The following is a 57,671-nucleotide window of genomic DNA, read 5'->3' on the forward strand; positions in this document are numbered from 1 at the left end:
TTTTAAACCCCCTTAATTACAGGGGGGATTACCCCCGCACAAGCTTCTTTCGTATGCGCGCATGATGCCTCAGGAGAGCAACGCTCTGTCTAGGCGTGAATCGAAAATACTCGATACGTCAAACATATCTTTTATTGCCAAGCTGAATAATGTCCAGAACCTGTATCTGGCATCCAAAAATAGTCTCCACATATTCATGATCAAATAGATGTGAAGCGTGCGCTGACGGCGTTGACGGGCGTTGGGAGTAGATTAAAACGAATATGTCGACAGTTTTGCAGCCATTAAGATGGTGCGTGGCCATGAACACAAACTTCAAAAATAAAATAAATTAGCATGAGAACGCTCAAAACTCTCCTTACAAGCGCTTTTAACTTTGGTGCTGGAAGTCTCGGTCTGGCAAATCAGGCAAATGCTGTCGTAGAAATTGGCACGGATGTAATTATTGTTATCTGCGCGTCGGATGGCACAACAACGATTTGCAACTCCGCAGTTCTTGACCTTTAGTCATACTGTAAAATAAAAGCTGCGGGTGCTTTTGGCGCCTGCGGCCCCAGATAAAGGCCAAGATTGAAATGGTGCTTAACAGCCTGATCCTCCGCCAGACATTTCGCCAACTGAAACAGTTCGATATCAGCCGGACAATCGGTCTTGGCGGGCTTCTCATCGGCGTGTTCGCGCTCGGTCTGTCCCTTTTGCTTTATAGTCATGAAACCGGTTATGAGGATTGGCTGGAAAATCCTGATCGCATTTTTCGGGTGGAGATTGATTTAACGAACCTTAATGGGGGCGGGGAGGATATTATTCTCCCAACATCGCCGCCGGCTTTAGCAAACGCACTTCAATCCAACATTAGAGGCGTGCGGCACGTTACCAGATTGGTTTCCCTCCCGAAAAACCTTCATTACGCTCCGCCAAATGAAGACATCACCGTAACCGCACAGTTTTTGGACGAGACCTTTTTCGAGGTGTTTCCATTTCCCGTGATCGCGGGGTCCGCGCAAGAGGCGCTGGCAGACCCAATGCGTGCCATCATGACACAAGACGAGGCGTTGCGCGTTTTTGGATCCACCGATGTCGTCGGGCGGACCATCGAAGTGGATAACGGCGTGGTTCTCACTGTGGGCGCCGTTCTGGCAGACCTGCCAACAAATACGCATTTCCGGTTTCGGGGCCTGCTGTTACCCATAACCTCGCCACTATCCGGATTTGCAGGGACAGGCGACGACAACTGGTTGACAAATAATGCTCTGACTTATGTGGAAACCCATGGCAGGCATTCAAAAGCATCTCTCGAACAGGAAACAGCCGAGATCCTGAAGCGCCTAAGTCCACTTGCAAAATTTGGCGGGCCGGGAGATTCAAACTATCCTCGGGTTCGTGTCCTTCCTGTTAACAGCCTTCATTTGCATCCGGAATCCGGCCGTATTGCACCAGATGGAATGAAGGACTATGGGAACGGTGATCTGGTGAAATCCTTCCTGTATATATCTGTTATGCTTATTTTTATCTGTTTATTCAATATGACGAATATTGAAATTTCCAAAATTGGAAGTCGAGAAAAAAGCTTCTATATCCATAAGATCTATGGTGCTAAATTTTCAGATATTTTTATAAATATCTTTACTGAAATTTTTGCTTTGATGATCATCATATCGACAATAGCAGCAGCGTTTATATATTTTTCGGTTCCATTCCTGGAAAAATTAACCCTAATAAAATTAGGAGAAATAAATACAAAATATGTTTTTATATTTTTAATGACGACATCATTCATAACTATATACTCAATCATATTGTCAATTTATGGGGCGCTGAAAACCATTTATATTGGTCAAAAATACAAAATAGGCGTCTTTAAAAAAAATATATTTAATAATCAAATTTTATTATTCATACAATTCGTTGTTATTTTCTTTATCACGATCACATCGATCATACATTATAATGATTACATCAGAATACTAAAATTTGATCGTGGTTTTGATACGTCACAAATATTCCGTATCGATTTCAACACTAAAGAAACCGTCTCGGAGGATATATTGCGCAACGCGGTTGTCAATCAATCGGGCCTGTATCTGACCAGTTCTTCTCCGTCCATTCCCGGAAAGCTGGAGTCAGCGACACCAATCGGACTTGGGCATATCAAGACGTTTGAAGATCTGATGTTCAATGCCTCCGAAATTTCGGTCGCAGAGCATTTTGACACAGTTTTTGACATTGATGTTATCGCCGGAAGATGGTTTTCCGCTGAACGATCGCTTGATTTCTACAAGACTGATGATCAGTCCGGCGCAATCCGATCTGTTGTCATTACCCGCTCGACGGTCGAAAAACTTGGGCTCGAAACCCCTGAAAAGGCACTGGGAGAAATCATAACGTTTTTCGATATTGCTTCGGGACTCACGCCCCTGCGTATCATCGGTGTCGTGGATAATCTCTATTTTGGGGATTTAAATGCGGAGAGATTCTATTTTTTCGTGATGCCCGATAAATTTAAAAATAAATCTTACTATATTAAAACCGATCATTCTTTGGATATACCTGAATTTAAAAATACTGTCATACAGCGCTTGCCGTCATTTAAGGATATTGAAGAAATAAGCATCAATACGCTGAAATTTCATTATAACCAAATGCAAAGCGAAAAAAAGAACAATATAGAAATTGTCATAATTTCCACAGTGATGTTCATGCTCGTTGCAGTAACAGGATTATTTTCAATGATTTATCGGTCAATGATTAAATCCATTAAGGAAATATGCATCAGGCGTCTTATGGGTGCAGATGTTTTTTCTGTTACTTTATTTATTATAAGAAAATATATTTATAATATTTTGTTGGCATGTACACTGGGAAGTTTTGCCGCCTATGCATGGAACGCTAACTGGTTAAATGAACGTATTGATAGCGTAGATATAAGTATTACACATTTTATGACATCTTATTTAATTGTAATAATATCCTGCATTTCAGTATTTTCTGTTATATATACAATTATATCAAATATCTCTGTTTTAAAAACTTTAAATATTAACGAATGATAACATCAAAAAAGGAATAGCTAATGCGTGAAGCATTTAAAGTTCTGTTTTGTTCGGCGCTTCTTTCAATTTACGCCTTTACTAGCAATGCCCAGCAAGAAGATCACCAGCCAAACGGGTTAGCAGGCATTTGGGGTGGAGAAATGCGCCTAGGCGGCAACGCGCTCGATATAAACATTGAATTTGAGGTCAATGACACGGGTGCCTATGAGGCGCACATCGTCAGTGAAGGCGATGGTCAGTCTACACCCATCACGAATGTCGTTTTCAATCCGCCATCCGTCATCTTTCAGCTTAATACGTCCGGCTTGCCACTGAAATTCGATGGTGAACTGACAGGAAAAACCCTTCAAGGGCCTCTGTCAGTCGAAATGTTGGATAAAGTCATTGGTGAACTCGTCCTCAGAAAGAAGCCCGAGGCCCAATGAAGTCCTTAGAGCATTTTCCGATCAAAGTGGATCGGATCAAATGCTCTAAATATCTGTTTGAACGCGATTTCCTGGCCGCGTCGTGACCCCACTCCGCTCGAAATCGCTCTAGCTGCCCTGCCAGAATCAGACCGAACAATTCGGGACAAGTGTTTTCAAAATTGGGCAAAAATACAATCCTGACCTATAGCCCGTAGTCGGTTTTCTGCCGTCATATTGAAAAGTGCCCTGCGCACACCGCGCCCCTTCCTGGCCTTGTAGGCGCCTGCGCGCAGACCATGCGGCCTCATTTCATCACAGATTTTCATTGCAAATAAGAATCGTTCGCATTATTAAAAGCAGATCGCCGGGTGCGTTGATCAAAGCCGCCCGGCATCATGCTCAGCCAGCCGCCGCGATGGTCTGCTCGATGGTCTGCCAGCCAAGCCTCAACAGTTTTGAACCGCTGCTCAAGAGCGGGCTTGGAAGGGAGAACGGGCTATGGGGATCAGGCATCTATCAAAACAATTAAGGCCGGCTGGCGCGTGCGTGGCTTTGGGCACCTGCTTGCTCATCAATGAGGCCATGGCAGATGAAACGTCAGGAACTGACGAGAGCCAAAGGACCGCCCGGCTGACCAGCATGGCCGCCCATGAAGGCATCGAGGAAATCACCGTCACGGCCACCCGCACAGAACGGCCGATCTTTACCACCCCATTTTCGGTTTCGGTGATTGATGGCAGTGACATCCAGCTGTTTCAGCCCTTCAGCTATGCCGATGTGTTTGAAGGCACCCCCGGTCTTGCCATTCAGGGCGGTGCCCGGCGGATTGCCGAAGAACCCTCGATTCGCGGCTTTTCCGATCAGCAACTGGTACTGCGCATCGATGGAGCACGGCAGAATTTCGATCTGGCCCATCGGGGCCGGTTTTTTGTCGATCCCGATCTCGTGCAGCGCATCGAAGTGGTGCGCGGCAGTGCCTCGGCCCTTTATGGCAGCGGGGCCCTCGGCGGCGTGATCTCCCTTGAAACCAAGGGCGCGGATGATCTGCTTGCCGCCGGCGATGATCTGGGGGGCCGGGCCAAGCTGGGTTATCAGGGGAATGGCAATGAATTTCTCGCATCAGGCGGGCTTTTTGGCCGGTCTGGCAAGATCGATGCCTTCGCCAATATCATCTATCGCGAGGTTTTCGACGATCTGGAAGATGGCAGTGGCGAAACCATCCTCGATAGCCGTGATCGTCTGCTGAATGGGCTTTTAAAGCTTGGCATCACCCCTGCCGAGCATCACCGCATCGAAATCACTGCCGAGGTTTTTGACAATGATGGCAATAACCCCACGGCGGCCGACGATATTTCAAGCCCTTCCACCGTGGTGGATCGCGATAGCACCGAATATGCCCTGCGCAGCCAATACAGCTACGCCGACCCGGATCATCCCTGGCTCGATTTCGGGGCCAGCGCCTATTATCAAAGCATCGACATCACGGAAGATCGCTTCATCGACGGGCGGCTCGATCAATCCGAATTTGAAAGCTTCGGCATCGATCTGCACAATAGCACCCGCCTCATCCCGGCTCGAAATACGAAAATCGCCCTCACTTATGGCTTTGAATTTTTCGAAGACAGCCAATCGGGCACCCGCAATGGTGCCGCCCGGATCGAATTTCCCGATGCCGAACGCAGCTTCATCGCAGGCTATGCTCAGGCTGAAATCGATCTGTTTGATGGCATCCTTTCCCTTGTGCCCGGCATCCGCATCGACAGTTTTGAAATGCGCCCCGAAGGCAATTTTGCCAAACGCACGGAAACCGATGCCTCGCCGCGCTTTTCCATCGGCATCAAACCCACCGAATGGCTTTATCTGTGGGGCGGCTGGGCGCAGGCTTTTCGCGCGCCATCTTTAAGCGAGCTGTTCAATGATGGCGTTCATTTCACCATCCCCAATGGGCTGGGGCCCAATACTTTAGTCATCAATGAATTCCGCCCAACCCCCCTGCTGGACCCCGAAGATGCTGAAAGTTTTGAAGCCGGGGCGCGGATCAGGCAGCGGGGGCTTTTCATGGCCAAAGACAGCTTCGAGATCAGCGGCAATTATTTCTCATCCGATATCGATAATTTCGTCGATACCGTGGTTACCTTCATCGATCCCGCAAAACCGCCGGTTTTCACGCCACCTTTGGGGCCGATCACCTTTTTTGGCTCTACCACCAATGTCAATATCCGGGCGCGGCTCAGTGGATTTGAAGGCGAAATAACCTATGACAGCCCCATTTTTTCTGCCTCGGTCAGCGGCTTTACCGTTGATGGCGATAACCGCGATACGGGCTCAGGGCTTGGGTCGATCCCCCAGGATAGCCTCACCTTCAGCCTGAAGGCCAAGCTCCCCCGATATGGCTGGCAGGTGGGGGGCCGGGCCAGCATCGCCGCTGCGCAAAATGATGTGCCAGACGGCAGTGTGACCACCGAAAGCTATGAAACGGTTGATCTTTTTGCCAACTGGTCGCCGCAGAGGGGCGTTTTGCCCGCTATGCTGGAAGGCACCGTGATGACCATCGGGATCGATAATCTGTTTGATGAAACCTTCTCGATCCATCCCACGGTCATTCGCCAACCGGGCCGCAGCGTGCGCCTTACCCTCTCCCGGCAGTTCTGATCAAGACCCTTAATAATAAGGAGCCACACATGACCTCAAAACCCGCCCGCAAGGATCAGCCGGATCAACCGCCACCGCGCATTGCCAGCGACACGCTTTTGCGCGGCGGGCGCGAGATCATCATCATCCACAACAACAGCGAATATCATCTGCGGCTAACGGCACAGGAAAAGCTGATCCTGACCAAATAAAGCCGCCGCCAAACTGTTCATACCCCCCCCTTATGCCAAGGACAAAATCTGATGGCCACAGCATCCAAAAGTCTGCCACTTGAAGCCGCAACCCATCTCAAGATGCGCTGGCAAATATTCCAAAGCACGCATCCCAATATCCGCATTCGTCAGGCCGCCCGGGAACTTGGGGCAAGCGAAGCGGAACTGCTGGCAACCGCAGTGGGTGAAAGCGCGATCCGGCTGGCCGGAGACTGGGGCCAACTGATCAAATCCCTGCCCGCATTGGGCGATATTTTATGCATCACCCGCAATGATCATGCGGTGCATGAAAAAACCGGCCGTTTTGGCAAGATATCGATCAGCCCGGGCCATGCACTGGTCGTCAATCGGGCCATCGATCTGCGGATTTTCTTCAGCCATTGGCACCATGGCTTTGCCGTCACCGAAACCACCAGAAAAGGGCCGCGCCGCAGCTTGCAATTCTTTGATCTGGCGGGCACATCGGTACACAAAATCTATCTGGGTGATACGAGCGATCAAAGGGCCTATGACGATCTGGTTGCCCGCTTTTCTGCCGAAGATCAGCGCACCACCATTGAAACGGCCTCGCCCGCGCCGATGCCCCCGGAAATCCCCGACCGGCAGATCAAGGCCCAAAGGCTGCGCCAGCATTGGCTGGCTTTGCAAGATACCCATGATTTCATTGATCTCCTGCGCGATTTCGGAGTTCGTCGACAGCAGGCCTTTCGATTGGTTGGCCCCGATCTCGCCTTTCCCCTTGGGGCGGATGCCTTTCGCACGGCCCTAAAAAGCTCTGCGGCCAGCCAATTGCCGATCATGATTTTCGTCGGCAATAAAGGCTGCATCCAGATTCATAGCGGGCCGATCACCCGGATCGTCGATCACCAAGGCTGGCTCAATATTCTCGATCCCGGCTTTAATCTCCATGTGCGGGAAGATGCCATCGCCCGCGCCTGGGTGGTCAGAAAACCCACCCGTGATGGCATCGTCACCTCGCTTGAGCTGTTCGATGCGAAGGATCAGCCGATTCTCTCGATGTTTGGCGAACGCAAACCCGGCGAACAGGAGCGATCAGGCTGGACCGATCTATGCGCGGCGCTCATTGAATGAGGTGGGGCACAATGAAAAAAGCGCGCTTTGGTTTTGGCATCGCCCTTCATTTGATGGCCTCCATGGCCCTTCTCGCCCCACCGGCCTTGGCCTGCAACAGTGAAGGCCAAAGGGTGATCGCTTTGGGGGGCGCGGTCACCGAAATCGTTTATGCCCTTGGTGCGGGGGATCGCCTCGTGGCTGTGGATAGCACCTCGCGCTATCCACAAGCTGCCACCAAATTGCCCGATGTCGGCTATTATCGGCAGCTTGGGGCCGAAGGGTTGTTATCTTTAGCCCCCGATCTGATCCTTGCCGATCCCGGGGCTGGCCCGCCCGTTGTTTTACAGCAGGTGGAAAGCACGGGTGTCTGTATCAAAAGGATCGCCGAAGCCAAAGGGGCCGCTTCGATCGGCGCACGGGTCCGCGATATTGCCAAAGCCTTAAAGCGCGAAGACGCCGGGCGCATCCTTGCCGATCATCTGGATGCCCGGTTTGTCGCCATCCAGAAATCCCACGCCGCCATCGGTACAAAACCCCGGGTTTTATTCCTGCTATCGGTTGCAGCGGGGGCCCCGGTGGCGGCAGGCCGAAACACCCATGCCGATGAGATCATCCGCATGGCGGGCGCAGACAATGCCGTTTCCTTTGAAGGCTATAAACCGCTTTCGCCCGAAGCCACTGCCGCCGCCGTCCCTGGTGCCCTTTTGATGATGAGCCATGCCGTGACAGAAGCGGGCGGCAAAGACACCATCCTGACTCTACCATCTATCCGCTTTACCCCTGCCGGGCGCAATGGCCAGTTGATTGCCATGGATGGGCTTTTGCTGCTTGGGTTCGGGCCGCGCACCCCCGATGCCATCACCACCCTCATGGATCGACTGCACGGGGCCCGTCATCAGCCTGCAGCGCCATGACCCCCATCCCCGCAAGAGAACTGATGGACAAGATCACCCAAAAACGGATGCAAAAGCACCGCTTGCTGGCCTTTCTGGTGATGGCGCTGGTGATCGCCATCATCGCCAATATCGGCATCGGCAGCTATGGGATTCCGCCCCTGCGATTGCTCGCCATCCTTGGCGCGCAAATAGGGCTTGATCTGCCCGGCAGCTTCAGTGCGCAGGATGAAGCGATTGTGCTGGCAATCCGGCTGCCCCGCGTTTTCACGGGATTGGGGGTGGGAGCAGGATTGGCGCTGGCGGGTGCGGCCTTACAGGGATTATTTCGCAATCCACTGGCTGAACCCGGTCTGGTGGGCGTTTCAGCGGGGGCAGCCCTAGCTGCGGTAGCGATGATCGTTCTGGGCGGGGGATCTTTCTATATCGCCTCATTTGATCTTACCCCTTATGCCCTGCCGCTGGCCGCCTTTGGTGGCGGGCTTTTGGCCACGGCTCTGATTCATGGTCTGGCCCGCCGCCTTCCCGGCGATCCGGTTGCCACCATGCTGCTGGTTGGCATCGCAATCAATGCGGTGGCGGGTGCCGGGATCGGCATCTTTCAATATGCCAGCGATGATACCCAATTGCGCCTACTCAGCTTTTGGCTGATGGGGGGGCTTGGTCATGCAAGCTGGACGGCGACCCTCCCGGCCCTTGTTCTGATCACCATCGGGGGCATCACCATCCTCAGCCGCGCCATGGCGCTCGATGCCTATCTTCTTGGCAGTGCCGAGGCGGGGCATCTGGGCATCAAGACCCAAAGCCTTGCCCGTGTGATGATCGTGGCAACGGCGCTCATGGTTGGGGCGGCGGTCGCCGTCTCGGGCATCATCAGCTTTGTGGGGCTGGTGGTGCCGCATCTGGTGCGCACGATCATCGGCCCTGATCATCGCACTGTTCTCCCCGCCTCGGCTTTGCTGGGGGCCTTTTTGATGCTGATGGCCGATCTTTTGGCCCGCACCCTCATCAGCCCCGCCGAACTGCCCATCGGCCTTGTGACCAGCGCTTTGGGCGGGCCTGCATTTCTGTGGCTTTTATTCCGCTATCATTCAGGAAGGTTCTGATCATGCTGATGCTTGATGATGTCTCCTTCAGCCGGGGCGATGCCCCTATTCTGGATCGCGTCTCGCTCCAGATCGTGCCGGGCAGGCTCACCGTTCTCATCGGCCCGAATGGGGCGGGCAAATCCACCGCCCTGCGCTTGCTGGCAGGGGAGATCGCACCACATAGGGGCAGCGTCAGTCTGGGCGGCAGGCCGCTATCGGCCTGGAACAGCCGCGCGCTGTCTCAATGCCGCGCCATCCTGCCTCAAAGCTCTGATATCAGCTTCAATTTCACCGTCTTCGATATTGCGGCTCTGGGGCGGCTGCCCCATGGCGAACGCCCCGCCTCTCCTCATGCCCAGCGCATCATCTGGCAGGCGTTGGCGCGCACCCGGGTCAGCCATCTGGCCGACCGACCCTTTCCCACCTTATCCGGCGGCGAACGCCAGCGGGTGCAGTTGGCCCGGGTGCTGGCCCAGATCTGGCCCGAAAGCCCGCCGCAAGCAAAGAATAGCCCCAGCTATCTTTTGCTCGATGAACCCACCAGCGCCCTTGATCCCGGCCAGCAGATTGCCCTGCTCAGCGTGGCAAAAGACTTTGCAGCCCAGGGCTATGGCGTTTTTGCCATTCTCCATGATCTCAATCAGGCGAGCGCCTTTGCCGATCATCTGGCCATTTTAGAAAGCGGCCGCCTGATCGCCCAAGGACGACCCGAAAAGGTGCTGACCCGCGCGAACATTCGGGATGTGTGGGGCATGGATGTGGCGCTTTTGCAGCCTCATGGACCGGGGCGGCCGGTGATTGCCCCCCATTATCATCCCCCTTCCCTCAAACATGAGAGAGCCATGACCCTCCCCTGATGCCTATGGGCACAGAATATCTCTTGCGCGGGGCGCGGCAGATGCTTATGGTCCGCACCGCTTGGCTCTGCTAGGGCCGGGCAATCCTTTAGGGGCCGTAGCTCAGTTGGGAGAGCGCAGCAATCGCACTGCTGAGGTCAGGGGTTCGATTCCCCTCGGCTCCACCATTTTATCAAAATGCTGATCGCCTCGGATGATAGACTCTCTGGGGCTCCACCACCAAATATCGTCATCCCGGCCCCCGAGCCGGGATCCATCTTTCACACGCACAAGCCCTTCACCAGATAGACCCGGGTTCCCGGATCAGGTCCGAGACAGGCAAGACCGGTAAGACGACAGACAAAAAGGGCCGGGCTCGTGCGCGGTTCTGATGGGCCTTCTGGCGGACCTTAGAGGGCGATCAGGATGAGGGCAGCCACAAGGCCGCTATAGGCGACAAACCAGATGAGAGCCAGAAAGCGGCTGGCCGTTGTCAGTCGATTGCGCTGAAAAACCATCATCTAAGCCTCCTCTCATCAAGGCACATCGTGGATCGGCACGCCATAATAGAATTTCAAATGCTGCCGATGGCTGATAGGCCTGACACTGTTGTTCCGATTTCATAGCCAAGCAGGCCATCATGGCCGGAACGGGACCAAAATATGTTGATCCGCATCTATAATATGGCGATCTTATGGGTCACGGTCACTGCACTTTTGGTTGAGGCTTTGTGAACTTGGTGCGATTCATCTTGAGATAAGTCCTGATATTTTGCATTAACAGCACAGCAAACAGTCTCGTTCTGATTTCGATGGTGTTTGGCTCTGCTTTGGCAGAGCCGTCCATTTGCCATTTGGATCAAACGCAATTTCAGGAGGCAGCATGTCCACCGTAGGCCAAGATACCCTTAAAACCCGCGATACCCTTACCGCCAACGGCAAAGAATATGCCTATTTCTCCTTGAAAAAAGCGGCGGAAAAAATTGGCGATGTCTCGCGCCTGCCCTTTTCCCTGAAGGTTTTGCTGGAAAATATGCTGCGCTGTGAAGACGGCCAGACCGTGACCAGTGATGATGTGCAGGCCGTGGCGGATTGGCTGAAAGATCGGCGCTCGGATCGGGAAATCGCCTATCGCCCGGCGCGGGTTTTGATGCAGGATTTCACCGGCGTGCCCGCCGTGGTCGATCTGGCGGCGATGCGCGGCGCGATGAAGGCGCTGGGCGGCGATCCGCAAAAGATCAATCCGCTCGCCCCCGTGGATCTGGTGATCGATCATTCGGTGATGGTCGATAAATTCGGCAGCGAAACTGCCTTTAAACAAAATGTCGATCTGGAAATGAAGCGCAATAAAGAGCGCTATGAATTTCTGCGCTGGGGCCAGCAGGCCTTTGATAATTTCCGCGCTGTGCCCCCGGGCACCGGCATCTGCCATCAGGTGAATCTGGAATATCTGGGCCGCACAGTGTGGACCAATGAGATTGATGGCACCCTTTATGCCTATCCCGATACCGTGGTGGGCACCGATAGCCACACCACGATGATCAATGCGCTGGCCGTTCTGGGCTGGGGCGTGGGCGGCATCGAAGCCGAAGCGGCCATGCTGGGCCAGCCGGTTTCCATGCTCATTCCCGAAGTGATCGGCTTCAAGATCAAGGGCCGCCTGCCCGAAGGGGCCACCGCCACCGATCTGGTGCTGACGGTAACCCAGATGCTCCGCAAAAAGGGTGTGGTGGGCAAATTCGTTGAATTTTTTGGCGATGGTCTGGCCCATATGTCGGTGGCCGATAAAGCGACCATTTCCAATATGGCTCCGGAATATGGGGCCACCTGCGGCTTTTTCCCGATCGATCAGGCCACCCTTGATTATCTGGAATTCTCGGGCCGGGGCGATGATACTGTGGCTTTGGTCGAAGCCTATGCCAAGGCGCAGGGCATGTGGCATGATCCATCCGCCCCCGATCCCGCATTCACCGATCAGCTTGAGCTTGATCTGGCTGATGTGGTGCCCTCGATCGCCGGGCCCAAGCGGCCGCAGGATCGTGTTCTGCTTACCGATGCGGCCAGCGCCTTTGCCACTGAATTGCGTGATAGCTTCAAAAAGGGCGAGGCCCCGGATGAGCGCTTCAAGGTTGATGGCGAGGATTTCGATATCGGCCATGGCGATGTGGTGATTGCCGCGATCACAAGCTGCACCAATACCTCCAATCCCAGCGTGATGCTGGCCGCCGGGCTGGTGGCGCGCAATGCTCTGGCGCGCGGACTTTCGGTGAAGCCATGGGTGAAAACCTCACTGGCGCCGGGCAGTCAGGTGGTGACCGATTATCTTCTGAAAGCCGGGCTGCAGGATGATCTGGATGCTTTGGGTTTCAATCTGGTGGGCTATGGCTGCACCACCTGCATCGGCAATTCCGGCCCCCTGCCCGAAGCCATTTCAAAAGCCGTGAACAGCCATGATGTGGTGGCCTGCTCGGTGCTTTCGGGCAATCGCAATTTTGAAGGCCGGGTCAATCCCGATGTGAAAGCGAATTATCTGGCCTCGCCGCCGCTGGTGGTGGCCTATGCCCTTGCCGGATCGATGAAGGTGGATCTGATGAATGATCCGCTCGGCACGGATCAGGATGGTAAGGACGTTTATTTCCGCGATATCTGGCCATCGAGCGCCGAGATCGAACAGGTGGTACGCGAAGCCGTGACGCCCGAACAATTCAGCAAACGCTATGCCGATGTTTTTGCCGGGGATGAGCAATGGCAGGCGATCAAGGTCACCAAGGGGCTGACCTATGAATGGAATGATGACAGCACCTATGTGCAAAATCCGCCTTATTTCGAGGGCATGAAAGCCGAGCCGGAAGCCACGAGCAATATCAAAGGGGCGCGGATGCTGGCGCTTTTAGGCGATTCGGTGACCACCGATCATATTTCCCCGGCGGGTTCGATCAAGCCCGATAGCCCGGCAGGACGCTATCTGACCGATAATGGCGTGGAACGGGCAGAATTCAATTCCTATGGCTCGCGTCGCGGCAATCATGAAGTGATGATGCGCGGCACCTTCGCCAATATCCGCCTGCGCAATCTGATGGCACCGGGCACCGAAGGCGGGGTGACCGTGCATTATCCTTCGGGCGAAGAAACGTCGATCTATGATGCAGCAATGCAATATACCGCCGAGGATACCCCCCTCGTGGTGGTGGCGGGCAAGGAATATGGCACCGGTTCCAGCCGGGATTGGGCGGCCAAGGGCACCCGGCTTTTGGGCGTGCGGGCGGTGATCGTGGAATCCTTTGAACGTATTCATCGCTCCAATCTGGTGGGAATGGGGGTTCTGCCCTTGCAGTTCAAGGATGGCATGACCGCGCAATCCCTGAAGCTGACCGGCAAGGAACGCTTTGACATCACCGGCATCGGCAAGGGAATCAAGCCGCGTCAGGATGTGGCCTGCACCATTCATTATGAGGATGGCAGCAGCAAAGACATCACGCTTTTATGCCGGATCGATACGGCGGATGAAGTGAGCTATTATGAAAATGGCGGTATCCTGCATTATGTTCTGCGGCGGTTGGCAACGGCGGCCTGATTTGCATTGATCGCCTGAGGATGAAAGAGCGCTTCAGAGATGGAGCGCTCTTTTCCGTTTAAGGCTTGTCTTATTTTTTTAGATAACCCAAGGCATGAATTGCGCCCGGAACCAGCTTTGATTAGGGTGCTCGCCATTCGATCTGGCCTGCTTGCCCCTGTTCACCCGTTTAAAATGAGCGTTGAGATGATCCGATCCTGTTTTCCTCTGGCCCCCTTTTCCGTGGCCGCCCTCATGGTCCTATCATCCCCTTCGGCTTTGGCGGATCGGGTCCATCTTGAAGATGGCAGCCGGATCGAGGGAGAATTGCAGCGTCTGCATGAAAAAGCTTTGGCTGTTGAAACCGCTTTTGCCGGAACGATCAGCATCGCTCAGGATCAGATCGCCGGGCTGAACAGCGATGGATTTTTGATGATCTCCCTTGCCAGCGGTGATCGCATCATGGGGCGGCTGGCCTATGATCCGCAAACCGGCCAGCGTTTATTGAGCGAGACTTTGGGGAATTTGCCCCTTGATCTGGACAAAGTGAGTGCCATTTGGCCCGAAGACCAGCCCACCCCGGAACGCCTGGTGATCCAGGAGATCGAGGAGCGCGAGCGGCATAATCTGGCGGAGGCCCAAAAGCAGCATGAAGAAGAACAAAAGGCCCTGGCCGAAGCGCTGGTGACCCCCGATAAAGCCTGGAGCGGGCGCACCCAGCTTGGTCTTTCCGGGGCCAGCGGCAATACCGATCGCGCCGCTTTGAATGGCAAAGCCACGGCCCGGCGGGAAACCAGCTTTGATCGCCTCGATCTATCTCTGGGCTGGCGCTTTGCCCGCGAAAATGGGCAGGAAACCGAAAATGAAGTGATTGGCGATGCCCGTCTGGAGCGCGATTTTTCCAAACGCTGGTTTGCTTTTGGCTCAATCATGCTGGAACAGGATGAATTCGAGGATCTCGATCTGCGCTCGGTGGTGACTTTGGGCTCCGGTTATTTTTTCATTCAAGAAAATGATCATGAACTGAAAGCCCGCCTTGGTTTGGGTTATCAGCTTGAAGCCTTCCAAACATCGCCCACCGAGGAAGAAGCAATTTTATCCCTGGGCTATGATTACAAGATCCAGTTGAATGGCCGTTTATTATTCACCCATAATTTCACTTATCTGCCCAGCCTGTCTGATCCGGTGAATGATTTCCGCGTGCAAAGCGATGCCGCCCTCGATATCCCGGTCACCGATAATAAAGCCTGGAGCGTCAAAATCGGGCTGCGCAATCAATATGATAATCGCCCGGTTTTAGGCAATGAAAAGCTCGATACCTTCTATACCGTCAGTTTGGGCTATAATTTCCAATAGTCTGCACCGCGAGGCAGGCCAAGAGACTGGCATGGCCCCGCGGTGGGTTCGCATCGTTTATTCCGCCGCACTCGGCTCGGATTGGCTTTGGCTGCCAAGGGGGGCCTGTTTGCGCCCGGTCCACAGCCCTTTCATAAAGCGTTTCATATCTTCACCTAAGCCATAAAGGGCGGGGACCAGAAACAGGGTCACAAAGGTCGCCACCAGCACCCCAAAAGACAGGGCAACCACCGTGGGCTTCAGGAATTGAGCCTGCGTTGAGCGTTCCGCCATCATCGGGATAAGACCGACAAAGGTGGTAATCGAGGTGAGCAGAATGGGGCGGAAGCGGGCCACCCCGGCTTCAACCAAAGCATCCATCGCCCCCATTCCCTTTTCGCGCAGGCGACCGATATAATCCACCAGCACCAGATTATCATTGACCACCACCCCAGCGGCGGCGGCCAGCCCGAAATAGGAAAATAAGGTGATCGGCATATCAAACAGCAGATGCCCCAAAACCGCCCCCACAAAGCCAAAGGGGATGGCGGTCATCACCAGAAGGGGCAGGAAATAAGAGCGAAAAGCCACAGCAATCAGGGCATACATGGCAAAAAGTGCAATGCCTTCAAGGCTGAGAATCTCGGCCATGAATTTTGCCTGACCTTCAGCCGAACCGATCTCCCCACGGCTGACCCCGGGATAGCGCTTTTCCCATGCCGGATAAAAATCCTTGCGCAGTTCGCCATAGATCTGCTCGCGCATATCCGATGACAATTCAGCACTGATCACCGCCGATCTTTGGCGTTCGCGGCGATCAATGCGCTTGATCCCCGGCTGATAATGCAGATCCGCCACGCTCAAAAGCGGAACCTCCAGCCCTTCGGCATTGCGCAGGCGGAAATCCGACAGGCTTTCAAGAGATTGCCGTTCATCCTTTGGATAGCGAACAAAAACCCGGACATCCGAGCCTTCCCGAGGCAGGCGCTGCACTTCTTCGCCATAATAGGCCTGGCGCACCTGCCGCGCCACTTCGGCCAGAGAAAATCCAAGCTCGCGGGCGCCGGGCTTCAAGCTGAAGCGCAGCTCTTCCATCGCAGTTTGCAGAGAATCGCGAATATTGAACACCGTATCATAGGTGCTGAGATGGGCTTTCAAATCCGCCACCGCCGCGCGCAGAACATCCATATCGGGATGATTGATCGCCAGTTCGATTTCCGGCTGGTTTTGATTAAGGGTATAGTTGATCTCAAGATTTTCAGCATCCGGGATCTCGCCGATCAATTCGCGCAACCGATCAGCCGCCTCTTTGGCAGATAGATCGCGCTGCTCGGCGGGAGCCAGACGCACAAGGGCGAGAACCGAATTCTGCCGGGCGCGGGTGTACCAGTTTTCAATCAGCTTGCCCGCGCCATCCATGCGTTCATTGGCTTCGGCTTCCAGAGCTTTTTCAGCTTTTTGCAATTGCCCCAGAATTTCCAATGCCCGATTGAACGGCGTGCCTTCAGGCAAGGTCACATCAACCGAGATTTGTTCGGATTCAACATCGGGATTGAAGCTGAATTTCAGCCATGATGTGGATGAAACGCCAATGGCCAGAATGAACAGAGCCAGAAAGATGCTGGCCGTGACGCCGCGGCGGCGCACCGCCGCAAACAGCCAGCGTCGATAAGTGCCTTGGGCAAAGCGAGTGATGGATTGGGCGATTTTTTTCTGGAACCGGCCAAAGCGCCCTTCCGTTTTCTGCGCCTTCAGATGGCTGAGATGGGCGGGCAGAATGAACAGGGCTTCGATCAGGGAAAAGCTCAAAGCGGCAATCACGATGATCGAGATATGCCGGGTAAATTCAACCTCCAAACCAGACAGAAACAACCAGGGCGCAAAAACGATCATGGTGGTGGCTACGGCATAGATCACCGGCTTGGCGACCAATTGAGTACCCAGAATGGCCGCATCCACACCGCCGCCGGTGCGTTCGGTTTCTTCATGGATATTTTCGCCCACCACGATGGCATCATCCACCACCACCCCGATGACCAGCAGAAAAGCAAAGAGCGACAGGAAATTGAGGGATACATCATTGGCCGGCAAAAAGATGAAGGCGCCGGCATAGGCCGTGGCGATCCCCATCGTGACCCACAAAGCAACCTTGGGCCGCAAACTCAGGATCAAAACCGCAAAAACCAATAAAAGCCCATAGAAGGCGGATTTTGAAATGGTTTCCATGCGATCATAATAGGCTTTGGATTCATCAGCATAGAGGATGAGCGACACCCCTTCGGGCATGCGTTCCTGTGCGGTTTCCAGATATTTCCTGACAGATTGCGAGGTAACCACCACATTCATTTCTTCGGCGGTCATCACCTGCACCAGAATGGCGCGTTCACCATTCAGGCTGGCCTGCAGATTAACATCTTCAAAGCCATCGATCACGCGCGCCACATCCCCCAGCCTAATGGTGCCCCCATCGGGGGTTTGCCGGATGATGATCTTGTTGAAATCGGTCTGGTCATCGGCCAGATTGCGGGCGCGAAGCTGCACATCGCCGGTGCTGGTGCGCACGCTTCCTGCCGATAGATTGATCGAACTGGCGCGGATGGCGCTGGTCACTTCATCAAAGCTCAGGCCATAGCGGCGCAAGGCATTTTCCGACAATTCGATCGAAACTTCTTCCGAGCGCTGGCCAAACAGCGTGACAATCGAAACGCCGGGCAGCAGGGCCACCTCATCGCGCACTTTTTCGGCGGTTCTGGTCAGAATACGCTCATCAACATCGCCGCTGACGCCAATTCTGATCAATTCATTACGGGTCAGCAATTCCCGCACCCGGGGCGGCTCGATATCCCGGGGCAAAGATGCAATTCCATCCACCCGCAATTTCACATCATTGATGAAGCGATCCATATTGATGCTGCGATCCGCCTCGATATAAAGGGTCGCTAATCCCTCATAGGCGGTGGAGCGCACCCGATCCACATTGTCGAGATCGGCCAGCGATTCCTCGATGTGTAAAATAATTTGTTCTTCAACCTCTTGGGGGGCGGCACCGGGCCAGCTCACGGTGATCTCGACCCAATTCACCCGGAATGTCGGCCAGACTTCGCGTTCCATGCTGATGAAAGACATAATCCCGGCAATCAAAATCCCCATCATCAAAAGATTGGCCGCAACGGTGTTTCTTGCCCACCAGGCTATCAAAGCGTTCATGATGATCTCTTGTTCATTCCGCCGCGACGGCGATGGTTTCAACCGAAGATGATGTCAAAGGATTAACCGGCATGCCCTCTCGCACGGCCTGCACGGGTGAAATCACCACCTGCTCTCCGGCTGCGAGGCCCTTGCCGATCACCACGCGCGTGCTATCTGCCGAGATAACCTCAACCTGCCGGATCGATAAGCTGTTGTTTTCCGTGACAACATAAACCTCATCCGCATTGCGCAAGGCGGCCCGGGGAATACTGAGACCATCTTTAAGGGTGCTGCCTTCGATTTTGGCATCAACGAACAAACCCACCGGCAAAGGCACGCCATCGGAACTGCCCGCCCCATAAGGATCGCGTACCTGGGCGATGGCATGAAACAGGCGGGTTGATTGCTCGATGGCGGCATCGGTCCGCATCAGCCGCCCGGTCCATTGATGGCTTTTTCCCGCCAGAACTGCGCTCAGCATCACCATCGGGGCGGTTTCATAGCTTCTGGCTTCATAGGCGATGGGCAGATCAAGCTCGGCCATCTGCCGATCGGTGAGGGGCAGGCGAACCTCGACCATATCGGTGGAAAAGACCTGACCCAAAGTGCTGCCGGGGCTGATATATTGCCCCAGATCGGCATTTTTTGTCCGCACCCGGCCATTGAAGGGGGCGGAAATCTTTGTCCGTGCCAGATCAAGCTCGGCGCGATCAAGCTGCGCCTGTGCCGATGCCAGATTGGCCCGGGCCTGGGCCACATTCGGCTCTTTCAAAGCAAGGGCGGTGGGCTTATCGGTCACTTCATCCCAATTCCACTGCTTGCGCGCCACTTCGGCCCGGGCTTCTTCCTGCGCCAGAATAAGAGCCTGATCGGCAATCCGGGCTTTGGCCTGGATCACCGCATATTCATAATCCGCCGGCTCGATCTGCAAAAGGGTTTCGCCCGCCTTGAAAATGCCACCCCCGGCAAAGGCCGGCGACACCGCGATGATCTTGCCGCCAACCTGGGCGACCAGATCGATCTCGGTTTTTGATGCCACAGTCCCCTGTGTTTCGACCATCAAGGTGATGGTTTTCTGCTCCACCGGCACGACATGAAGGCTGGTGGGACGCATTTCCGGTTCATCCGCCTTCTCAGGCAGAGGCTGGGTGGCTTGCAAAATTGCAAAACCGGCTATGGCCGCGCCGATAATCAAAATCGGCGTCATGACGATCAAAAATTTCCGCATGTCTCGCGCTCCTCGCTGCGTCATCGTTTTTTTATATCGATGCGCCGGGTCTTTGCCCGTTTGTCACTGTCAGTTTTTATATCACATGGATATATATAGACTGTCAATCAAATGAGATGCGTGAGTTGTAGAATAGCGGTGAATAAAATCCCCGCGAAAAAAAAGATCCCGGTTTTCTGGCGGCGATCATGTTCGATATTGGGCACCAGATGCGAGGCGGCCACAAAGATCAAAGCCCCCGCCGTAGCAGCCAAAAGCGCCCCCAAAAGCGGGCCATCCAGCATGGAGACGAAAGGAAAGCTGATCAGCATCCCCAAAGGCGTGGTGAGGGTTGAGGCCAGAAAAGCAAGAAAAAGGGCCCGTTGCACAGGAAAGCCACCGCGCAAAAGCAGGACGAACGCCATGATGCTTTCAGGAAATTCATGCAAGATCAGCCCCATCACCGCCATCATGCCGGTATGCTGATCAATGGAAAAAGAGACCGAATAAGCCAGACCATCAACAAAGGAATGAATGGCAATGCCAATCACGGGGATCAGGGCTATGGCGCGCTTGTCCATATGGCTTGCATGATCTTTGCGGCTGGTCGCAAGCCCAATGACATATAAAGCCAGATAGCCGAGCATCAGGGCGATCGGGGCAAGCCGGGGGGCGGCAAACATCGCATGGGGGATCATCTGCAAAAAAGCCGCGCTTAGCAAAATGCCCGCAGCAAAGGCGGCGAAAAGCACACTGTTTTTCTGGCCCCAATTCTCATAATGGCGGATTACAGCCAGGCCGCACAGGCTGCCAAAGGCGGCGATCAGGCTGAAAAGCAAGGCAGATGGGAAAGGCGCCATGATCGGCAGTCTCCGCACAAAACGTTATAAAGTAACGATTGCCGGGTCTAGCATCCCAAACTGTAAAATACCAGCAAACAATAGGGGCTGATAAATTCTGGAGCCGAAAAAGGCTAAAGGCCGAGAATGACAGACATTCTGACCCTAAAAAGAGCGGATTAAACGCCTGCGCTGGAGAGGCGGATGCGGGCCGCCCCTATGATCGGGCCATTTTCATCATCGGCATGCAAAATGACCGCCATATGATCGGCACCCGATTCGGTGGCTTTGATCATGGGCACGCTCAGAATTTCTTTATCCCCCGACCAAGGGCCCAAATCCAGCGAAGCCCGCACCAGATTGGTCAGATTGAGGGTTTTGCCTTCATTATCGCCGCGGCTGATGGCAGCAATGGTTTCCGTGCGATAGAAAACCGCGCGCACGAAAATTTTGCGCTCATCGTTTTCCAGATCCGGCAAGGTGATGAAGCAGGCTTCTTCGGATTCCTGCAAGGTGACATCGATATTCTGACGGGCGAGATCCCGCGCCTGACCGATTTTCTGGACCACCGCTTTCCGCCGCGATCCAACCGTTTCAAGGCGGCCATCGATCACCATTTGCGGCGTGTAAACACCCGGCTCACCCAAGCGCTGATTATAGGCCCGCTGATGATCGGAATAGGCCCGGCGGGCATGATCATCTCTCCAGCCCAGATAATCCCAATAATCAACAGGCCAATTCAGGGCAAGAATGCCATCTTCTTTGCTGATATCGGATAAAAGCTTATAGGCAGGGGGGCAATTAGGGCAGCCTTGGCTGGAAAACAGCTCAACAACAGTCAAACGGTCCGCCGTCTGCCCCTCTTGGGCATGGACAGGCAGAGCCAGAAACAAAAACAGTGATGCAATCCAGTATTTCAACATGAGCCGACTATAAGCACATGCAACAAGCAGGCTCCAATCACCAATGCGCGATCAGTGCGTGCGCTCAACTGACACGAGATTCGTTAGTCTTCGGTGCTCTGATCAGGGTGCCAACGCCGCGTTCCGTGAAAATTTCCAGCAAGGACGCATGGGGCACCCGGCCATTCATGATGACCGCTGCCGCCACCCCGTTTTCCACCGCCGAAAGGCAGGTTTCAACTTTGGGGATCATGCCGCCGCTGATGGTGCCCGAGGCAATCAAAGCGCGGGCATCATCATGGGAAATTTCAGGGATATGCTGCTGCTGGGCATCCAATATGCCCTGCACATCAGTGAGCAGCAAAAAACGCTCCGCCCCCAAAGCCTGCGCCACCGCGCCCGCCATGGTATCGGCATTGATATTAAAGGTTTCGCCCTTTTCGCCAAGGCCGATAGGGGCGATCACCGGAATAAGGCCCGAGGCGATAAACCGGCTGAGAATGGCCCCATCCACCTGTTCGGGCTCGCCCACGAATCCCAGATCAAGCACCTCTTCGATAGCGCTGCCGGGCAGGCGCGTTTTGCGGCGCACCGCGCGCGCCCTGACAAAGCCCCCATCCTTCCCCGAAAGCCCGACCGCCATGCCCCCTGCATGGCTGATGGCGGCCACCAACCCTTTGTTGATGCTGCCTGAAAGCACCATTTCCACCACCTCCACCGTAGCGGCATCGGTCACGCGCAAGCCATCGACAAAGCGGCTTTGGATTTTCAGGCGGTCGAGCATGGCCCCGATCTGTGGCCCGCCCCCATGCACCACCACGATATTGATGCCCACCTGCCGCAGCAACACCATATCCTGCGCAAAACTTTGGGCGATCTGCGCATCGCCCATGGCATGGCCGCCATATTTGACCACAAAAGTTTTCCCCGCATAGCGGCGCATATAAGGCAAAGCTTCCGACAAGATGGCGGCTTTATCTTGCAGCATCTGGCTGAAATCCTGATCGTTCATGAAAGCTCCTGTCAGGCAGATGGCGAGGGCAAGCTGTGCTCAGCCTTCGCAAAAGCGGGCAATATCAGCGCGCAATTCGGCGATCCCCGTCCCTTTTTCAGCGGATGTGGCGTGAATATGGGGATGGCAGGCTACAAAAACGCGCGCCTGTTGATTGACCTTGTCGATGATCAGTGACTGATCGGTGCGGCTCAGCTTATCAAGCTTGGTCAGCACGATCTGATAGGAAACCGCAGCCTCATCCAGCATTTTCATGATCTCGCGGTCATTGTCCTTGATGCCATGCCGCGAATCGATCAGCACCATCACCCGCTTCAGGGTTTGGCGGCCCCGCAGATAATCGCGGATGGTGCCTGTCCAGGCCTTGACCTTGGAACGCGTGACCTTGGCATATCCATAGCCGGGCAGATCGACCAGAATAAGCGGACGGGGATCCACGCCGAGCCGAAAGAAATTCAATTCCTGCGTCCGCCCCGGGGTATTGGATGTGCGGGCAAGGGTATTGCGCCCGGTCAAAGCATTGATCAGCGAGGATTTGCCGACATTGGAGCGCCCGGCAAAGGCCAGTTCGGGATGTCCGGGGGCAGGCAAATGCGCCATATCGGGAACCCCCAGAAGAAACTGGCACGGCCCGGCGAATAACAGCCGCCCTTTTTCCAATGCTTCATCCGTTGGTTTTTCGCCCTCGATGATCTGTTCTGGCTGATCGGTCATGATGCAGGATTGGCCACCCCGTGCCGACGCATGATCATCCATTGCTGTGCCGCCGACAAAAGGGTGTTCCATGTCCAATAGATCACAAGGCCAGCCGGGAAAGCGGCCATGATGAACACGAAAACAAAGGGCATGGCCATCATCACCCGCTGCTGGATGGGATCGCCGGCTGCGGGATTGAGCCGCATCTGGAAGAACATCGCAAAGCCCATGATCACCGGCCAGATCCCCACCGCCAGAAAGCCTGTTGGCTCCCATGGGATCAATCCAAAAAGATTGGTGATCAGAACAGGATCGGCAACGGACAGATCCTTGATCCAGAAAAAGCCCGGCTCATGGCGCATTTCAATGGTCACGAACAAAACTTTATAAAGCGCGAAAAAGACCGGAATCTGGGCCAGCATAGGCAGGCAGCCAGACAGCGGATTGATCTTTTCCTTCTTGTAAAGCTCCATCATTTCCTGTTGCAGGCGCGGTTTGTCATCCTTGTAGCGCTGTTGCAGCGCCTTCATTTTTGGCTGCACCGCCTTCATCTTGCTCATCGAAACATAGGATTTATTGGCAAGGGGCAAAAACAGGCCCTTAACGATCACGGTGAGCACCAGAATCGACACCGCAAAGCTGCCAAACAGGCCATTGAGAAAATCAAGCAGATAAAAAATCGGCTTGGTCAGGAAAATGAACCAGCCCCAATCAATGGCCCGATCAAACAGCTTGATATCATAGGCGCTTTCATAGCGTTCGATGAGATCCACCTCTTTGGCCCCGGCAAAAAACCGCACGGTCACGGTTTTCTCGCCCGTGGAGGGGATCACCACTTCTTCTTCCAGATAATCCGCCTGATAGCGGCCCGATCCGGTGGCGCTGTGGATGAAGCGGCCTTTGAAGGGCACGCTTTGTTCGGGAACGATGGCCGTGAGCCAATATTTATCGGTCAGCCCCAGCCAACCGCCCACGCTGTCGTACAAAGATGGGCCATCCTCACGCAGCGACTCATAATCGATCTCACGCAAAGAGCCATCCAGAACCCCCAAGGGGCCTTCATGGATGACGAAATATTTTGAACCCATCTGTGCGCCACGTCGGCTGATCAGGCCATAAGGCGCCATCATCACCGGGGTTTCATTGGGATTGCGCACGGTCTGCTCGATGGTGAACATGAAATCCTTGTCCACCGAAATGCGGCGGCTGAATTCCAGCCCCTGTTCATTGGTCCAGCGCAGCGTGACCGGATTATCGGGGCTGAGCATCGTTTCCTTGGTAGACCAGACGGTCTTCGCATCGGGCACATCGATCCCAAGGCCGGGGCGCGCTGTCCAGCCAAAGGACGCATAATAGGCATCACTGCTTTTAAGGGGATTGAGCAGAACAATCGGACTGCCCTTTTTCCCCACATCCGTATCATAATCCTTCAAGGTCAGATCATCGATAAAGCCGCCGGTGAGCGCGATCGAGCCTTTGAGCCTTGGCGTTTCCAGATACAGCCGCTTTGATTGCGCCAAAGCATCCGCCCGGCTCATCCCATTGCCAGCAAGGCCGGAAACGCCCGGATTGCCAGTGTTTCCCTGACCAGCGCCGCCCTGAATAGTGGGGGTTTGCGGCAAAAGATCGCTTTCCTGCGCATTGGTCCCGGCGGATTGCGGATCTGTTTGCGGGCTTTGCTCCGCCGTGGAAAGGGGGGCCGCATCGCGGGCTGGCGTGGCGTAGAAATAATCGAATGCCAACAGCACCAGCAGGGTCAGGCCCATCGCGATGAGCAGGTTTTTCTGTTCTTTCATAAAACTCTCACTGGCGTTTCACAGCCTGCGGCCCGGTCTTTTCCGGGCAGGCAACAGGCAGATTGGCATCGTCGGGTTGATGCGCACCCTTTTGATGATCATGGCCACAGGGCACATCGGGAACCGGATCATATCCATAGCCACCCAAGGGATGACAACGGCTGATGCGCCTTATAGCCATCCATCCCCCCTTCAGTCCACCATATCGATGGATGGCATCCCGGGCATAAGAAGAACAAGTAGGCTGATAGCGGCAGGATGGCCCCAAAAAGGGCGACAAAACAAGCTGATAGGCGCGGACCAAAAAGATCAGAAAATGGCTGAGCAGGCTCATTCATCCCTCCATAAAGATAGCTTTGAAAGGGCCATGCACAAATCTTTTTGTAAATCCGCAAGCTTGCGCTCATTGGTTTGGGCACGCGCGATCAGCACATAATCAGTGCCCTTCTGGCCGTGCCTGCCAATAATATCGGCTGCCAGCGCCCGCAATCTGCGCTTGGCCCGATTGCGCGCCACGGCATTGCCAACCTTTTTGCTGGCGGTAAAACCGACACGAATCTGGGGCGCGTTTTGTTGGGGCGTGTTGTGTTGGCCGGATGGCTGCAGGCCCGTTTTTTTCTGCGCGAGGGTGGGGGCCGCTTGCAAAACCAACCCGGGCATGGCCACCTTGCGCCCCTGACTGGCCAGCCGCAAAAATTCACGACGCTGGCGCAAGGTCGTCAGCATGGCTCTTTGGGGTGCGTTTTGTGCCGCGCTGTTCACGTCATCCTTGCCCTGATCATTTGCTGCCAATAAAAAAACCGACCGCAAAGACAAGCGATCGGTCTTTTATCGATCATGATCGCCACCAGTTCCGGGCCACCATCAATCCTGCATGATAAAGCCCGATCATGCCAGTTCAGCAGCCAATCTTTGGCCAGCAATCCCAGGCTTGAAATCCCAGGCTTGAAATCCTAGGCTTGTCGTTTCAGGCAGAAAGGCGCTTGCGGCCTTTGGACCGACGGGCGCGGATCACATTGCGGCCGCCCACGGTGGCCATACGCGAACGGAAACCATGACGGCGCTTCCGCACGAGATTACTGGGCTGATATGTCCTTTTCACGTCTTCGTACTCCGTCAATCACTGATAGCTGAAAAATGCACCCAAGCATCATCTGGCCAAACGAGCGTTATCTGGCCAAAAAGGCATGCGCAAAGCATTCTTGCAGCGCAAAACTCAAGGGGCGCTTCTTAGCTTTCCCTTTCGGGTCTTGTCAACAACATTCCCGCTCCAAAACCCAAGCCCAAGGCCTTAATGGGAAGCGATATGCAATCCTTTGAGGTGATCACGTCTCTTCATTGGCCTATCACAGCCTTGTGTGCAGACTGGAATGCGCAAGACACACTTCCTTATTATGTGTAGCGACAAAGAGGAAAGATGATCTTTGGCTGGAGATCAAGCGGAAAGCGTCGTAAAAACGACCCGGCCTTGTGTGAAAGCCAATCTTGAGTGGAAAAGGAAGAATAATGACGAACGAAGACCGATCACCCCCAAAAGCTGAAGATCGCAAGGGGTTTTCCATGAAGCGGCTTCTTCCGCTGGCCATCTTCGTTCTGTTGATTGGAGTCGTTTATGTCTCGGGCGTGGGGGATTATCTGTCTTTCACGGCTCTGCGGGAAAATCTTGAGCTTTTGCAGACGTTCGTAGCCCGGAACACGGTGCTGGCTCTGCTGGCGCTGGTAGCCTTTTATGCATTGGGTACAGCGGTTTCCCTGCCTGCAATGTCGGTCGTTACCATCGCCTCGGGGGTTATTTTCGGCTTGTGGCTTGGTTTGCTGGGGGTGCTTTTAGGGGCCACTCTTGGGGCAACGCTGATTTTCAGCGTGGTGCGCACATCCCTAGGCGATCCTTTGCGGGTGAAGGTCCGTCCCTGGCTTGGTAAGTTCGAGCGCGGCTTTCAAAAAGACGAATTCAATTATCTTCTGGCCCTGCGCCTCGTCCCGGTGTTTCCTTTCTGGGTACTCAATATAGCCCCGGCTTTGCTGGGCATGCGGCTCAGAAATTATGTGATGGCCACGGCCCTTGGGATCATCCCCGGCACGTTCGTTTTCGTCTGGGTTGGCAAGGGGGCGGCGGAAACCGTTCGTTTGGGGGGCAAGGTGGATGCCACCGAATTGCTGTTTCAGCCCCATGTGATCGGCCCATTGGCCGGATTGGCACTGTTATCTCTGATCCCGGTGGTGGTGCGCAAGCTGCGCGGTCGGCCCATCGATAAGCCTTCAAATTCATAAAATGCCATCGATCCTGTTGATGGCAAACGCCGCATGATGGCGGATAAGGAATGTCTATGTCTGATGTGATCACAACCGATCTTTTAGTGATTGGAGCCGGTTCCGGCGGCCTGTCGGTGGCGGCGGGCGCGGTGCAGATGGGCGCCCGGGTGGTGCTGATCGAAAAAGGCAGGATGGGCGGCGATTGTCTGAATTATGGCTGCATCCCATCCAAATCCCTGCTTGCTGCGGCCAAGGCCGCGCGCCATCTGTCTCATCCCGGGCAGATGGGGGCACAGATCGATGGCTTTTCGGTGGATTTCAAAAAAGCCCATGATCATGTGCATCAGGTGATTGCCTCCATCGCCCCGCATGATTCGGTGGAGCGCTTTGAAAAGCTGGGCGTTACCGTGATCAAGGGCGCGGCCCGTTTTACCGGCCCGCGCGAGGTCATGGCCGATGGCAAAACCATCCGCGCCAAACGAATCATCATCGCCACCGGTTCTTCGGCCCGGGTGCCCCCGATTGATGGCCTTGATCAAATCCATTATTACACAAACGAAACGATCTTTGATCTCGAAACCCGGCCCGATCATCTGCTGATCATCGGCGCAGGCCCGATCGGGCTGGAAATGGCTCAGGCTTTCCGGCGTCTCGGCTCGGATGTCACGGTTCTGGAACGGTTCAAACCCCTGCCCAAGGATGACCCGGACCTGGCGGCGGTCGCCCTTGATCAGCTCAGCGCCGAAGGGATCGATATCCGTTCGGATATCGATATCAAACAGGTGCGGGCCGCAGATGGCGGCGTGGAGATCAAAGCGCAAAAAGATGGTCAGGATCTCACGATCCGAGGCAGCCATTTGCTGATCGCGGCGGGCCGGGCGCCGAATGTGGGCGGGCTTGATCTGGCGGCCGCCGGTGTGGAGCATAGTGAAAAAGGGATTCCCACCGATGCCCGCCTGCGCACCTCGAACAAGCGCATCTTTGCCATTGGCGATGTGCGGGGCGGTTTGCAATTCACCCATGTGGCGGGCTATGAGGCCGGGATCGTGATCCGCAATGCCTTGTTTCGCCTGCCATCCAAAGCCGATTATACGGCGGTGCCCTGGGTCACCTACACCGATCCTGAATTGGCGCAAGTGGGGCTGACCGAGGCTGAAGCGCGGGAACGCCATGGCGATGCCGTGCAGATTTTGACCGCCGATTATAAGGATAATGATCGGGCGCGGACCGAGGGCATCACCGCAGGGCGGGTGAAGCTGATGGTGAAGGATGGCAGGCCCATAGGCGCCAGCATGGTGGGGGTGGCGGCCGGGGAATTGATCCAGATCTGGGCCCTGGCGATTTCGCAGAAATTGAAGGTTTCGGCGGTTGCGGGCATGATTGCCCCCTATCCCACTTTGGGTGAAATCAATAAAAGAGTGGCAGGCGCCTATTTTACGGATAGATTGTTCAGCGATAGAATGAAGAAGATCGTCAGATTCATCCAGAAATTGGGGTAGACGGCAGCCGGAATGGAACATGGGGTCGAGTCATTGCGCAGCAGCCTGTCCTCGCGGCTGCTGTTATTGACCATCAGCTTCGTGATGGTGGTGGAGGTGTTTGTTTATGTGCCCTCTATCGCCCAGTTCAGACGCAGCTTTCTTGAAGAACGCTTTGCCGCCGCCCAGATTGCTGCGCTTTCGCTGGTGGAAGCCCCGGGCAATGCCATCAGCAAAGAGCTTGAAACATCCTTATTGCGGACGGCGGGGATCAAGGCGATTTCCCTGCAATTGGATGATCGTCGCCATTTGATGCTGGATGGCGATGCGCCCGAACGGATCGCGGGGCGCTATGACATGCGCCATGCGGCGGCCTTCGATTATGTGCTCGATGCGTTTGCAACGCTTTTGCGCGGCGGCGAGGGTACAATCCTCATCACCGATACGCCCTTGCCCCGATTGGGGGATGAAATCTCTATCATCATGGAAGAGCGGGCCCTGTTCAGCGCCATGGCGCTTTATTCCCGCAATGTGATGGTTTTGTCGGTGATCATTTCTTTTTTCACGGCGGGGCTGGTTTTTCTCTCCCTGCATTTGCTGATGGTGCGGCCTTTGCGGCGTCTCACCCGCTCTATGGTCTTGTTTCGCCAGCGCCCCGATGATCCCGAACGGGCTTTGATCCCCTCGTCGCGCAGTGATGAATTGGGTGTGGCGGAACGCGAACTGGCCCGGATGCAGGAAGAATTGCGCTTTGCCCTCAATCAGCGGAAAAGGCTGGCGGCGGTGGGGGCCGCGGTGAGCAAGGTCAATCATGATCTGCGCAATATTCTGGCCACCGCGCAATTATCCTCTGATCGCTTGCTGATGTTTGATGATCCCAAAGTGCGGGATATGTCGCAAAGGATGATTTCCGCCATTGATCGGGCCATCGGCTTATGTGAACGCACCTTGAAATATGGCCGGGCGGATGAACCCCCGCCTGATAAGCGAACATTTCCCCTGCATCGGCTGGTGGAAGAAGTCCAGACCACTTTGGGCCTTGATCAAAAAGCACAATCAACAGGATCGGAATCCGCCCTTCAGTTCAGAAATCTGGTGCCGCAGGATTTTCAGCTTCATGCCGATCAGGATCATTTCTTTCGCGTTTTAATGAATTTGGCGCGGAATGCCGCCAATGCTATGGAATCTACAGGCGGCGAAATTCTCGTCACCGCCATGCGCAAAAATAATTGTGATTTTGTGCGGGTGGCCGATAGCGGCCCGGGCCTGCCGAAAAAAGCGTTAGAAAATCTGTTTATCCCCTTCAAGGGATCGGCCAATGCCCGGGGAACCGGATTGGGTCTGGCCATCGTCGCGGAACTGGTGGAGGCCAATGGCGGCAAGGTCAGCCTTGAACGCACGAGCGATGAGGGCACGGTGTTCGTGATCGAAATCCCCTCTCCGGCCTGATTTGGCTCCTCTCCCGCATTGTCCAAGGCTTTGACCCGGGACCCACTCTTTTGCATGCACGAGCCCTTCACCAGATGGACCCCGGCTCGGGGGCCGGGGTGACGAAGTTTGGTGGCGGCGCGGACAAGTCACTAGGCGCGGATCGATCCATCGCTTATGCTGGTTTCATGACAATGCCAAAGCCCGCCAACGGGGCCGCTCCCCATGCCACACAGCCTTTTCCCCATGCGGTTTTGGCCGGCCATGATCTGGCCTGCCGCCGGGGCGATCAGCTGGTTTTTCACGGGCTGAATTTTACACTCGAGCCCGGCGAGGCTTTGTGCCTCTATGGCCCCAATGGCAGTGGGAAAACCAGCCTTTTGCGCCTGCTCGCGGGCTTGTCGCCGCCTTTTTCCGGTGAAATCCGCTGGAATGGGGAAGCCCTGTCCCGCACACCGGCGCTATTGCGCGAACAGGTGATGTTTGCAGGCTTCAGCCTTGCCTTGAAAGAAGCCCTGAGCGTTTATGAAAATCTGCAATTCTGGTCACGTTTTTTAGGCGATGGCGGCCATGATCAAAAAGCCCTGATGGAAGCGGCCATAAACCGGCTGGGCCTTGAGGATCTGCTGGCCATCCCCCTTCATGCCTTGTCATCGGGGCAGCGCAAGCGGGTGTCGCTGGCGCGGCTTTTACTGGCGCCCCGGCCGCTTTGGCTGCTCGATGAACCCACCACCGCCCTTGATCGCGATCATCAGGCGCGGCTGATCGACCTTTTGGGCGATCATCTGGCACAGGGGGGGCTGGCGGTCCTCGCCACCCATCAAAGCCTTGATCTGCCCGGTCCGCGCCTTGATCTCGATGGCTATGCCCCCGCCTTTGACGCGCCTGCATTCCAAAGCCCCCTGTTCGAGGATGGATAGGCCGATGCTGCGGGCTTTTTTCATTTTGATGATGCGCGATATCGGGCTGAGCTACAAGCAGGGCGGTGCCGCCGGGCTGGTGATCGCTTTTTATGCCGTGGCGATCAGCCTGTTTCCTTTTGGGGTTGGCCCTGATTCTGCGATTCTGGCGCGGATTGCCGGGGGCGTTTTATGGATTGCGGCGCTGCTCTCGGCTTTGCTGTCACTCGATCGCCTGTTTCAGGCCGATTATGAGGATGGCACCCTCGATGCCCTGGCTCTGGGGCCTTTGCCCCTGCCCCTTGTGGTGCTGGCAAAGGCTTTGGCCCATTGGCTGGCGATGCTGCTGCCGCTGGTGATTTTGTCACCGTTGTTTGGCCTGATGCTGCATCTCGAAGCCCAAGCCCTTCCCACTTTATTTCTGGCGCTGCTGATCGGCACCCCGGCGCTCAGCCTTTTGGGGGCGGTGGCCGCCGGGCTGACGGTTGCAGTCCGCCGGGGGGGAGCGCTGATCGCCCTGCTGGTTTTACCCCTTTATATCCCCACATTGATCTTTGGCGTAGGGGCGGTGGATGCGGTGGATGGGCTGGCATCGGTTTCGGCCAATCTCAATTTTCTTGGCGGGCTCAGCCTAATGTTTGCAGTTTTGGGGCCGCTGGCCACGGCCGGAGCCTTGCGGCTGGCCATGGAATAGCGCCATCATGCCGCAGGGTGGCTGATGGATTGCGCATTGGCTTGCCTGTCATGGGATGAAGGGTTAAATCTTGTTCATGCATTGGTTCGCAAATCCCGCGCGTTTTGTTCGTCTGGCAGATAGAATTCTGCCCGTGGCCATGCTTTTGTGTTTTGGGCTTTTTGCTACCGGGCTTTATTGGGCGCTGATCTTATCCCCCGCCGATTATCAGCAGGGGTCGAGCGTTCGGATCATGTATGTGCATGTGCCCAGCGCCTATATGGCCATGTTCTGTTATCTGGTGATGGCTGCTGCCGGTTTTTCCACCCTTGTCTGGCGGCATCCTTTGGCCGATGTGGCGGGCAAAGCCGTGGCCCCCATCGGGCTGGCTTTCACCGGGTTGGCTTTGGCCACCGGGTCTTTGTGGGGCAAGCCGATGTGGGGGGCTTGGTGGGTGTGGGATGCCCGGCTGACCTCGGTTCTCGTGCTGTTTTTCCTCTATCTGGGCTATCTGGCGATCTGGGGCGCTTTCGATGATCGCAGCAAAGCCGCCCGCGCTGCCGCCATTCTAGCGCTGGTAGGGGTGATCAATCTGCCGATCATCAAATTTTCCGTTGATTGGTGGACCACCCTGCATCAGCCCGCCAGCCTGTTTCGGGCCGATGGGCCGCGCATCGATCCCTCGATGCGGCCGCCGCTTTATCTGATGCTGGCCGCCTTTCAGACCTATTTCGTCGTGATTTTCCTGTGGCGGATGAAAGCGGGATTGGCCGCGCTGAAGTTGCAGGCTTTGGGGGCCATGCCAAGCCCAAAACAGAACCATGAACAGCGCCATGACCAGCACCATGAACAGAATCTGGCCACCCGGACAGAGGAGGCCCTCTAGCCATGGGCCATGAATTTTTTCATATGGGCGGCTATGGCGGCTATATCTGGGCTGCTTATGGTCTTGTTTTTCTGGTGCTGATCGCTTTGGCATGGCTGAGCTGGCGCGAACAGAAAATCAATGGCCTGCGGGCCGAAATGCTGAAAGCCGCGCGCAGCCGCCGCCGGAGCGATCATGCCGAAAAAGATCGTCTGGAAACACCCTCATGAGTACGAACGCCCCGCATCGCTCTTTAGGTGGGCACAAAGCCTGGAACAGAAAGCGCCGGCGATTCTGGCTGGTGATCCTGTGCCTGACAGTTCTGGCTTTGGCAGCCTTTCTAATTCTGCGGGCGATGGATGATGCCCTCCTTTATTTCCGCCTGCCCAGCGATGTGATCGAACAGAATCTAACGGCGGGCCAGGCCTTTCGTTTGGGCGGGCTGGTGGAAAGCGGTTCGCTCAAAAAGCGCGATGACGGCACCAGCGTAACCTTCATGGTGACGGATGGAACCACGACCCTGCCGGTGATCTATAGCGGCATTTTGCCCGATCTCTTTCGCGAAGGACAAGGCATCATCGCCGATGGCCGACTGGATGATCAGGGCTGGTTCATCGCCGATCAGGTGCTGGCCAAGCATGATGAAAACTATATGCCCAAAGAGGTCTATGAAGGCCTGCAGGAGCGCGGCCATCCCATGGGCGTATCCTATAGCGATGAGGAGGGCGCATGATCCCCGAAATCGGCCATTTTTCGCTGATCCTTGCTCTGCTGATGGCCAGCCTCGCGGCGATTGCCCCCCTCTATGGGGCGAGCCGCAATGATCAGCGGCTGATGAGCCTTGCCGTGCCTTTGATGGTGGGGCAGTTCCTGTTCATCCTGATCGCCTTTGCCGCTTTGATGCAGGCATATCTGGTATCCGATTTTTCCGTTTTGAATGTGGTGGCCAATTCCCACAGCTTAAAGCCGTTGCTCTATAAAATTTCGGGCGTGTGGGGCAATCATGAAGGCTCGCTGGTTTTGTGGGTTTTGATCCTCAGCCTGTTCGGATCATTGGTTGGCCTGTTCGGGCGGGCCCTGCCGCTCAGCTTCCGGGCCCGGGTGCTGGCCATTCAAGCGCTGATCACCAGCGCTTTTCTGCTGTTCATGCTCATCACCTCCAATCCGTTCGAGCGGGTGATCCCGGCGGCTATCGAGGGGCGCGGCCTCAATCCCCTGTTGCAAGATCCCGGCCTCGCTTTTCATCCGCCCTTGCTCTATCTGGGCTATGTGGGGCTTTCGGTGGCTTTTTCCTTTGCTGTTGCCGCCTTGATCGAGGGCCGATTGGGGCCTTTATGGGCGCGCTGGGTGCGGCCTTGGGTTTTGCTTGCCTGGATGGCGCTTACAGCGGGCATCGCCCTTGGCTCATGGTGGGCTTATTATGAATTGGGCTGGGGCGGCTGGTGGTTTTGGGATCCGGTGGAAAATGCCAGCTTCATCCCCTGGCTCATCGCTACGGCCCTTCTGCATTCCACCATTGTAATGGAAAAACGCGATGCCTTGAAGCGCTGGACCCTGCTGCTCGCCATTCTTGGCTTTTCCATGAGCCTTCTGGGCACGTTTCTGGTGCGATCCGGGGTGCTGACATCGGTGCATGCTTTTGCCGTTGATCCCGAACGGGGGCTGTTTATCCTGATCCTGCTCGCGCTGGCCATTGGTGGCTCCTTGGCCCTTTATGCTTTTCGCGCCGGATCGCTGGAAGCGGGGGGACTTTTCGCCCCCCTGAGCCGCGAAGGGGCTTTGGTTGCCAATAATGTTCTCCTGAGCATTTCTGCCGCCATTGTTCTGGTGGGAACGCTTTATCCCCTTTTTCTCGATGCGGTGAGCGGGGCGAAGGTCACGGTGGGGCCGCCCTTTTTTGAAATCAGCTTCGTGCCTTTGATGGTTTTGCTGCTCATCGCCTTGGGCTTTGGCCCCTTGCTGGCTTGGAAACGCGGGGACATCGGCCGGGCTTTGGGGATGCTGCGGCTGGCGGGCCTTGCCGCTTTTTTGGGGGCGGGGGGCGCCTATCTCATCTGGGGACCGGGGCCGGTGATGGCCTTTTTGGGCTTTGCGCTGGCTTTCTGGCTTTTGGGATCGATCCTCACCGATATGGGGCACAAGGCCAAAATCACCCAACGGCCCTTTGCGCCCATGGCGGCTTTGGGGCGTTTGCGCCGTGTGCCGCGCGGTATTTGGGGCATGTGGTCGGCGCATATGGGGATGGCTGTGCTGGTATTGGGGATCACCGCATCCGAAAGCTGGATGACCGAAAAGCTGGTGCTGCTCCATCCCGGCGATGCCACCGAAGTGGCCGATTATACCATGATTTTTCAGGGCGTTGAGCCTGTGGGCGGGCCGAACTATACCGCCGTTCGCGGGCATTTCACGGTGATGAAAGGCAGCCATCATGTGGCCGAGCTTTATCCCGAACAGCGCGCCTATAGCGCCCCACCGATGGAAACCACGGAAGCCGCGATCTATCCCCTGATCATGGGCGATCTTTATGCCGTGGTGGGCGATCCCGATGGCAAGGGCGGCTGGTCGGCCCGGCTTTATTGGAAGCCCCTGATTTCATGGATCTGGATGGGGGTGGGTCTGATGGTTATAGGCGGCGGCCTCTCTCTTTCGGATCGGCGTTTGCGGGTGGGGGCTCCCAAGCGGGCCGCCATCACCACCCGGCCCGGCCCCCAGGCCCTGCCGGCAGAATAAGAAAAGGAGCCCATCCATGCGCCCCATCCTCTGGGTGCCTTTGCTGTTATTTGCCGCGCTGGTCATGGCATTGACCATCGGCCTGTTTTTAAAGCCGCGCGAAATCCCCTCGGCGATGATCGCCCAGCCGGTGCCCGCTTTTGACCTGCCGCCTTTATGGATGAGCGGTGAAGGGCTTCAAAGCAGCGATCTGGCAAAAGGCGAGGCGGTGCTTTTGAATGTTTTTGCCTCATGGTGTGCACCCTGCCGGATCGAGCATCCTTTCCTGATGGAACTGGCCGATGAAGGCATTCCCCTTTATGGTCTGAATTATAAAGACAAGCCCGAGGATGCCCTCGCTTTTTTAGGGGAATTGGGCAATCCCTATCGCCGGATCGGGGCAGATCGCGATGGCCGGGTGGGCATTGATTTCGGGGTTTATGGGGTGCCTGAAACCTATGTGATCAATGGTCAGGGCCAGATCGCCTATAAGCATATCGGCCCCATTCTGCCGCAAAATCAGGATCAATTGCGCCAAGCCATCAAAAAGGCCGCGCAGGAAAGCCCGGCGAATGAAAAGGCGAGCGAATGATGCGAGGCTGGCAGGTCATAAAAAAAGGGCTGGCCATAAAGAAAGGCTTGGCGATCCTGATTGTGGGTTTGTTCTGCCTTGCCCCCCTTCCGGCCAGCGCCGTTGCCGTGGATGATCGCCCCTTGCCCGATGCGGCACAGGAAGCCCGCGCCCGGCTGATCATGGCGGGCATCCGCTGTCTGGTTTGCCAAAATCAATCGATCGAGGATTCCAATGCGCCTTTGGCCCGGGATCTGCGCGTTCTTGTGCGCCAACAGGTGGCCGCAGGGAAAAATCGCGAAGAAATCGAGGCTTTTCTGGTCTCGCGCTATGGGGATTGGGTTTTGATGTCGCCCCCCTTTAATCCGCGCACCCTTATTTTATGGCTGTTTCCCCCCGGCCTTTTGCTGGGGGCTTTGGTGTTTTTATGGTACCGCAGCCGTCAAACTCCGCAGGCACGGCCCCGGCCCCTTGATGCTTCAGAACAAGCCCGGCTCGATGCGATCTTAAGCGGCGCGACATCTGATCGGGATGCCGACCGGGGAGAACAGAACCGATGATCTGGATGATCTTTGCCATTATGGGGCTGGTGGCCTTCGCCTTCCCCCTTTGGGCGGCGATCCGCAAACCCACAACGGCCAGCCGCCGCGATGCCGATTTGCAGCTTTATCAAAAACAGCGGGCCGAGATTGATGAGGATCGCCAGCGGGGCCTGATCGATGCGGAAGAAGCCCGCGCCGCCCGGATCGAGATTGATCGCCGCATCCTGCGCCTTGATGAAGCCGAGATGGAAGCCCCCGCCGCCGACCCCGCCGCCGACCAAGGAAAAGCCGGATTGATCCTTGTGATCAGCCTCGTGGTTCTGGTGGGCGCCTACCCGCTTTATCTTGAGCTTGGCTCGCCCCAATCCGCCAGCCTTGCCGGGGCAGATGCGCCCAAGGATGAAGCAATAGGCACCAAAGCCAGCGGCAAGGATAGCCCCGATATTGATGCCCTGCTCGATGAATTGGAACAGCGCCTTGCCCAAACCCCTCAGCGTTTAGATGGCTGGGTGATTTTGGGGCGCACGGCCTATAATGCCGGGCAATATCCCCGGGCTGCCCGGGCCTATCAAAAGGCCAGCAACCTTGCCCCCGATGATCCCGATATGGCGGCGCGCCTGGGCGAGGCTCTGGTGGCTATAGCCGAAGGGCGGGTGACCCCTGCCGCCGATCTGGCCTTTGCCCGCGCCCTTATGCTTCAGCCTGCGCACCCCACGGCGCTTTATTATGTGGGCTTGGGGCTTTTGCAAAATGATCGCCCGGAAGATGCCCTGAGCCGCTGGACCAGCCTTTTTGCCAACACCCCCCCCGATGCCCCTTGGCGCAAGGATCTGGCGGCCCGCATCGATCGCCTCGAAAACGCCATCGCCCAGCAAAAAGCGCTGGCCGGGCGGGTCAGCGGGGCGGCCCCGGGGATGCCTGTGCTATCAGAAGAAACCTTATCATCTGCCGCCGGGATGAGCGCGGATGAACAAACGGCGATGATCGATCAGATGGTGGCCCGGCTGGCCGCACGATTAAATGAAAACCCCGATGATTTTGAGGGCTGGCTTCGGCTCGCCAATGCGTATATGGTAAGAGGAGATGAGGAGAGCGCAAGGATGGCGCTGGATCGGGCGCGGGCGATTGCCCCTGCTGATCGCCTCGAAGAAATCGACCGTCACCTGAAAACTTTGACGCCACAATAGCCGAGCCTTCCTTCGCTCTTGTCCCATAGGCCCAATGATCGCTGATCAGCATAAGGGCCAAGAAGACCGAGGAAGCATCCGGTTCTGCCATGGCGAACAGGAGAGAGTGTCGTGGACAGCCCCCCATCCATTTCCCGAGCGCTGGTGCCCCTCGCCCCTTCGTCGCAAGCCCAATCGCGCGCCCGGCCCCTTGATCCGGTGGAGCCGATAACGCCGGGATCGCGCTCAGGCCCCCAGAATTCCGAGCCAAGCCCCCCCGATGACCGCAGCCGGGCAACGGCCCGATCCCGCTCAAGCCAGCCGCAATCAAGGGCCGATATCGATGAAGCCCGCCAGGAGCTGGCCCGGACTTTGGCCCAATTCGGGCGCGAGGCTTTGGGGCGGCCATCGCCCCGCCCGGCCTTTGAACGGCTGGGCCAGTTCATCGATATTCGGGTGTAACAGCCAACCCTTAAAGCCTTTGCAGCGTTTTTCTCCGTGCCTTTCAAAGCCATTAGAGGCATGATCATCAGCGACCTTTTTAGGCCATGCTTATGTCGCAATCTTTCGATAACCAGAATGATCATGCGATCACAGGAGCTTCTTATGACATCGACCATCGCTCTGGTAGACGACGACCGAAATATTCTCACCTCAGTGACTGTGGCCCTTGAAGCCGAAGGCTTTCGCGTGCGCAGCTATCCCGATGGCGACAAGGCCCTGTCCGCGCTCAGCGATAATCCGGCTGATCTGGCGGTTCTGGATATCAAAATGCCGCGCATGGATGGGATGGAATTATTGCGCCGCCTGCGTGAAGTAACCGATATGCCGGTGATTTTTCTCACCTCGAAAGATGATGAGATCGATGAACTGCTGGGCCTCAAAATGGGGGCCGATGATTATGTGGGAAAGCCCTTTTCCCAGCGCCTGCTGATTGCGCGGATTCATACCGTTTTGCGCCGGGCCAAGGCCATGAAGCAGCGCGCTCATGGCGCTCCGCCCGCCCCCGGCGAAGATGATCAAACTGTGGTGCGGGGGAAGCTGGTTCTGGATTCCCTGCGCCATTCGGTGAGCTGGGATGGCAAGGATGTGACCCTGACCGTCACGGAATTCATGATTTTGGAAACCCTGGCCCAGCGCCCCGGCCATGTGAAAAGCCGGGATCAATTGATGGATGCCGCCTATTCCGATGATGTGTATGTGGATGATCGCACCATCGATAGCCATATCAAGCGCCTGCGCAAGAAATTCCGCCTTGTTGACAAGGATTTCAAATCCATTGAAACCCTTTATGGTGTTGGCTATCGCTATCGGGAGAACTGAGCCTGAAATAAGGTTTGGCTGGCGATAACCCCAAAAAAGGATGCAGCCTCTAGAATGGGTGAGGGCGGCAGGCGCAAAACAGCAGCACAGGCAGCACAGAAAGACGATCCATCGTCTGATGACCAGCCACCCCTTGTCCCAAAGCGGCGGAGGCGGCGCTGGCGGCGGCCCATATCGCCCTTGATGCTGCGGATCATGGCGGTCAATCTGATCGCCCTGATGAGCATTGTGGGCGGCATTTTCTATCTCACCGAATTTCGCCAGAATCTGATTGATCGCCGCATGGATCAATTGCGTGTGCAGGCGGAAATTCTGGCCGGGGCCATCGGCGAAGCCGCCACCGCCGGGCCGGAATCGAGCAGCATCAATGAACCCGATGCCCGGCTGATCATCGCCCGGCTTGTGGGGCCATCGGAAATCCGCGCTCGCCTGTTCGGGATCGAGGGGCAATTGATGGTCGACAGCCGCTTTCTGGCGGGCAGCCAATCCGTGGTGGCAGAAATTCTTCCCCCTTTGGGCCGCGAGAAATCCTTGCGTGAAAAAATGCTCGATCAACTCAATGATCTGCTGGATCTGGTGGCGGATCGCCCGATGGTGCCCCTTTATCATGAATCCCCCACCCAACAGGCCGGGGATTATATCGAGGTGCTTTCAGCCCTGTCCGGGGAACCGGATCGCCAGATCCGGGCTTTAGAGGGCGGCCCCTTGCTGTTGTCTGCCGCATTTCCGGTGCAGCGGTTTCGCCGGGTTCTGGGGGCCTTGATGGTCTCGGCCGATACCAGCGATATCGAAAGCATCGTGCGGTCGGAACAGATCATGATCCTCAAGGTATCCGCCGCCTCTTTGGCCGCCACGCTTTTATTGTCGATCTTTCTGGCCTCGACCATCGCCCGCCCGGTGCGCCAGCTTGCGCGGGCCGCCGAACGGGTACGCAATGGAATCGGTCGTGAAAAACGGCTGCCGCGCTTTGATCGCAATGATGAAATCGGTGATCTGTCTCTGGCCCTTTCAGATATGACCGAAGCCCTTTATCGGCAGATCGATGCCATTGATTCCTTTGCCGCCGATGTGGCCCATGAACTGAAAAACCCCTTGTCCTCGCTGCGCTCGGCGGCGGAATCCCTGAGCCGGACCGACAAGCCGGACATCCGCGAGCGTTTATTGGCGATCATTGCCGAAGATGTGCGCCGCCTTGATCGCCTGATCACCGATATTTCCGATGCCTCGCGCCTTGATGCCGATCTCACCCGTTCGCGGATGGAGCCGTTGGATCTGGGGCTTTTGGTGGCGATGCTGGTGGATGCCAATCGGACCCGCGAGGATTGCGGCCAAAAAACCATCCTGTTTCAGGAACCAAAGCCGGGCACGATGATGGTGCGCGGGCTGGAAAGCCGATTGGCTCAGGTGATCGCCAATCTTTTGGAAAATGCCATTTCCTTCAGCCCCGATGGCGGCACCATCCGGCTCTCTCTCAGCCGCAAAGGCGCGAGGCTCGAACTTTTGGTCGAGGATGAAGGGCCGGGCTTACCCGAAGGGGCGGCCCAGCGGATTTTTGAACGCTTTTATTCCGAACGACCAGAGCCCGAAGCCTTTGGCACCCATTCCGGGCTTGGTCTTTCGATCTCGAAACAAATCGTTGAAGCCCATAAGGGGCAGATCAGCGCCAGCAATCGGGCCGCCAGCCCTGATGGCGACACGGATACCCCCCCATCCGGGGCGCGTTTTTGCGTCAGCCTGCCCCGGCTTTGAAATAATTTGTTATAAAATCGGATCATCGATGCACTTGGCTGTTGACCTTGGGGCGTACTTCCCCAACCCTGCGCTTCATGACTGTTTTTCACGCCACATGTATCGCTTTTGCTGAAGGTGCGGTTTTGCTGCGGGGGCCATCCGGCGCGGGCAAATCCGATCTGGGCCTGCGCCTCATCGATGGCGGCGGGCTTTTGGTGGCTGATGATTATGTGGACCTGCATCTTGATGGGGGGGCGTTGATCGCCCGCGCGCCTGAAAAGATCAAAGGCCTGATGGAAGTGCGCGGCCTTGGTCTGGTGCCGATGGCCACATTGGATCAGGCCCCCCTGCGCCTGCTGGTGGATCTGGTGCCCGAAGATCGGATGGAGCGGATGCCCGAACCCTCTTATGAAACGCTGATGGGGCTTCAATTGCCGCTTTTTGCCCTTTATGCTTTCGAGCCTTCGGCGGCGGCCAAAGTTCGCCTTGCCTTTGCCCGATGCCTTGCCTCAACGGATTTATCCCATGCCCGCCACAGCCTCTGATCCCTGCCAGAAGATCATCATCGTCACCGGCATGAATGGTGCAGGGAAAAGCACGGCGCTCAAAATTTTCGAGGATCTGGGCTATGAAGCGGTGGATAATCTGCCGCTTTCGCTGCTCACCCGGCTTTTGAAAACCGGCCATGAAAAAGACCATGAAAATGAAAAGATGGATGCGCAAAGGCCCATTGCCGTGGGGGTGGATAGCCGCACCCGGGCCTTCATGGCACCTGAATTTCTTCATCAGGTTGCTTCCCTTGTCAATCGCCCGGATTTTTCGGTGTCCTTGCTGTTTTTCGATTGCGATGATGATGTATTGGTGCAGCGCTATTCCGAAACCCGCAGGCGGCATCCTTTGGCCCATGATCGCCCGGTGAAGGATGGCATCGTTCGGGAACGGGAAATCATGGCCCCGGTGAAAGCCCGCGCCGATTTCATCTATGACACCGGCAATCAGACCGTTCATGATCTCAAGCGGCGACTCGCCACCCGCTATTCTCTGGAAAAAACCCCCGGGCTTCTGGTCAATGTGATGTCATTCGGCTTTTCCCGTGGCCTGCCCCGCGATTCGGATTTGGTGTTTGATGTGCGCTTCTTGCGCAATCCCAATTATGAACCGGCTTTGAAAAATCTCACCGGACGAGAACAGGCGGTGGCGGATTATATCGCGCGGGATAAAAGCTTTGACCCTTTCTTTACCTCCTTGTCGGATATGGTGTCTTTTCTGCTGCCGCTCTACCGTGATGAGGGCAAAAGCTATGTCACCATCGCCTGTGGCTGCACCGGCGGACGGCACAGATCGGTTTTCGTTGCACAAAAGCTTGGAAGGGTCTTGGAAGACGATGGTTATCAGGTCAACATCATCCATCGCGATGCCACTTATGGACCTGTTGAGGAATGACATGCGCATAATAAACTTCACTATGGGGGGGAACTGTCGATGATCGGCCTTGTATTGGTGACCCATGGTCGCCTCGCCGAAGAATTTGTATCGGCCATGGAACATGTGGTGGGCCCACAAGAACAGGTGCGGGCGATTGCCATCGGACCCGATGACGACATGGAAGAACGCCGCGCCGAAATTGCCACCGCCGCCGAAGAGGTGAACAGTGGCGACGGGGTGATCCTGCTCACCGATATGTTTGGCGGCACGCCCTCCAATCTGGCTATTTCCCTTCTGGGCAAGGGATCGGTCGAGGTGATCGCCGGGATCAACCTGCCGATGCTGATCAAATTGGCCAGCGTGCGCGCCACCGGCAGTTTGGATGATGTGGTGGCCTCGGCTCAGGAAGCAGGCCGCCGCTATATCAATATCGCCAGCCGGGTTCTGGCGGGCACATCAAACGATCCGGCCAGCCGTTCATCATGAGCACAAGCGAGCCCGATGTCTGGCTGGAAAAACAGCTTATTCTGATCAATAGCCGGGGGCTTCATGCCCGGGCCTCTGCCAAATTCGTCAAGATGGCCGAAAGCTTTTCCGCTGAAATCACCGTGGAAAAAGATCATGTCAGCGTGTGTGGCACCTCGATCATGGGGCTGATGCTGCTGGCTGCGGCGTGCGGTGATAAGATCATGCTGCGGGCCCGGGGCGGGGATGCGGCGGCGGCCCTCGATGCTTTGGAAGCCCTGGTGGCGGATCGCTTTCAGGAAGCCGATTAAGCCCACCGGATCGCCGCCGCAGCTGCCACACCTGCCAAATTTCTCATATAAAGATATCTTTATCTTGTGCCCATGGCATGGGCATTGCTATAAGGCAGGCCTGTAAACATGACGAACAATTCGCTTGAAGGAGCAGCAGATGAGCAGCGGTGAAGATTTCAAAGTCAAGGACATGTCTCTTGCAGCATGGGGGCGAAAGGAAATTTCCCTGGCCGAGACCGAAATGCCGGGTCTTGTGGCCCTGCGTGAGGAATATGGCGCGCAAAAGCCCTTGAAGGGGGCGCGCATTCTTGGCTGCCTGCACATGACCATTCAAACAGCCGTGCTGATTGAAACGCTCACCGCTTTGGGGGCCGAGGTCCGCTGGTCGTCTTGCAATATCTTCTCCACGCAGGATCAGGCGGCGGCGGCCATTGCTGCCACCGGGGTTGCCGTTTTTGCCTGGAAGGGCGAAACCGAAGAAGAATATGACTGGTGCATCCGCCAGACTATCGAGGGCAAAAAAGGCTGGCAGCCCAATATGATTTTGGATGATGGCGGCGATCTGACCACCATCATGCACAAGGATTATCCGCATTTGATGGCCGATATCAAAGGCATCACCGAGGAAACCACGACCGGCGTTCTGCGCCTTTATGACATGCAGAAAGCGGGCACCCTCAAGGCCCCCGCCATCAATGTGAATGACAGCGTCACCAAGTCGAAATTTGATAATATGTATGGCTGCCGCGAAAGCCTGACCGATGGCATCAAGCGCGCCACCGATATCATGCTGGCGGGCAAAACCTGCGTGGTGGCTGGCTTTGGCGATGTGGGCAAAGGCTCGGCAGAAGCTTTGCGCAGTCAGGGCGCGCGGGTTGTGGTGACCGAAATCGATCCCATCTGCGCCTTGCAAGCCGCCATGGAGGGCTATGAGGTCCGCACCATGGAGCAGATGGCGCCTGCGGGGGATATTTTCGTCACCGCCACCGGTAATAAGGATATCATCACTTTGGATCATATGCGGGCCATGAAGCACCGCGCCATCGTGTGCAATATCGGCCATTTCGACAATGAAATTCAGGTGGCTTCCCTACGCAATATGAAATGGAACAATATCAAGCCGCAGGTGGATGAGATCGAGTTTCCCGATGGCAAAAGCATCATCCTGCTCGCTGAAGGGCGGCTGGTGAATCTGGGTTGCGCCACCGGCCATCCCAGCTTTGTGATGAGCGCATCCTTCACCAATCAGGTGCTGGCGCAGATCGAATTGTGGAACAATACCGGGCAATATGAAAAGAAGGTTTATGTGCTGCCCAAGCATCTCGATGAAAAAGTGGCCGCGCTGCATCTGGAAAAGCTGAATGTCTCGCTGTCGAAACTCAGCGAGGATCAGGCCACCTATCTGGGTGTGAGCCGCGAAGGTCCGTTTAAATCCGATCAATATCGCTATTGATCTTTTTGATCTCGCGTGCAATCGCACCACGCAAATATCGTTACCCCGGCCCCCGAGCCGGGGTTCACTTTTTCCCACCCTCAGCCCTTGACCAGATGGACCCCGAACCAAGCCCGGGGCGATGAAAAAAGGGCTAGGGGCAAAGGCTGAGAGTGCCCGCGCGTCAATGACCTAGACCGGCGCATCGCGCAGCCCGGCAGCGGCTGATTGCGGCAAGGGCGTGGGGGACAAATCATCATCGGAAAGCCCCAAACCCAAAATAGTGCGATTGGCATAGGAAAAATAAGCCACCGCCTGATTGATTTCGAGAATTTCAGCATCTTCAAAGCCAGCGTCGCGCAGGGCTTCAACATCGGATCGTTTCATGGCGCGCGGGCTGCGGGCCAGCTTTTCAGCATAATGCGCCGCCGCCAGAGCCTTGCCCTCAAGGGCGGTTTGCGGCAAGCCTGCTTCCAATGCCGCCCGAATATCACGGGCCTGGCAATCATCATGCAAAGCAAGGCACAAATCGCCAAAGGATTGTTCGATACAATAAGGGCAGCCATTCACAAGGCTGGTATAAACCCCCACCATCTGCAGCATCCACAAAGGCAGATGGCTGGTGCGTTCATCAAAAATGGCCTGATAAAGGGCCACATGCCCCTTGATCGTTTCGGGCTTCAGGGATTGCGCAATGAGAATGCCATCCACGCGCCCATGATCCGCCACGGATTCATAGATCGATACAAGATCACCGCTCGCATCAACAGGCGCAATGGTTTTGATCCAAGGCATCAGCGCTTACAATCCATCTGTCAACCTAGCCTTGCTATGCCATAATCAAAACCAGAATTTAAGACCTTAAATGTTATCATTCCATAGAATAAGGATCTGATCGATCTGCGGAGTGACCGAATATGTTCAAATCCACTGTCCTTTTCATGCTGCTGATGATGCTGGGCCACCCACTGGCTGCAGCTCAGGATGATCCGCCACCCGCCCAAAGCATTCCTTTATGCACCGCCCAATATGAAGGAGCGCTGAGCTGTCAGGCCAATCGGGTTTGTGAATGTGGCTATGCCAATGCCGAACCGGCGCGCGGCCTGCCCGCCCGCTGGCGGTGGAATTGCTCGCTCATGCAGCCCCAATGCAGCCTGCCAGGTGCTGAATCCGGGGCCGAATTTGGCGCTGATTATGCGCCCGGCGGCGCTTTGGGCGGCTATTCTGGCGGCTATTTAGGTGACTATCCGGTCATCATCGAGCATGACAGCCAAGGCCGTGATCGGGGCCGTGATCGGGATCGCCCGCGCGACAAGGATGGCAACAGGCGCGACCGGCCAAACTGAACGGGCAGCCGCCTTCACACCACCTCAAACAGGCCCGCCGCCCCCTGACCACCGCCGATGCACATGGTTACCACCACGAATTTCGCCCCCCGCCTTTTGCCCTCGATCAGGGCATGGCCGGTCATCCGCGCACCCGACATACCATAAGGATGGCCGATGGAGATCGCCCCGCCATTGACATTGAACAGATCGGGATCGATACCCAAACGATCCCGACAATAAAGCGCCTGCACCGCAAAGGCTTCGTTCAGTTCCCACAAGCCGATATCATCGATCTTGAGATCATGGGCCTTCAAAAGTTTGGGAATGGCATAAACCGGGCCAATGCCCATTTCATCAGGCTCGGTGCCCGCCACGGCCATGCCCCGATAAATGCCCAAAGGCGAAAGGCCCCGGCGCTCTGCCTCGCGGCTATCCATGATCAGGCTGGCGCTGGCCCCATCGGAAAGCTGGCTGGCATTGCCCGCGGTGATGAAATGATCGGGCCCCCGCACCGCTGCCAGACTTTGCAGCCCTTCATAGGTTGTTTCCGGGCGATTGCCTTCGTCTTTTTGCAAGATCACGCTTTGCGCCGAAATTTCACCGCTTTCCTTGTTTTTGACCAGCATATTGGCGGTATAGGGGACGATTTCCGCATCAAAGCGCCCCGCCTTTTGGGCGGCGGCCGTGCGCTGCTGGGATTCCAGCGCATAAGCATCCTGCGCTTCACGGCTGATCCCATAGCGGCGGGCAACAATCTCGGCGGTATCGATCATCGGCATATAGGCCGCCGGATGCATCTCGACCAAAGACAGATCAGGCTCGACACGGAATTTTTCGGTTTGCACCATCGAAATGGATTCGACACCGCCACCGATGGCGATTGCCTGTCCGTCAAACAGAACCTGCTTGGCCGCCACACTGATTGCCATCAAGCCGGAAGCGCATTGGCGATCAATCGACATTCCCGGCACCCCCACCGGCAAGCCCGCCCGCAAAGCCGCCAATCGGCCGATATTGGGGGTTTGCACGCCTTGTTGCAGGGCGGCCCCCAAAATCACATCCTCGATCTCTGCCGGATCCACCCCCGCCCGCTCCACCGCAGCCTTGATCACATGCCCCGCAAGGGTGGGGGACGGCGTATTGTTCAAGGCCCCGCGATAGGCTTTTCCGATAGCGGTTCGGGCGGTGGAAACGATCACGGCATCATGCATGAAATTTCATCCTTGATCTATTTGTTACGGTACCAGAACAACCGGTACATCCGATATATGGGCAAGCGAATTAGCGACCGACCCCAAGAGCAGATCGCTCAAGGCGGAATGGCCCCTGCGCCCGACAAAAATCATCTCGGCTTTGCGCTCTTTTGCCAAGTGCGCAAGGCTATGGGCGGGGTGCCCCCAGCTATAATAGGTTTCCACCGGCTCCACCCCCAAATCATTGGCCAGCTTGACCAGGGGTTCCAGCACCGTTTCCCGGGCGACCCGTTCTTCCTGTTGCTTATCGATAGGGCGGCGCATGGCTTCTTCCACCGAAAGGGGGGCAAAACCCGACCAATGCACAATGGTTGCCAAAAGCAGTTTGGCTCCGGTCTGCTGCGCATGGCGGGCACAGAATTCCACAGCCCTTTTGCTGCACGCGCTGCCATCGACACCAATGATATAAAGCGGTTGATCGGCCATGCTCTCATCCTTTTGCAAAGTGATTGATGCATGCAGTATAGCCACCACTCAACGCCTGCTTTTGATCGGAATCAAGTGCTTTGCGGGAAAAAGCAGCGGTGCCCCCCTTTTTCGGGCGTTTATCTGCGCCTGTTTTGCAACCGGCGCACCTGCAGAATCCACCCAAAAATCGCCGTCAGCACAATCAGCGATACAAAAAACATGATCACCAGATCGCGGGGTTTCTGGCCCATCCAATTAAGAAACCCCCATTTATGAACGAAGCTGAACACCCGGCTTTCCAATCGATCGGCAGCCGTGCTGCGCGCGGCGATCACCCCATCGGCAGCATCCACAAATATGCGGGGCAAAGCGCTATCCTCGAATGCAACCCGCCACACCGGCAGGCGCTTATTGATAAAGCCATAATCGGCTGAAAAGCGAGCCACGGGCTCAACCCTGTCGATCTTCTGCTGATCCACGCCCACAGCGCGGCTGGCCAAAATCCGGGCGATGGCCTCGCCCGCATCCAGGATGGGCTGGCCATCATCGCCGCGCACCCACAGGGCCGACCGTGTTGGGGGCGCGGATGTTGCCGCGCTATGATCATGATGGGCATGTTCGTGCATATCAGCGGACCCCGCTTTGCCCGCAGCCCCCTCAATCCCCGCCGGGCTCAGGGCCAAACGCCATAAAATCGTGCCATCTTCCGCGCGAACGGCCATGGCCCCCATCACCTGTTGCCCCCCGCCATCATGCTCTGGGGGAATGGCCATCAAATGGCGCGGATCGGTGCCTGCCATGTCTGCCCGGCTCAGCATCACAGGCGGCATAGAGGGGTCTTGCGCATCCAAAAGGGATGAAGACTGGATCAGATGATAAAATCCGCTGGCCGAAAACATCAAAGCCGGGATCGCCGCGCCATAAGCCAACAGATGGTGCAAGGATCGCGCCCGGCTTAAACCGGCTTTGCGGCGGATGAAAAAAATCAGCGAAAGCCCCAGCGCCGAGGCAAAAAACAAGCTGCCCACCAGGGCCCCGATCAGCAACAGCCGCACCCATTCCGCATCAGAGGGCAAAAAGGCCAAAAGATGCACATTGGTGAAAAAGGCTGACAAACGCCGCCGGTGCTTATGATCGATGGTGGCCAGATTGCCGCTGCCGCTATCCACATAAACCACCAGATCATCTGAGCGATCAAAGGCAATTTTCCAAACCGGCAACAAACGATTATTTTCGGTATAACCAGCAGTGAAATCAGCCAGATAGGCGCTGCTTTTCACAGGGCTTTGCTGATCTGAGCTATAGTGCCGGGCCAGAGCAATCGCCCTGGCCCGGTCCGCCCTATTGTCCTCGGCGCCACTGCGCGGATCAAATAGCCGCCGAGGCTTATCTGCTGTTTCCCTCAGCAGATAATAACTTTGATCACGAAGAGCGACGGCACGCAGTTCAAAGACAGTCTCAACACCGGCCTTTTCCATGATCTGGGCGGGGCTGAGCGCCCCTGTCAGATCCAATGGCCAAACGGGCGGGGCGAAAGCCGCAGGCTTTGGCGAGATCCAAACCATGATGGGATGCGATAAACCCGACAAACCCCACAAAATGGCCGCCACCCCGGCTATCCAGGTGATGCGATGATGCCATTTGAAACTGAATGCCTTCATGATCAGAACCTTGCTTTAATGCCTGCAAAAACCCCAATGCCGTCTCCGGGTGTGAAGACATTGAGCGCCGTTCCGGGGGCCTGCGCATCGATCACTGTCGAGAAGGTCGCCAGATAGCGTTTATCGGTGATATTTTGAATATCGGCATAGAATTCGAGACCGGGCCTTAAAGTGACCCCGCCCTTTACCCCAAAAACGGCATAATCGCTGGCCCTTAAGCTATTGGCAAAATCGACGAAGGGCGCTTTCGGTGCCCATTCAAGGCTGAGGGCGATATGATAGCGATCGGGTTCTTCCAGCCGGATTTCCCCATTGAACAAATGGCGAGCCGTAACGGGAAGCTGATTATCCCCAAATTGCGCATCATCATCAAAAAAGAAATCGCTGAAGGTATAGGCACCCTCAATGATGATCCGGCTGGCTTCGCGGGCAAATAAACCGCTCAGCGCCGTCCAATGCAATCCGGCTTCGATCCCTTGATGCACCGTATCATCGGCATTGAAGGTATTGGCCGGAATATTGCCATCCACAGCAAATTTCAGCATTTCATTCTTGAGCCAGGCGCGAAAGAAGGTGAGGTCCCAGGCCACAGCCCCCAGCGCCCCACGGCTGCCGATCTCGCCGGTCCAGCCGGTTTGTTTTTCCAAAGGCACAAAACGCAGAATGGGGCTTTGGATCAATTCTGAAAAGCTGGGCGGTTCAGCGCTGCGGGTGACATTGGCCCAGATCTGGCCGCTTTCCATCACATCCCACAGCACACCGATTTTGGGATTAACGGCGGAATAGGTGATTTTGTCATCATTATTGGCAACAAAATTATCCGTGAAATCCCGCGTGGTGACAAAGGCCTGCACCCCCAGATCCAGGGCTATGCTGGGGGTGAGGTAAATCTGATCCGCCACATAGGCCTGAAGATGCCCGGCTTTTCTTTCGGTGGATTGAATCTGCGGGCCACGCTTTCCCGCCAGATTGACAAACCAATCATCATCGGTGTTGCTGCGCCGCACGGTCATGCCCATGCTCAGATCATGGCGCAGGCCGCCAAATAAACGGCTATCGCTATAGCGGCCAAAAAGCCCCACATCCGTGGTTTCATCATCGATGAACACGAAAATCGGGTGATCCAGATCACGCAAGGTGCCCCAGGCACCGAAATCAAGCTGGCCCGCAGCCCCAATCTGGACACTGGTTTTATTGATGAGCCGCAAAGAGCGAATATCCCGCGCCCAATCATTGGCAATATTATTGGGGACCGCGCCTTTTCTATTCGTCAAAGACTCCTCAGCGGTTCGCGAACCGGGGATTTCCTGATTGATATGATTGGCGATCAGATAAAATCGGGTTTCCACCCCTTCCGAAAGTTTGATCCCCACATTGGTGGTGAAGCGGCCGGTCACCTGTGTGCTGTGATCGCGAAACTGATTGGAATGCACCCCGGACGCACCGACGAAAACATCATAATTTTCGCCCGCCCGGGCCAAGGTTCCGGTTAAGCGCGCCGTCTCAAAACTGCCGCCCTCAAGGGTCAGACTATTGGCAGAGCGCGCCGTGCGGCCGGTGGGGGTAACGATATTGATCGCCCCGCCCAAGGTGGCCGATCCATATTTCAGGCCATTGCCACCCTTGAACACTTCAAGATAACGCACCAGCCGACTATCAATTTCCTGAAAATCGCCAAAGCCATCACCGAAATTGATCGGGGTGCCATCCAGCAAAAGCTCCACCCCGCGCAGATGATTGTTCAGGCTCAGGCCCGAACCCCGGATCGACAGGCGGATTTCTTCCGAATAGCGCTCCTGGGCCACCACACCCGGGGTCATTCTGAGCATATCCCCCAGATGCTCCACATATTGATTATCGAAGGATTCTTCAGCCACCAGATCCACCGATCCGGGGATTCGCGCCATCGCCCGCCGCGCCTCTTCCAATGAGGGCGCTGTCATCGAGCCGGAGCGACCGCCGGTAACGATGATTTCTTCAACGATCGAGCGGCTCTTGTCATCTTCGCCAGCCGCATCCGTTAAGGACGAGGTTTCGGTTTCCGCTCTCGCCATCTGGCCGTGGAGCACAAGGCTTGCCAATAGCCCGTAAAAGGGCGCACGCCGCGTTTTTCGCACGAAAGTTTCTTGAACGCTGGCATCTTGCCGCAGCGTCTTAAAATAGCACTGGTCCATCGTCATTATCCCGCACGGATCCTGACAGCCCAAAAGGCTGCTGAATGATCCTTTTTTGCATTAAAGCATCCGCCGCCACAGGCGCGCAGACACCCCCTAAAACAAGAGGTTCATGCAAAAGCGGGCGGGGCCCGGGCGGGATGCCGGGGATTGATAAGGGCGCGCCGACCCAAAACAGACTGAGGCGCCACCCATGCGCGGAGGGCGGGCCACAGGCCGAGGATAAAGCACAGGACCGAAAGGATGAGCAACAGCGCTGCCAAAGCGGCAAACACACAAGGAGCCGCATCACGGTGAACCACGCCTTCGCCATCATTGGCCCCATGATGGCCATGATCGCTCAAAACCGATTCGAAAGCCGTGCCCTCGACCAAACCCTCAAGCCCGGTGGGGCACAAAACGATCAGGCTTTCACCCGTTATGAGAGAAGAATAATTGAGCATATAGCCCACAGGGATCAGGGCGCGCAAAAGCAGGGCGGCCAGCAAAAGCCTTTGCCCCCTGCGCAGACATGCCCCCATGGGCGGATATGTTTCCAAGTTTTTCACAGTCAAACCATATGACCATCTGAAAAATGCTGTCAACTTATAAGTGCGGCTTCGCATAAAATTCAGGCACGACCCAATGCCCGATTCAAACATCAAGGGTTGCCCCGGTCAAGCGGACGATTTCTTGCGCCAGAACCGAAAGATTGACCGGCTTTTCCACATAGCCATTCATTCCGGCCTCCACATAGCGTTCTTTATCCTGTTCCATGGCATTGGCGGTGAGGGCGATGATCGGAATTTCGGCCCGCCCGTTATCCAGAGCCCGAATGGCCCGAGCCGCTTCCACCCCATCCATATTGGGCATATTGGCATCCATCAGGATAATATCCCAAGGCCCGCATTTCACCCGATCCAGGGCTTCCGCGCCATCGGCCACCACTTCAAAATCGACATTCCAGCCTTCCAGAATGGCCGCCATCAAATTTTGATTGAGCTGATTATCATCCGCCACCAGCACCCGGATGCGATCAGATAAAACCGGCGCGGGCTTCACTGCGGATGCCTTCTGGGCACCATCACAAAAAGCTTTAGATGCCGATTCGGCTGAGGGGGCGTTAGCGGATACGGGTGCGCTTTTTTTGCGATCATCAGACGCGCACTCTTGATCCTGATCCGCGCAATCAAATGGCAAAGTGAACCAGAAGCGGCTGCCCACGCCTTCTTCGCTGTCAAAGCCGATTTCGCCGCCCATTCTGGAAACCAATTGGAAACAGATATGCAAACCAAGCCCGGTGCCCCGCAATCCCCCGGCGGTCCCCAATTCCCCATGATTATACTGCTCGAACAGATGATCACGCATGGCAGGTGAAATGCCCGGGCCGCTATCCTGGACCATCAGGCGTAAATGCTTTTTCCCGCTTTTGGAATCATTTTGGCGTTTGGCATCAACAAGATCGACCTCTATATCGATTCCCCCGCTTTCGGTGAATTTCAAAGCGTTGGAAATCAGATTATAAAGCACCTGCTGAATCCGTACGGGATCGATCATCAGATGGGTGGGCACATCGGATGCCGTACTGATCGAGAAGGACAGCCCCTTTTCCCGGGCATTGGGGGCCCAGAAATCCTGAAATTCATCGCAAAGCGCCCGAATATCGACTTTTTCCACCTTGAGTTCGATCCGCCCGGCCTCGATTTTCGTGCTATCGAGCAGATCGTTCAAAATCGATAAAAGCGCCGAGCCTGAACGATACATCGCGGCCAGATGTTTTTTATGGGCGTCATCCAGATCGGCTTTCAACAAAATCTGCGCGCCCCCCAAAATGCCATTCAAGGGCGTTCGCAGTTCATGGGATGTCACCGCCAGCAGATCACTTTTCGCCTTATTGGCTTTGGCCAGCGCTTCTTTCGCCTGCTCCAGTTCCATCGCCTTTTGGGCCGCTTCGCGCCGCGCCCGGATCGATGATCGCAGGCTGATGCCAAGGCCCGCCGATATCAGCAAAAGAAGGATCACGCCGATCCCTGCCATCTGCCGAATGACTTGCTCCCGCTCGAGTTGATCCATCCTGATCCGCTGTTCACGATTCAGATCGGCAATGGCCTGCTCGCGATCCGCCAGATCATATTCCGTTTGCAACAAGGACAGGCGATAATCACTTTCACGATTGAAAATCTGATCCTTCAAAGCCAGATGATCATCCAGATGATCCAGCGCCAATTGCAGGCGCCCGGCGCGGCGATCAATATCGCTAAGCAAAAGATGAATATCGCGCAATCGCTTATTATCAGCGCTTTCAAGGGCAATAGCCAAAGCCTTTTCTGCAAGGCTCTGCGCCTTTTCCAGATCCCCCTGATCAAGGGCAATGCGCGAAAGGAAGAAGTAATTATCGCTTGAAATCGATAAAAGATTGAGACTTTTAGAGACTTCGAGGCTTTTTTCAAGATAAGGGATCGCCTCGTCAATGCGGCCCAGATCAACCAAAGCTTCGCCGGTATTATGAAAGCTGTGGGCGATATAAAGCGGGCTTTCCGCAGTCAGGGCCACACGGCGTCCTTCTTGCAAAAGCACAAGAGCCTCATCGGCATCCCCGGATTCCAACATTACATAGGATAAATTGACAAAAAGCCGCGCCATGAGCAGCAGATCGCCATAGACTCGCGCCCTTTCCAAAGCTTCAACCAAACCTGTTCGCGCTTCCTCCAGATCTTCGGCCAGGGCATGAACGGTGGCGAGATTGGTCAGGGATTCAATAATCCCCGATTCCTGACCAAGCTTGCGCCGGATATCAAGGGCGCGACGCAGGCTGATCACCGCCATATCCATCTCGCCAAGACGCGTATAGGCCGTACCCAAAGAATCCTGAGCCATTGCCAGATCGGGCCCCTCCACCCCTTCGAGCAAGGCCAGATCAGAGGCTTTCAAGCCATAATCACGCGCATCGATGAAGCGGCCCATGCGGGTATAAGCCCGGGCCATCAGAGCCATCGCCCTGACCTGGAGGGACGATAGTTGGCCCCCTTCATCTTCAGATGTGGCAGACAAAAGAGCCAAAGCCTTTTCGGCATAATCAAGAGATAAAAGCGGATTGCTATCACGCAGAGTGACCGCTGCCGCCAATAAGGATGAGGCCGATGCGGGGTCGAGCAATTCCGGGCTTTGGGTGACAAACGCGGCAATGGTTTCCGATTGCACAGCAGGCTGCGCCCATGTCTTTTGCAGCGGCCAATTCAAAAGGCCGCCAAGCAATAAAAGGAGGCCCAAAATGCCCTTGCTAAAGCCTTTGATCATGCCGGGCCGAACCCCGTTCATTGGATGCCGATAGCCAACGGCCAAAATTGCCACAAAAATATATGATCCCGCAAATAATCATGCTCACCACCTTAGGTTCGCATGAAAATCATTTCGGAATGCTTAAATATCCCGGTCTGCTGACGATCCCGGCCACGCCTTTTCCCGCCATCCGGGGCTAATCTGGGGTCTGGTGGATATTGGGTCATATTGAATTGAGGGCGGGGCCGTGGGGAATGGCTGCCCCCACGCCTCAATTCTATGATCAGCTCGCGCGGATGGATTCGAGGAACCGTTCCACCTGGCTGCGCAATTCGCCGGATTCGCGGCTCAAGGATTTGGCCGAGCCCAGAACCTGATTGGCGGCCGCCCCGTTGCTGGCCGCCCCCTCATTCAGACTGGCCATATCGCGGGAAATATCCTGCGCCCCAGCGGAAACCTCGGCCACATTGCGGGCAATTTCCTGGGTTGAGGCATCCTGCTCCTCAACAGCCGAGGCAATCGACACCGCCGTTGTATCGATCTCCGAAATGATCAGGCGAATCGCCTCGATAGCATCGACGGTTTTCTTGGTGGCATCCTGCATGCCCGAGATCTGTTCCGAAATGTCATTGGTGGCTTTGGCCGTTTGGGTGGCAAGGGATTTCACTTCGCTCGCCACCACCGCAAAGCCTTTACCGGCTTCCCCGGCACGGGCGGCTTCGATGGTCGCATTCAGCGCCAGCAAATTGGTTTGATCGGCAATATCATTGATCAGATTGACCACATCCCCGATGCGCTGAGCGGCATCGACGAGTTCGCGAATATCGCCCGAGGCCCGTTCGGTGCGCTGCACGGCATCCCGCGCCGATGTGCTGGATTGGTTGGTTTGCGAAGCGATTTCACGAACACTTGCCGAAAGCTGCTCGGCGGCACTGGCCACCATCTGCAGGCTATTCGTGGCATGGTCCGCGGTGGTTGAGACCACCTTGGCACGGCCGGCATTGTCCTCTGCGGTTTCCGTCAGGCCCAGTGCGGCGCCTTCCATCTCACCTGCTGCCTGGCTCAGATTATCCACCAGCTTCATCACTGAAGCTTCAAAGCTATCGGCCAGTTCCAGCATCTCAGCCTGACGCGCTTTTCTTTGTTCTTCTTCCAGTTCCAGTTCCCGCTTACGCTGCTTTTCTTCGCGTTCACGGGCCACCCGCTCGGCTTCTTCATTTTTGATGCGCTGACGCTCTTCGGCTTCATGCTGCTCTTTTTCCAAGCGGATCTTGTCGATGGCATTGTCCTTGAACACCTGCACGCTTTTAGCCATTTCGCCAACTTCGTCATTACGTTCCGTGCCGCGCACATCCACATCCAGATTGCCGGTAGACAGCGTTTTCATGATCCGCGACAGACCCACGATCGGCCCCACCACACGCTGGACCACCAGCCAGAAGGAAACAACACCAAGACCCAAAGTGAAGAACAGCAAGAACATAGAGTTCCAGAATTCTGCTGAGGCCTGGGATTCATTTTCTTCGAGTTCTGTCTGGGCAAGCTTGCCGGCTTCCTGAGCCAAAGTTTGCACCGGCGCCACGGCATTGGTCGCTTTTTCAATCCACAAAAGTGCCGTAAAGGGAACAGGTTCGCCCAATTCCGCAGCGGCATAAACCTCATCGCGATCCATGGCGAATTGATCGAAAAACGCATCGCGCACATCATCAAGACGCGATTCCAGCGTATTTGAGACGAGAGAGCTATCGACAAGGCTTTGGATATCCTGCCAGGCCGCTTCCACCTGCCCGGTATAGCCGGTGACGATCTGTAGCATCAGGCTGGACAAGGGCTGGCCCGAAGCCATGGATTCGCCAATGGTTGCCCAATCGCGCGAGGCATATTCCTGCATCCGCCAGAGCAGATATTTCAGCTGCCCGCTGGCCTGAACCGCAGGCTCGCTGGGGGGAAAACTATAGGTGACCGAAAGCCGGACATCGCGCAACCGATCAATCAGATCAGTGATGGCGTTGCCCACGGTGCGATCGATGCGGCTTTCGCGGGATTGCGCGATCTGTGCCATGGCCGCATCCGCAGCGGGGCGAACAGCCATATAGGCTGAATAGGCATCCTGCATTGCCGATATCTGGGCATCCTTGCCTTCATAGGCTGGCAAATCCTGGAGTTTTTGGCGGAAAATGCCATAAGCCTGATCAAAGCGGGCCCGTTCTTCGGTGATCATCTCGCGAAAACGGCGATCCGGGACGCTTTCAAAGGCAAGGGCCGTGCCCGATGCCCCCCGCTCGACCGCCAAAGCCAGCTTGGCTGTGGTGATCTGATCAACGGTTTCCCCTACATCCACCTGAAGCGATGCTTCCCGCTGATTTTTCATGGCATCCATGGCGGTCATGACGCCATCGAAAACCAAGATGATGACCAAAAGACCAACGATTGCCAGCAAGGAATTACGGATAGTCAGTATTTTTGTGAGAGAAGCAGATATCTGCTCCCGATTCCACTTCAACCCAGAAAACATTCAGTTGACCCCAATTGCCATTATCCCGCAAACACGACCCTTGGTGGGCGCATGCCTGCCGTGTCCATCAATTCTGCCCAAAGAATGCCAAATTGATATTAAAGAACACTAAACAATCGAAATCAGCTTTGAGCATAAAGACTGGGAAAAACGGCCAGGATCAGGAATCGCCCATCTTGAGAGCGGCAATAAAGGCATCGTGGGGGATTTCCACCTTGCCATAGGTGCGCATGCGCTTTTTTCCGGCCTTTTGTTTTTCCAGCAACTTGCGCTTGCGCGAAACATCGCCCCCATAACATTTCGCCGTAACATCCTTGCGCAGGGCGGAAATGGTTTCCCGCGCCACCACCTTGCCGCCAATGGCCGCCTGAATGGGAATCTTGAACATCTGCCGGGGGATCAGATCCTTCAACCGTTCGCACAGGCCCCGCCCCCGGCTTTCCGCCTGACTGCGATGGACCAGCATAGCGAGTGCATCCACCGGCTCGGCATTAACAAGAATCGACAGCTTCACCAGATCGCTGCGGCGATATTCCTTCATATGATAATCAAAGCTGGCATAGCCACGGCTCACGGATTTCAGCCGATCATAGAAATCATAAACCACTTCATTAAGGGGCAATTCATAGATCAGCATGGCGCGAGCCCCGGCATAGGTGAGCTGTTTCTGGATGCCCCGGCGATCTTCACATAATTTCAAAACCGCCCCTAAATGCTCATCAGGAAGCATGATGGTGGCTTCAATCCAGGGTTCCTCGATATGATCGACTCGGACGGCCTCGGGCATATCGGCGGGATTATGCAATTCGATCAGGCTGCCATCGGTTTTATGGATCTTGTAAACCACCGAGGGGCTGGTGGTGATGAGATCGAGATTGAATTCGCGATAAAGCCGTTCCTGAATGATTTCCAGATGCAGCATCCCCAGAAATCCGCAGCGAAAACCAAAGCCCAAAGCGGCCGAGCTTTCCGCCTCGAATTCAAAGCTGGCATCATTCAAGCGCAATTTATGAAGGCTCTCGCGCAGATGCTCGAAATCGGCAGCATCGGCAGGAAAAAGCCCGCAAAAAACCACAGATTG

The 57,671-nt window shown here is 55.8% G+C and carries 51 protein-coding genes and 1 other RNA gene (1 of these 52 running past the window's edge); 33 read left to right on the plus strand and 19 right to left on the minus strand.

The window, feature by feature from the left end; translation table 11 throughout:
- Positions 1 to 575 precede the first annotated feature (575 nt).
- The 11 genes from AQ1_RS01570 (at position 576) to AQ1_RS01615 (ending at position 15,120) form a co-directional block, all read left to right on the plus strand.
- Positions 576 to 3,047 carry an ABC transporter permease gene (locus tag AQ1_RS01570; protein WP_042083372.1) on the plus strand — a complete coding sequence of 824 codons (2,472 nt, stop codon included), beginning with the start codon at positions 576 to 578 and terminating at the stop codon, positions 3,045 to 3,047.
- Positions 3,048 to 3,070: 23 nt separating this feature from the next.
- Entirely contained in the window at positions 3,071 to 3,475 is a 405-nt protein-coding gene (locus AQ1_RS01575) for a hypothetical protein (RefSeq protein WP_042083374.1), read from the plus strand.
- Positions 3,476 to 4,039: 564 nt separating this feature from the next.
- Entirely contained in the window at positions 4,040 to 6,109 is a 2,070-nt protein-coding gene (locus AQ1_RS01580; RefSeq protein WP_161760369.1) for a TonB-dependent hemoglobin/transferrin/lactoferrin family receptor, read from the plus strand.
- Positions 6,110 to 6,138: 29 nt separating this feature from the next.
- Positions 6,139 to 6,300: a hemin uptake protein HemP gene (gene hemP, locus AQ1_RS14805; RefSeq protein ID WP_081836988.1), complete on the plus strand. Its 162-nt coding sequence runs from the start codon at positions 6,139 to 6,141 to the stop codon at positions 6,298 to 6,300.
- 51 nt (positions 6,301 to 6,351) lie between these two features.
- Entirely contained in the window at positions 6,352 to 7,413 is a 1,062-nt protein-coding gene (locus AQ1_RS01585; protein WP_042083380.1) for a hemin-degrading factor, read from the plus strand.
- Positions 7,414 to 7,424: 11 nt separating this feature from the next.
- The gene (locus tag AQ1_RS01590) at positions 7,425 to 8,309 is read left to right on the plus strand and encodes a heme/hemin ABC transporter substrate-binding protein (protein WP_052370737.1); all 885 of its coding nucleotides are present in this window, start codon (positions 7,425 to 7,427) and stop codon (positions 8,307 to 8,309) included.
- Positions 8,310 to 8,332: 23 nt separating this feature from the next.
- Positions 8,333 to 9,394, plus strand: a complete 1,062-nt coding sequence (locus AQ1_RS01595; RefSeq protein WP_462686902.1) for a FecCD family ABC transporter permease — start codon at positions 8,333 to 8,335, stop codon at positions 9,392 to 9,394.
- Positions 9,395 to 9,396: 2 nt separating this feature from the next.
- Complete coding sequence (locus AQ1_RS01600; protein WP_042083385.1) at positions 9,397 to 10,233, plus strand: heme ABC transporter ATP-binding protein; 837 nt, start codon at positions 9,397 to 9,399, stop codon at positions 10,231 to 10,233.
- A 91-nt stretch (positions 10,234 to 10,324) separates the two neighbouring features.
- Positions 10,325 to 10,400, plus strand: a transfer-messenger RNA (tmRNA) gene (ssrA, locus tag AQ1_RS01605).
- Between the two features lie 694 nt (positions 10,401 to 11,094).
- Entirely contained in the window at positions 11,095 to 13,785 is a 2,691-nt protein-coding gene (gene acnA / locus AQ1_RS01610) for an aconitate hydratase AcnA (RefSeq protein WP_042083387.1), read from the plus strand.
- A gap of 186 nt (positions 13,786 to 13,971) precedes the next feature.
- Positions 13,972 to 15,120 (plus strand): DUF481 domain-containing protein, encoded by a 1,149-nt coding sequence (locus AQ1_RS01615; RefSeq protein WP_042083388.1) that lies wholly within the window; start codon positions 13,972 to 13,974, stop codon positions 15,118 to 15,120.
- A gap of 57 nt (positions 15,121 to 15,177) precedes the next feature.
- On the opposite strand, the gene AQ1_RS01620 is transcribed toward AQ1_RS01615, so the two are convergent.
- The 10 genes from AQ1_RS01620 to rpmH all read right to left on the minus strand — a co-directional run bounded on the left by AQ1_RS01620 (position 15,178) and on the right by rpmH (position 25,842).
- Positions 15,178 to 18,306, minus strand: coding sequence for an efflux RND transporter permease subunit (locus tag AQ1_RS01620; RefSeq protein WP_042083392.1), 3,129 nt, complete (start codon positions 18,304 to 18,306; stop codon positions 15,178 to 15,180).
- 13 nt (positions 18,307 to 18,319) lie between these two features.
- Positions 18,320 to 19,516, minus strand: coding sequence for an efflux RND transporter periplasmic adaptor subunit (locus AQ1_RS01625; RefSeq protein ID WP_042083395.1), 1,197 nt, complete (start codon positions 19,514 to 19,516; stop codon positions 18,320 to 18,322).
- 107 nt (positions 19,517 to 19,623) lie between these two features.
- Positions 19,624 to 20,355: a ZIP family metal transporter gene (locus tag AQ1_RS01630; RefSeq protein ID WP_042083397.1), complete on the minus strand. Its 732-nt coding sequence runs from the start codon at positions 20,353 to 20,355 to the stop codon at positions 19,624 to 19,626.
- Between the two features lie 158 nt (positions 20,356 to 20,513).
- A complete protein-coding gene (locus tag AQ1_RS01635; protein WP_161760371.1) occupies positions 20,514 to 21,176 on the minus strand; it encodes a DUF1223 domain-containing protein in 663 nt (220 codons plus the stop codon).
- A gap of 145 nt (positions 21,177 to 21,321) precedes the next feature.
- The gene (gene argB / locus AQ1_RS01640) at positions 21,322 to 22,248 is read right to left on the minus strand and encodes an acetylglutamate kinase (RefSeq protein WP_042083403.1); all 927 of its coding nucleotides are present in this window, start codon (positions 22,246 to 22,248) and stop codon (positions 21,322 to 21,324) included.
- Between the two features lie 39 nt (positions 22,249 to 22,287).
- On the minus strand, positions 22,288 to 22,962 hold the full coding sequence (gene yihA, locus AQ1_RS01645; protein WP_042083405.1) for a ribosome biogenesis GTP-binding protein YihA/YsxC: 675 nt from the start codon (positions 22,960 to 22,962) through the stop codon (positions 22,288 to 22,290).
- A complete protein-coding gene (gene yidC / locus AQ1_RS01650) occupies positions 22,959 to 24,740 on the minus strand; it encodes a membrane protein insertase YidC (RefSeq protein WP_042083410.1) in 1,782 nt (593 codons plus the stop codon). Before yidC ends, yihA begins: the two co-directional genes overlap by 4 nt.
- A 7-nt stretch (positions 24,741 to 24,747) precedes the next feature.
- Complete coding sequence (yidD, locus tag AQ1_RS01655) at positions 24,748 to 25,074, minus strand: membrane protein insertion efficiency factor YidD (RefSeq protein WP_042083413.1); 327 nt, start codon at positions 25,072 to 25,074, stop codon at positions 24,748 to 24,750.
- Positions 25,071 to 25,556, minus strand: a complete 486-nt coding sequence (rnpA, locus tag AQ1_RS01660) for a ribonuclease P protein component (protein ID WP_462686903.1) — start codon at positions 25,554 to 25,556, stop codon at positions 25,071 to 25,073. Before rnpA ends, yidD begins: the two co-directional genes overlap by 4 nt.
- A gap of 151 nt (positions 25,557 to 25,707) precedes the next feature.
- Positions 25,708 to 25,842 (minus strand): 50S ribosomal protein L34, encoded by a 135-nt coding sequence (rpmH, locus tag AQ1_RS01665; protein WP_042083415.1) that lies wholly within the window; start codon positions 25,840 to 25,842, stop codon positions 25,708 to 25,710.
- A gap of 458 nt (positions 25,843 to 26,300) precedes the next feature.
- On the opposite strand from rpmH, the gene AQ1_RS01670 reads away from it, so the two are divergent.
- The 20 genes from AQ1_RS01670 to ahcY all read left to right on the plus strand — a co-directional run bounded on the left by AQ1_RS01670 (position 26,301) and on the right by ahcY (position 44,014).
- On the plus strand, positions 26,301 to 27,011 hold the full coding sequence (locus AQ1_RS01670; protein WP_042083417.1) for a VTT domain-containing protein: 711 nt from the start codon (positions 26,301 to 26,303) through the stop codon (positions 27,009 to 27,011).
- 56 nt (positions 27,012 to 27,067) lie between these two features.
- Positions 27,068 to 28,492, plus strand: coding sequence for a dihydrolipoyl dehydrogenase family protein (locus tag AQ1_RS01675; RefSeq protein ID WP_042083419.1), 1,425 nt, complete (start codon positions 27,068 to 27,070; stop codon positions 28,490 to 28,492).
- Positions 28,493 to 28,504: 12 nt separating this feature from the next.
- Positions 28,505 to 29,920, plus strand: a complete 1,416-nt coding sequence (locus tag AQ1_RS01680; protein ID WP_042083426.1) for a sensor histidine kinase — start codon at positions 28,505 to 28,507, stop codon at positions 29,918 to 29,920.
- Positions 29,921 to 30,087: 167 nt separating this feature from the next.
- On the plus strand, positions 30,088 to 30,819 hold the full coding sequence (gene ccmA, locus AQ1_RS01685) for a heme ABC exporter ATP-binding protein CcmA (protein ID WP_042083516.1): 732 nt from the start codon (positions 30,088 to 30,090) through the stop codon (positions 30,817 to 30,819).
- Between the two features lie 4 nt (positions 30,820 to 30,823).
- Positions 30,824 to 31,492 (plus strand): heme exporter protein CcmB, encoded by a 669-nt coding sequence (gene ccmB, locus AQ1_RS01690; RefSeq protein ID WP_313978458.1) that lies wholly within the window; start codon positions 30,824 to 30,826, stop codon positions 31,490 to 31,492.
- Between the two features lie 76 nt (positions 31,493 to 31,568).
- Entirely contained in the window at positions 31,569 to 32,357 is a 789-nt protein-coding gene (locus AQ1_RS01695) for a heme ABC transporter permease (protein ID WP_081836994.1), read from the plus strand.
- 2 nt (positions 32,358 to 32,359) lie between these two features.
- Positions 32,360 to 32,566 (plus strand): heme exporter protein CcmD, encoded by a 207-nt coding sequence (gene ccmD / locus AQ1_RS01700; protein ID WP_042083435.1) that lies wholly within the window; start codon positions 32,360 to 32,362, stop codon positions 32,564 to 32,566.
- Positions 32,563 to 33,069 (plus strand): cytochrome c maturation protein CcmE, encoded by a 507-nt coding sequence (ccmE, locus tag AQ1_RS01705; protein ID WP_042083437.1) that lies wholly within the window; start codon positions 32,563 to 32,565, stop codon positions 33,067 to 33,069. Before ccmD ends, ccmE begins: the two co-directional genes overlap by 4 nt.
- On the plus strand, positions 33,066 to 35,066 hold the full coding sequence (locus tag AQ1_RS01710; protein ID WP_042083439.1) for a heme lyase CcmF/NrfE family subunit: 2,001 nt from the start codon (positions 33,066 to 33,068) through the stop codon (positions 35,064 to 35,066). Before ccmE ends, AQ1_RS01710 begins: the two co-directional genes overlap by 4 nt.
- Before the next feature lie 16 nt (positions 35,067 to 35,082).
- On the plus strand, positions 35,083 to 35,637 hold the full coding sequence (locus AQ1_RS01715; protein ID WP_042083441.1) for a DsbE family thiol:disulfide interchange protein: 555 nt from the start codon (positions 35,083 to 35,085) through the stop codon (positions 35,635 to 35,637).
- Between the two features lie 47 nt (positions 35,638 to 35,684).
- The gene (locus tag AQ1_RS01720) at positions 35,685 to 36,176 is read left to right on the plus strand and encodes a cytochrome c-type biogenesis protein (RefSeq protein ID WP_052370765.1); all 492 of its coding nucleotides are present in this window, start codon (positions 35,685 to 35,687) and stop codon (positions 36,174 to 36,176) included.
- Entirely contained in the window at positions 36,173 to 37,345 is a 1,173-nt protein-coding gene (gene ccmI, locus AQ1_RS01725; RefSeq protein ID WP_042083445.1) for a c-type cytochrome biogenesis protein CcmI, read from the plus strand. The genes AQ1_RS01720 and ccmI overlap by 4 nt, the downstream gene beginning before the upstream one ends.
- Positions 37,346 to 37,456: 111 nt before the next feature.
- Positions 37,457 to 37,786: a hypothetical protein gene (locus AQ1_RS01730; protein ID WP_042083448.1), complete on the plus strand. Its 330-nt coding sequence runs from the start codon at positions 37,457 to 37,459 to the stop codon at positions 37,784 to 37,786.
- Positions 37,787 to 37,930: 144 nt separating this feature from the next.
- Positions 37,931 to 38,647 (plus strand): response regulator transcription factor, encoded by a 717-nt coding sequence (locus AQ1_RS01735; RefSeq protein ID WP_042083450.1) that lies wholly within the window; start codon positions 37,931 to 37,933, stop codon positions 38,645 to 38,647.
- Between the two features lie 54 nt (positions 38,648 to 38,701).
- Positions 38,702 to 40,396, plus strand: a complete 1,695-nt coding sequence (locus tag AQ1_RS01740; protein WP_042083452.1) for a sensor histidine kinase — start codon at positions 38,702 to 38,704, stop codon at positions 40,394 to 40,396.
- A 47-nt stretch (positions 40,397 to 40,443) separates the two neighbouring features.
- Positions 40,444 to 40,923 carry an HPr kinase/phosphorylase gene (locus tag AQ1_RS01745; protein WP_313978449.1) on the plus strand — a complete coding sequence of 160 codons (480 nt, stop codon included), beginning with the start codon at positions 40,444 to 40,446 and terminating at the stop codon, positions 40,921 to 40,923.
- Positions 40,904 to 41,821, plus strand: a complete 918-nt coding sequence (gene rapZ / locus AQ1_RS01750) for an RNase adapter RapZ (protein WP_042083454.1) — start codon at positions 40,904 to 40,906, stop codon at positions 41,819 to 41,821. Before AQ1_RS01745 ends, rapZ begins: the two co-directional genes overlap by 20 nt.
- 39 nt (positions 41,822 to 41,860) lie before the next feature.
- A complete protein-coding gene (locus AQ1_RS01755; RefSeq protein ID WP_042083455.1) occupies positions 41,861 to 42,289 on the plus strand; it encodes a PTS sugar transporter subunit IIA in 429 nt (142 codons plus the stop codon).
- Positions 42,286 to 42,579, plus strand: coding sequence for an HPr family phosphocarrier protein (locus tag AQ1_RS01760; protein WP_042083458.1), 294 nt, complete (start codon positions 42,286 to 42,288; stop codon positions 42,577 to 42,579). The genes AQ1_RS01755 and AQ1_RS01760 overlap by 4 nt, the downstream gene beginning before the upstream one ends.
- Positions 42,580 to 42,718: 139 nt before the next feature.
- On the plus strand, positions 42,719 to 44,014 hold the full coding sequence (gene ahcY / locus AQ1_RS01765; RefSeq protein ID WP_042083461.1) for an adenosylhomocysteinase: 1,296 nt from the start codon (positions 42,719 to 42,721) through the stop codon (positions 44,012 to 44,014).
- A 171-nt stretch (positions 44,015 to 44,185) separates the two neighbouring features.
- Here ahcY and AQ1_RS01770 read toward each other — a convergent pair whose 3' ends face one another.
- The gene (locus tag AQ1_RS01770) at positions 44,186 to 44,788 is read right to left on the minus strand and encodes a carboxymuconolactone decarboxylase family protein (protein WP_042083463.1); all 603 of its coding nucleotides are present in this window, start codon (positions 44,786 to 44,788) and stop codon (positions 44,186 to 44,188) included.
- 122 nt (positions 44,789 to 44,910) lie between these two features.
- Here AQ1_RS01770 and AQ1_RS01775 point away from each other — a divergent pair, with 122 nt between their 5' ends.
- The gene (locus AQ1_RS01775; RefSeq protein WP_042083465.1) at positions 44,911 to 45,339 is read left to right on the plus strand and encodes a hypothetical protein; all 429 of its coding nucleotides are present in this window, start codon (positions 44,911 to 44,913) and stop codon (positions 45,337 to 45,339) included.
- A 14-nt stretch (positions 45,340 to 45,353) separates the two neighbouring features.
- On the opposite strand, the gene AQ1_RS01780 is transcribed toward AQ1_RS01775, so the two are convergent.
- The 7 genes from AQ1_RS01780 to AQ1_RS14350 all read right to left on the minus strand — a co-directional run bounded on the left by AQ1_RS01780 (position 45,354) and on the right by AQ1_RS14350 (position 56,446).
- Complete coding sequence (locus tag AQ1_RS01780) at positions 45,354 to 46,532, minus strand: acetyl-CoA C-acyltransferase (protein ID WP_042083467.1); 1,179 nt, start codon at positions 46,530 to 46,532, stop codon at positions 45,354 to 45,356.
- A 24-nt stretch (positions 46,533 to 46,556) separates the two neighbouring features.
- Complete coding sequence (locus AQ1_RS01785) at positions 46,557 to 47,000, minus strand: universal stress protein (RefSeq protein WP_042083525.1); 444 nt, start codon at positions 46,998 to 47,000, stop codon at positions 46,557 to 46,559.
- Between the two features lie 119 nt (positions 47,001 to 47,119).
- Positions 47,120 to 48,643: a hypothetical protein gene (locus AQ1_RS01790; protein ID WP_042083471.1), complete on the minus strand. Its 1,524-nt coding sequence runs from the start codon at positions 48,641 to 48,643 to the stop codon at positions 47,120 to 47,122.
- Positions 48,644 to 48,645: 2 nt separating this feature from the next.
- Positions 48,646 to 50,760: a TonB-dependent receptor family protein gene (locus tag AQ1_RS01795; protein WP_161760373.1), complete on the minus strand. Its 2,115-nt coding sequence runs from the start codon at positions 50,758 to 50,760 to the stop codon at positions 48,646 to 48,648.
- A 167-nt stretch (positions 50,761 to 50,927) separates the two neighbouring features.
- Complete coding sequence (locus AQ1_RS01800; RefSeq protein WP_150006726.1) at positions 50,928 to 51,338, minus strand: DUF2946 family protein; 411 nt, start codon at positions 51,336 to 51,338, stop codon at positions 50,928 to 50,930.
- 112 nt (positions 51,339 to 51,450) lie between these two features.
- Positions 51,451 to 54,093 carry a tetratricopeptide repeat protein gene (locus tag AQ1_RS14345; RefSeq protein WP_052370754.1) on the minus strand — a complete coding sequence of 881 codons (2,643 nt, stop codon included), beginning with the start codon at positions 54,091 to 54,093 and terminating at the stop codon, positions 51,451 to 51,453.
- A gap of 265 nt (positions 54,094 to 54,358) precedes the next feature.
- On the minus strand, positions 54,359 to 56,446 hold the full coding sequence (locus tag AQ1_RS14350; RefSeq protein ID WP_161760375.1) for a methyl-accepting chemotaxis protein: 2,088 nt from the start codon (positions 56,444 to 56,446) through the stop codon (positions 54,359 to 54,361).
- Between AQ1_RS14350 and AQ1_RS15255 the strand changes: the two genes are divergently transcribed.
- Positions 56,445 to 56,702 carry a hypothetical protein gene (locus AQ1_RS15255; protein ID WP_161760377.1) on the plus strand — a complete coding sequence of 86 codons (258 nt, stop codon included), beginning with the start codon at positions 56,445 to 56,447 and terminating at the stop codon, positions 56,700 to 56,702. The two genes, AQ1_RS14350 and AQ1_RS15255, sit on opposite strands and share 2 nt — an antisense overlap.
- Before the next feature lie 48 nt (positions 56,703 to 56,750).
- Here AQ1_RS15255 and lepA read toward each other — a convergent pair whose 3' ends face one another.
- Positions 56,751 to 57,671 carry the 3' portion of a translation elongation factor 4 gene (gene lepA, locus AQ1_RS01815; RefSeq protein ID WP_042083535.1) on the minus strand. It continues 882 nt past the right edge of the window, so the window shows 921 of its 1,803 coding nt (coding positions 883–1,803); the start codon falls outside the window, past its right edge — the gene reads right to left on this strand; its stop codon occupies positions 56,751 to 56,753.

The organism is Iodidimonas nitroreducens (assembly GCA_000710935.1).
GTDB classification, from domain to species: Bacteria; Pseudomonadota; Alphaproteobacteria; order Sphingomonadales; family Rhodothalassiaceae; genus Iodidimonas; species Iodidimonas nitroreducens.

What these genes read in the sequence shown, in the direction of transcription:
- hemP (WP_081836988.1), top strand. Translation starts at nt 6,139, where the DNA reads ATGACCTCAAAACCCGCCCGCAAGGATCAGCCGGATCAACCGCCACCG.
- AQ1_RS01570 (WP_042083372.1), top strand. Translation starts at nt 576, where the DNA reads ATGGTGCTTAACAGCCTGATCCTCCGCCAGACATTTCGCCAACTGAAA.
- AQ1_RS01760 (WP_042083458.1), top strand. Translation starts at nt 42,286, where the DNA reads ATGAGCACAAGCGAGCCCGATGTCTGGCTGGAAAAACAGCTTATTCTG.
- AQ1_RS01740 (WP_042083452.1), top strand. Translation starts at nt 38,702, where the DNA reads ATGGGTGAGGGCGGCAGGCGCAAAACAGCAGCACAGGCAGCACAGAAA.
- yihA (WP_042083405.1), bottom strand. Translation starts at nt 22,962, where the DNA reads ATGACCGATCAGCCAGAACAGATCATCGAGGGCGAAAAACCAACGGAT.
- AQ1_RS01575 (WP_042083374.1), top strand. Translation starts at nt 3,071, where the DNA reads ATGCGTGAAGCATTTAAAGTTCTGTTTTGTTCGGCGCTTCTTTCAATT.
- AQ1_RS01625 (WP_042083395.1), bottom strand. Translation starts at nt 19,516, where the DNA reads ATGCGGAAATTTTTGATCGTCATGACGCCGATTTTGATTATCGGCGCG.
- AQ1_RS01785 (WP_042083525.1), bottom strand. Translation starts at nt 47,000, where the DNA reads ATGGCCGATCAACCGCTTTATATCATTGGTGTCGATGGCAGCGCGTGC.
- AQ1_RS01800 (WP_150006726.1), bottom strand. Translation starts at nt 51,338, where the DNA reads ATGGGGGCATGTCTGCGCAGGGGGCAAAGGCTTTTGCTGGCCGCCCTG.
- AQ1_RS01590 (WP_052370737.1), top strand. Translation starts at nt 7,425, where the DNA reads ATGAAAAAAGCGCGCTTTGGTTTTGGCATCGCCCTTCATTTGATGGCC.
- AQ1_RS14345 (WP_052370754.1), bottom strand. Translation starts at nt 54,093, where the DNA reads ATGATCAAAGGCTTTAGCAAGGGCATTTTGGGCCTCCTTTTATTGCTT.
- AQ1_RS01670 (WP_042083417.1), top strand. Translation starts at nt 26,301, where the DNA reads ATGAAGCGGCTTCTTCCGCTGGCCATCTTCGTTCTGTTGATTGGAGTC.
- AQ1_RS15255 (WP_161760377.1), top strand. Translation starts at nt 56,445, where the DNA reads ATGGCATCCATGGCGGTCATGACGCCATCGAAAACCAAGATGATGACC.
- AQ1_RS01780 (WP_042083467.1), bottom strand. Translation starts at nt 46,532, where the DNA reads ATGCATGATGCCGTGATCGTTTCCACCGCCCGAACCGCTATCGGAAAA.
- ahcY (WP_042083461.1), top strand. Translation starts at nt 42,719, where the DNA reads ATGAGCAGCGGTGAAGATTTCAAAGTCAAGGACATGTCTCTTGCAGCA.
- AQ1_RS01585 (WP_042083380.1), top strand. Translation starts at nt 6,352, where the DNA reads ATGGCCACAGCATCCAAAAGTCTGCCACTTGAAGCCGCAACCCATCTC.
- AQ1_RS01695 (WP_081836994.1), top strand. Translation starts at nt 31,569, where the DNA reads ATGCATTGGTTCGCAAATCCCGCGCGTTTTGTTCGTCTGGCAGATAGA.
- AQ1_RS01770 (WP_042083463.1), bottom strand. Translation starts at nt 44,788, where the DNA reads ATGCCTTGGATCAAAACCATTGCGCCTGTTGATGCGAGCGGTGATCTT.
- ccmD (WP_042083435.1), top strand. Translation starts at nt 32,360, where the DNA reads ATGGGCCATGAATTTTTTCATATGGGCGGCTATGGCGGCTATATCTGG.
- argB (WP_042083403.1), bottom strand. Translation starts at nt 22,248, where the DNA reads ATGAACGATCAGGATTTCAGCCAGATGCTGCAAGATAAAGCCGCCATC.
- AQ1_RS01595 (WP_462686902.1), top strand. Translation starts at nt 8,333, where the DNA reads ATGGACAAGATCACCCAAAAACGGATGCAAAAGCACCGCTTGCTGGCC.
- AQ1_RS01710 (WP_042083439.1), top strand. Translation starts at nt 33,066, where the DNA reads ATGATCCCCGAAATCGGCCATTTTTCGCTGATCCTTGCTCTGCTGATG.
- ccmB (WP_313978458.1), top strand. Translation starts at nt 30,824, where the DNA reads ATGCTGCGGGCTTTTTTCATTTTGATGATGCGCGATATCGGGCTGAGC.
- AQ1_RS01600 (WP_042083385.1), top strand. Translation starts at nt 9,397, where the DNA reads ATGCTGATGCTTGATGATGTCTCCTTCAGCCGGGGCGATGCCCCTATT.
- AQ1_RS01755 (WP_042083455.1), top strand. Translation starts at nt 41,861, where the DNA reads ATGATCGGCCTTGTATTGGTGACCCATGGTCGCCTCGCCGAAGAATTT.
- AQ1_RS01790 (WP_042083471.1), bottom strand. Translation starts at nt 48,643, where the DNA reads ATGAAGGCATTCAGTTTCAAATGGCATCATCGCATCACCTGGATAGCC.
- AQ1_RS01715 (WP_042083441.1), top strand. Translation starts at nt 35,083, where the DNA reads ATGCGCCCCATCCTCTGGGTGCCTTTGCTGTTATTTGCCGCGCTGGTC.
- ccmA (WP_042083516.1), top strand. Translation starts at nt 30,088, where the DNA reads ATGACAATGCCAAAGCCCGCCAACGGGGCCGCTCCCCATGCCACACAG.
- rapZ (WP_042083454.1), top strand. Translation starts at nt 40,904, where the DNA reads ATGCCCGCCACAGCCTCTGATCCCTGCCAGAAGATCATCATCGTCACC.
- AQ1_RS01630 (WP_042083397.1), bottom strand. Translation starts at nt 20,355, where the DNA reads ATGGCGCCTTTCCCATCTGCCTTGCTTTTCAGCCTGATCGCCGCCTTT.
- AQ1_RS01735 (WP_042083450.1), top strand. Translation starts at nt 37,931, where the DNA reads ATGACATCGACCATCGCTCTGGTAGACGACGACCGAAATATTCTCACC.
- AQ1_RS01620 (WP_042083392.1), bottom strand. Translation starts at nt 18,306, where the DNA reads ATGAACGCTTTGATAGCCTGGTGGGCAAGAAACACCGTTGCGGCCAAT.
- ccmE (WP_042083437.1), top strand. Translation starts at nt 32,563, where the DNA reads ATGAGTACGAACGCCCCGCATCGCTCTTTAGGTGGGCACAAAGCCTGG.
- AQ1_RS01615 (WP_042083388.1), top strand. Translation starts at nt 13,972, where the DNA reads ATGATCCGATCCTGTTTTCCTCTGGCCCCCTTTTCCGTGGCCGCCCTC.
- AQ1_RS01675 (WP_042083419.1), top strand. Translation starts at nt 27,068, where the DNA reads ATGTCTGATGTGATCACAACCGATCTTTTAGTGATTGGAGCCGGTTCC.
- AQ1_RS01580 (WP_161760369.1), top strand. Translation starts at nt 4,040, where the DNA reads ATGGCAGATGAAACGTCAGGAACTGACGAGAGCCAAAGGACCGCCCGG.
- ccmI (WP_042083445.1), top strand. Translation starts at nt 36,173, where the DNA reads ATGATCTGGATGATCTTTGCCATTATGGGGCTGGTGGCCTTCGCCTTC.
- AQ1_RS01775 (WP_042083465.1), top strand. Translation starts at nt 44,911, where the DNA reads ATGTTCAAATCCACTGTCCTTTTCATGCTGCTGATGATGCTGGGCCAC.
- yidC (WP_042083410.1), bottom strand. Translation starts at nt 24,740, where the DNA reads ATGAAAGAACAGAAAAACCTGCTCATCGCGATGGGCCTGACCCTGCTG.
- AQ1_RS01680 (WP_042083426.1), top strand. Translation starts at nt 28,505, where the DNA reads ATGGAACATGGGGTCGAGTCATTGCGCAGCAGCCTGTCCTCGCGGCTG.
- AQ1_RS14350 (WP_161760375.1), bottom strand. Translation starts at nt 56,446, where the DNA reads ATGAAAAATCAGCGGGAAGCATCGCTTCAGGTGGATGTAGGGGAAACC.
- yidD (WP_042083413.1), bottom strand. Translation starts at nt 25,074, where the DNA reads ATGAGCCTGCTCAGCCATTTTCTGATCTTTTTGGTCCGCGCCTATCAG.
- acnA (WP_042083387.1), top strand. Translation starts at nt 11,095, where the DNA reads ATGTCCACCGTAGGCCAAGATACCCTTAAAACCCGCGATACCCTTACC.